The organism is Blautia sp. TM10-2, from assembly GCF_003480845.1.
Lineage (GTDB): Bacteria > Bacillota > Clostridia > Lachnospirales > Lachnospiraceae > Fusicatenibacter > Fusicatenibacter saccharivorans.
In genome coordinates this window covers 3,044-60,714 of record NZ_QUJZ01000017.1, presented here as the reverse complement: position 1 = coordinate 60,714, position 57,671 = coordinate 3,044, and the positions used below count along the sequence as shown (strand labels likewise).

Below are 57,671 nucleotides of genomic sequence, written 5' to 3'. Positions count from 1 at the left end.
TCCGTCTGCATTTGCATTTACATATACGGTTTCTTCTTTGGAAACCGCTGCGTCCTCTCCTGTCGCTGCATAAACCGGAGCAGCTCCCATAACAGCAGCCATACCAACAGCAAGACCAGACATCATCTGTTTTCTCAGTTTTCTGTTTCTATTCATTGTGATAAACTTCCTTTCTGTGGTTTTTATAATGGTTTTTTATGATGAAATCCAGGATCATAAGAGAAGTAAAACCCGCTCGGAGTAAGATACTGCGGGATACTGTTTCCCTCAGATCGAGGATGTTTTTCCTATGCCTTTCAATCATCTAATGTTATAACGCAAAAATGACTCTTAGTCAACATTAAATACTGCACAAAATTGACGATCGGTCATTTTTTTCTTCGTGCATAGTCACAAAAATGAGAAAATTAGTCATTTTCCCTTTGACAGTTTCCATGTATGATACCTATAATTATAGGCAAGATAGTAACACACGTTTTTGATATCTTTCAGGAAAGGAGACTCTCTGTGGGAAAAATTGATAATAACAAACAAATGAAGCGTGAGTCCCTTCTGGACTCTGCTTTCTCACTTTTTATCAACAACGGCTTCAGTAAAACATCCATTTCGGATATCGTGAATAACGCCGGCGTTGCAAAAGGTACCTTCTATCTTTATTTCAAAGATAAGTACGATATTCGGAATCATCTGATTGCACATAAGGCGAGTCAGGTATTTCAGGCCGCCTACTCAGATCTGCTGCGCCACCCGGATATCCATGATTTTGAAGAGCAGGTGCTTTTTATCACCGACAATATCCTCGACCAGTTTGCCGCCAACCACAGCCTCGTGACGCTTATTTCCAAGCATCTGAGCTGGGGATTCTTCAAAAATTCTCTTACCTTTGCTCCGTTTGCCGACACGCCGGCCATCTACACTATCTATGAATCTCTGCTCTCTCATGCAGCATATACGTATCGCTCACCGGAGCTGATGTTCTATATGATTCTGGAGCTTGTAAGCGGTACAAGCTACAATGCTATCCTGTACCAGCAGCCGGTTCCGCTTGAAGAACTAAAGCCGGAGCTCTACGCTGCCATTCGGGGCATTTTCAAGCAGTTCCGAATCCGGAAGAAACGGAAAACCACGGAAAATGCAGGCGCGAATCCCGACTCACTGCTCTCGTAAACAAGAAAGAATCCTGCTTTGCAGGATTCTCCGCCTGCGGCGGGTCGCTTCAGCGACATAATTCCCGTCCGCCGCAGTGCGATCCTGCCCGGAGGGCTTTTTTAATTTACAGGAAAATTCAACGAAGTTTCCTGTAAATCAAAAAAATACTTTCGCGGAATCTTTTCAAAAGAAACCACGAAAGTATTTTTTATTTTTCTCTTTGCCTATACCTGCTGTTCCAGATACTCACCAATCCGCTGTTCCATCACAGGCACCAGCCACTCGGCATAGCCGGCCTTCATCGGATGAATCGGATCCTGAAGATACAGTTTTCGTTTTTCCGGGGAAACACGGTTGATTCGTTCGTCATTCCAGAAATCGATCACACCGATCTGCCATTTTTCCTGAATTTTCAGAAGCGCCTCTACCATCTTCGCGTACGGCTCGGAATCATACTGTGGATTCGTATAGAACATCACCGGGCAATGCCACGTTTCTTTTGCATATGCAATGATATACTCAATCGCGCCGCAGACAGTTTCGACATCGAAGCTCTCCAGATCGCAGGATTCCGAAATTTCACCGAGCGGGCTGTTGCGTGTTGCATCGTTCGTGGACAGCTGGCAGATAAAAAGATCCACCTGTTGCTTTGGATCAAGCCTGTCGCGCATACGCTCGATGTAGGAATCCTCACCATTATCAATCAGCGTGGTTCCGTTGACCGCTTCTTTGATGCAGGTACAGCTGTCTTTCTTCGCTATGTACTCCGCAAACGAATTGTTGTGGGCAGCAAAGCCCTTCGTCACGGAGGATCCCAAAAATACAACTGTTTTTCCTTTTAACGGACTTGTTTTTTTAAACGGAATACGGGAAACATCGTATCGGACGGAATTTCCCTTTTTAAAATAACCTGTTTTCTTATTCATGCTATATATGCCGCCCACAGCTAAGGCTGCGCCTCCTGCGGCCAGGATTCCGGCTATTATTTTTGCATCCATCGCAAAACCTCCATTATCTGAGTCAATACCACTTCGCAGATCCTGTCGGATCTTTTTTTCGAATACCCCTATCTTACATCATTTTTCTGAAAATGCAAGTAAACTTTGTTGTCGATTTTGTTCCGATTTTGTTAACAAAATACGGATTTTCTGTGTTCTGGTCGAATTCTGATCGATTCCGGCGATTTTTTTATTCTCTTTTCCTCAAAAACCATTGACTTTCAAGTGCACTTAAATGATATATTAAAAGCAACGTAATTACTATTCTTTCTGTACTTCCAGAGTCCTTCCACGCCTGCTTTACGAAAACCTCTGCGAATACAGAAGCATTGCAAAGGAGAAAATTCTACTATGAAAGAAACAATTTTAGGCAATCACCTGCGAAAAGTTCCTTCCATTGCAGTCGGATGCATGCGGCTTTCCGAAAAATCGAAGGACGAGATGAATCATTTTATCCACTCCGCGCTGGAGCAGGGCGCATATTTCTTTGATCACGCGGATATCTACGGCGGCGGCATGAGCGAGACTGTGTTCGGTGAGGCATTTTCCGGCGATCCGTCCCTGAAACGGGAGGATATTTTTCTCCAGTCCAAATGCGGCATCCGCCAGGGCTGCTATGATCTGTCGAAAGACCACATCCTGGAATCTGTCGATGGTATTTTAAAACGTCTGCAGACGGATTACCTCGATCTTTTGCTGCTCCACCGGCCGGATGCGCTCGTAGAACCAGAAGATGTAGCTGCCGCCTTTGATGTTCTGTTTGAGAGCGGAAAGGTCCGCCATTTCGGTGTTTCCAACCACAAGCCGATGCAGATTGCACTGCTGCAGAAATATGTCCGCCAGCCACTCGTTGCCAATCAGGTACAGTTCAGCATTCCGGTTTCCAACCTTGTTGCAAATGGCATGGAAGTGAACATGGAAACACCGGGTTCGGTTGACCACGATGGCAGTCTGCTCGATTACTGCCGTCTGCACGATATTACCCTGCAGGCATGGTCTCCGTTCCAGATGCCATCATGGAAAGGATGTTTTCTTGGAAGCGACGAGTACCCGGAACTGAACCGGAAAATCCGTGCACTGGCCGAAAAATACAGCGTCAGTGATACCACGATTGCGGCAGCGTGGATTCTGCGCCACCCGGCAAATATGCAGCTTGTCACAGGTACGGCAAGCGAAAACCGCCTGAAAGAGATTATCGCGGCATGTGCTATTACGCTGACGCGGGAAGAATGGTATGAGCTGTATCTGGCGGCAGGCCATCCGCTTCCGTAAGTTTTTCTGTCCGCCTGCCCATATGCGGAACAAGGCTAAAATCCCCTTTTCGGATCCGTGATTGATTTATAACATCGGAAAAGCATTCCTTTGGATCTTATCGATCTTCTGGAATGCTTTTCCCTTTTCCTTTTCTTTTTTCATGCAGCTATCTGCAATCCGCATTGGCTGCCTGCCCATAACCAAATAACTGCTCCGCAGTTTATCAGAAGAAGCTTGCATTCCTCCTGATACAGGCAAGTCCCCAACCACTGCTTATTACTTTTCGTACTCGAAGCAGGTGACTTACTTGATTCGGTTAAATCAGATCTCTCCCACCAGATATCCCTGTTTTCCGTTGCGAAGGAAAACAGGCAGTGTTTCGATCGGCGCCTCAATTTCATAGGCTTTTCCGCCCTCATAAACATCACCGGTATTTGCCAGCGTCCAGGACGCACCGGCCGGCAGATAAACGGTACGGCTCGTTGCTTTTGGCCGGACAATCGGTGCTACAAGGATGTCGGAGCCGAACATGTAAGCATCGGAGATATCCCAGCACGCTGCATCCTCCGGGAACTCATAGAACATCGTTCTCATGACCGGTGTTCCTTTTTCGTGTGCTTCTGCCATCAGGCTTCTCGTGTAATCGCGCATTTTTTCGCGGACACCGATGAATTTCGTCAGGATTTCATAATTTTTCTCTCCGAAGCTCCATACCTCGTTGTCAGCTCCGGTTCCCTCACGCACTTCGCCAGCCTTGTTGATGATTTCTTCTCTCGGTCCTCGGTTTCCGTGAATACGCATAACCGGGCAGAAGGTACCAAACTGGAACCAACGCACAAGCAGCTCCTGGAAGTCCGGATCTTCGGTCACACCGCCGTGGAATCCGCCGATATCGGTTGTCCACCACGGAATGCCGCACAATCCCATATGAAGGCCTGCGCAGATCTGTTTGCGGAAGTCCTCGTAGGTTGAGAAAATATCGCCGGACCACACAAGGGCTCCGTATTTCTGGCTTCCGAGCCATGCACAGCGGACGAGGTTGACGATATCCTCCTGGCCGCTCTCTTTCTGGCCCTCGTAGAACATACGGGAATACTCTCTTGGATAAATATTTCCGATCTCTTCCACCGGGCCTGCGGCGTAGCGGTAGCACTCGTACTCATAGGTTGAAAACTCCGGTTCAGCCTCATCGAGCCAGAAGGTGCGGATGCCGAGATCTGCATAATTTTTCTTTACTTTCTCCCATACATACTTTCTTGTTCTCGGATTTGTTGCATCCAGGAAGACATTATTTCCATGGAACAGCATCTGTACATCAACACCTGCGTTGCTCTTCACGAGGAGTCCCTGCTGTTTCATTTCTTCGTAATTCTCGCTTCTCCAGTCGATCTGCGGCCAGATGGAAACCATCGTCTCGATGCCCATCTCATGCAGCTCGTCGATCATTGCTTTCGGATCCGGGAAATATTCTTCATCAAAACGATAATCACCGCATCTTGGCCAGTGATAATAGTCGATGACAAAGACATCCAGCGGAATGCCGCGTTTTTTGTACTCGCGTGCCACATTCAGTACCTGCTCCTGATTGTAGTAGCGCAGTTTGCACTGCCAGAAGCCAAGGCCGTACTCCGGCATCATCGGAACTTTACCAATGGCATCTGCAAAGTGCTCTTCAATTTCTGCCGGGGTATCGCCTGCGGTTACCCAGTAGTCGAGCTGCTTTGTGGTGCGTGCCAGCCATTCCGTTGTGTTCGTTCCGAAATGAACCTCACCGACCGCTGCATTGTGCCACAGGAAGCCGTAGCCAAGGCTCGATACATAAAACGGAATGCTCGCCTGCGAATTACGGTGCGCCAGTTCCAGGTTGCATCCCTTCAGGTTCATTCGCTCCTGCTGATACTGTCCCATACCGTAAATCTTCTCATCCGGGTTGGAATCGAAGGATACTTTCAGCTGATAAGCGCCGCCCTTCAATGCACGGTAATCGTGTGCGCGCAGGCAGAGCGCTCCGCCGTTCGCGATCTCGGAGAGCAGCACCTCGCCCTTCTGATTTAAGAACGTAATCCGCAGCTTCTGTCCCCACGGCTGAAGCTCGAGAACCGCCTGGATTTTACCGTTTTTGATCGTCGCTTTCAGTTCATCCACCAGCTCAATTTCCGCTTCCACCGGTTCCGGATCAAGCAGTGCAATGCTTCCCTCTTCTATCTCCGAAAGAAGTGTACCTCTCACCCGAAGACTGTCCTTCTGCCACGGCTCCACCCGGACCGTCTCCCCATCCTGCCGGAAAATCAGCGCATTTCCCTGTTTCTCAAAATACTGCATAAAAACCTCCCTTTCCAGAACCCGCCGTTCCAAACGCATGCATGGGCTCTGCTCTTTTCGTTTGCTTTCTACTTAGCATTATACTAACATTTCCGGCAGAATACTTGATCTTAATTTTCATGTTCTAACACTATTTTGATCTTTTTCAATTATTTCCCATTGAAATAAAGCTCTTTCTTAAGGAATCGGAATTCGCCTTTCCCCTGCGTCCGTTTTTCAACGCAAAGAACCCCCGGAGCCATTACAGCCCCGGGGGTTCTCATTCATTTCATTTATTATGCAAGCTTCAAAGTATTAACCTTAACTCCAGGTCCCATAGTAGGAGCCAGAGTAACGCTCTTCAGGTACTGTCCCTTCAGAGTAGCCGGTTTTGCTTTGTTGATTGCACCGATCAGCGTCTGGAAGTTGTCGCTTAACTGCTCCTCAGTAAAAGAAGCTTTTCCGATTGGCACGTGGATAATGTTTGTTTTGTCAAGACGATACTCAATCTTACCTGCTTTGATCTCTTTAACGGCTTTGGTAACATCCATAGTTACGGTACCAGCCTTCGGGTTTGGCATTAAACCTTTCGGTCCAAGTACACGGCCCAGACGACCAACAACACCCATCATATCTGGTGTAGCAACAACAACGTCGTAATCAAACCAGCCATCGTTCTGGATTCTCGGGATCAGCTCCTCAGCTCCAACGAACTCTGCACCTGCTGCAACAGCCTCATCAGCTTTTGCGCCTTTAGCGAAAACAAGTACACGAACCTGTTTTCCGGTACCGTGCGGCAGAACAACTGCTCCACGGATCTGCTGGTCTGCGTGACGTCCGTCACAACCAGTTTTGATGTGAACTTCGATTGTCTCGTCAAATTTAGCAGTAGCTAATTTCTTAACTGTGGAAATAGCATCTGCCGGATCGTACTGAATGCTACGATCAACTGCTTTTGCAGCCTCTAAATATTTCTTACCATGTTTCATTGTCTAATAACCTCCTGGTGGTAGTTGCGGGAATCTCCCTCCCACGTCAATACGAGAAGATGTAAACTCTTCTTCTAAATTAGTCCTCTACAACGATACCCATACTTCTTGCGGTACCTGCGATCATGCTCATAGCTGCCTCAACAGTTGCTGCATTCAGGTCTGGCATCTTCATCTCTGCGATCTCACGAACTTTGTCCTTAGAGATAGTAGCAACTTTCGTTTTGTTCGGAACGCCGGAACCAGATTTCAGGTTGCAGGCTTTCTTAAGCAGAACTGCTGCCGGAGGAGTTTTGGTTATGAAGCTGAAACTTCTGTCTGCATATACAGTGATAACTACAGGGATGATCAGGTCTCCCTTATCTGCTGTTCTTGCGTTGAACTCTTTGGTAAACTGTACGATGTTTACTCCGTGCTGTCCAAGTGCAGGTCCAACCGGTGGTGCTGGTGTTGCTTTACCAGCAGGAATCTGTAATTTGATATATCCTGTAACTTTCTTTGCCATTTTACGGCACCTCCTAAATAAATGTGGTAATTGCGGGAATTTCCCTCCCACGAAACGCCCTGGGGCATTTCTTACATCTTCTTGACTTCTGCGAAACTTATTTCTACCGGCGTTTCGCGGCCGAACAGCTCAACATTGATGGTAACCATCTGTTTTGTATCGTTGATACTCTGAATCAGTCCGGTTGTATCCTTCCATGCGCCGCCTGTTACAACGACTGCATCGCCAACTTCAAGGTCAAGCTCAACCTTTTCCTCACCACCGGTGATTCCAAGGTTCACCATTTCCTCATCCGTAAGCGGTACCGGCTTGGATCCCGGTCCGACGAAGCCCGTAACACCTCTGGTATTGCGGACAACATACCAGGTATCGTCGTTCATGATCATGTTGATCAGAACGTAGCCCGGAAACAATTTCCGGAGTACCTGTTTCTTGGTTCCGTTCTTGACTTCAACAACTTCTTCCATAGGAACACGTACTTCCAAAATCTGATCCTCAAGATGACGGTTCTCAATTGTTTTCTCAATATTGGCTTTTACTTTGTTTTCATAGCCCGAATAGGTGTGGACTACATACCAGTTTACTTCTGACATTCTGACACCTTTATCCTTATTTGATCAATAAATTGACGAACTCGATTACAGCGCTGTCAACCAGGGTGATTAACCCGCAGGTTACTGCAGAGATCGCTACGACTGCAACGGTCTGCTTGCCCAGCGTTTTGTTGTCAACCCAGATGATTTTTCTGAACTCTGCTTTCAAGCCCTTGAACCAGCTCTTTTTGGATGCTTTTTTTTCAGTTTCTGCCATTGGATCACCTCTTACCAAAGATTATTTGGTTTCTTTGTGCATTGTGTGCTTTTTGCAGAATCTGCAGTACTTCTTTGTCTCCATTCTCTCAGGATGGTTCTTTTTCTCTTTTGTCATGTTGTAATTACGCTGTTTGCATTCAGTACATGCCAATGTGATTTTTACGCGCACGACTTCCACCTCCACTGTGTATTTGCGTTATCGCTTGTGATCCTTGCGGATCAGCGGCGGTCTCTTCATTTCTGCCCTGTTTTTGCTGCTCGTACTTCAGCAATTTCAGGCATAAAAAAAAGACCTTCTTCCATGTCGCTGGTTTATTGTAGCACAGGAACTGCCTGTTGTCAACAAAATTCACCAAAGTACGCTGAGATTTTTTATCAGGATCGTATCGTTCACCGGTGTCCGGCGAACTGTAACACCCTGTTTGTTCGAGACGATTCCGGACAGGAAATGATTCTGCGCGCAATTTTTCCTGCGCGCAGAACCATTCTCTTATTCTTTCCCTGAAAAAGCCTTACGCATCCGATCTGGAATACGCGTTTTTCATCTGGTTGCTGAGTTCAAAGAGTACCTTGTGCAGTGTTGCACCCGTCTCTTTTTTCAGCATTTCAGCGATTTTGTTGTTTGCTTCTTCTCTCAATTGTGTCTGTTTTGTTTCGTCTGTCTCCCCTGCAAGCAGCGCATCGTATTGGTGGATCAGTGCATGGCCTTTTGCCATCACCTTTTCCTGATACCGCTCAATGTGAAAGATAGAAGACTTATAGGATGCATCTGCCATTGCTGCCACCATGCGGCTTGCCCAGTAGAAGTTATCTGCGGAAACCTCTCCCGTTGTGTTGGAAAGATACTCCGGTGTTGTCGTCACATCGGTGTAGAACGGAACCAGCACATTGAATGTATTTGACGCAAATGCAATCCACTGCAAAATGCCGTTGTCTCCTTTGTGATCCGGGCGCATCTGGATGACAGAAAGGAAATCGGTCCGGTTGACACCGATGGAGCGATATGCTCCCTTCCACGATTTATCGCCGTATGCGGCATACGGGTCGTACGGTGTTCCCTGATAGTGGGAGGACAGTACGTATTTCACATCCTCTACGGTGATCTTCTTCTCCGGAACCATCATCCACGGAATATCGTCGGATACCGGTGTGTAATCGGCATCCGGTCCGTCCCATTTTTTCGTGTGCGGGTTCAGACAGCGCTCCATGAACCAGGCACGCGGTGTATTGTAAACGTGATCGGAATCATCGTGGCTTCCGAAGGCATCGCGCGGATTAAAATTTCCATCCATAGAAAGATCCAGATGATATGTTTCAATAAATTCTTTCAAGTCTGCTGAGCACATATATTCCTTCTGTTCGCCGAGTGCATCCTCCAGATCAAAATGGTCGATGCCAAGCTGGTTCGGCATGGCCACATAATGGTCATCCGGCACTTTCACTGCCATCCAGTGATGGCCGCCGATCGTCTCCAGCCACCAGATCTCATCGTGGTCCTGAAATGCAATGCCGTTCATCTCGTATGTACCGTACTGCTCCAGCAGGCTGCCAAGTCTTTTGACACCTTCTCTGGCGCTTTTAATATAAGGAAGAACAATATAAACGAGGTCCTCCTCGCCGATTCCGCCCGGAACCTCTTCTTTTCCGTCTTCCGCCGGCTGATAAACGACAAGCGGATCAGCACCCAGCACACGCGGATTCGATGTGATTGTCTCGGTCGCAGTCATGCCGACCTGCGCTGCATTCACGCCGCTTGCCGCCCAGACACCCTCGCCTTTTTCTGCGTTTGGCACTGCAGTGTACCGCATCGGATTGTCCGGAAGCTCAATGGTCAGATGAGAAATCTCGGTTTTATAGGTTCTCGGCTGCTCCTCCGGGTGAATCACTACAAATTTTTTCGATGTATAATGGCCTGCACCAGAATCGTCGTTTCGCGCGATCATGGTGGAACCGTCATACGATGCTTTCTTTCCAACTAAAATGGTTGTACAAGGCATAGCTATAGCCCTCCTTTTGCTGTCTTATGCTTCCGATTATGACATCTTCAGCTGCGATTTGCAAGCACCATGTTATCTGTCGTTTTCTTCCTTTTTCACAAAATAAACCGTATCAATTCCTTCTCCCCTGTCATCCTTCAGCCGCCGGACAAGACTATATCCCAGCTTGTCCAGGATATGCTCCTGGGCCCCGTTCGTGGACCAGGTACGGAGAGTAATCCGGCTTCCCGGAAATTTTGCTGCGATATCCTTTTCTGCTTCTGCATACATTACCTCCGAAATTCCCTGTCCGCGGTAATCCGGCCAGACGCAGAGGGTGGTCAGATAGCAGGAATCCGGATATGCTTCCAGATTTTCACAGTTAAAGTGATCCTTCCAGGTCATAAAGGCCCGCACGACTCCCTCTTCCTTCCACAGCACCACATGCTGACTGCAGATATTCTCCAGATATTCTGCAATTCCATCCGTCTTTTCTTCTGTCTCGGCCCAGTTCGTCTGGGATGTACTGTTGCGGTGGGAAAGCGGCGGAACGAAGTCCTGATCGCACAGCTCCAGCAGCCGCCGGATTTCCTCTTTCTCTTTTCGGTCCTCTATCCCGTCCCTTACAACGACTCTGCTCTCGCAGCACATCCACGGAAGCCGGCATACGAGTGCTGCGGCTGCACACATGCCATCTTCTACGCTGGCGGCATCGAGCCATTCTTCTCTGGTATGCGCTCCCCCGCCCCGGCAGAAACCGACGCAGATAGCAGGAATATGCCGCGACAATGGGATATTACAGTCTGTGGATGCCTCAGAGCATACCGCCTCTTCCCCGTCGGCTGCCTTCAGCGTTTTCTGTGCGCACCGCGTCATACGTGCCATCTGGACAGGATCCGTTTCTCTTGCGCACGGCCGCTTTCCGACGAGCTTGCAGGAATACTGTACCTCCTCACTCTGGCGTGCTGCTATGGTCTCCTCCAGATATGTTTCGCAGGCTTCCAGGCTCCTGTAATCCTCCGAACGGAATTCAAACAGCATGGAGGCATCCTGCGCAATCGTATTAACAGAGGTTCCTCCCTCTATTTTTCCCACATTGTATGTTGTATGAGATGCTGCATCCGTCTGAAAACGGTAAAGCTCTCCGATCAGGCCCGCAAGCTCTGCAATAGCATTTTTTCTTCCGAAATTCAGGAAGGAATGACCGCCCTTTGTTTTTGCCGAAATCCGATACCGGACAGACCCGATGCAGATGGGATACATTTTATCCCGATACAGATCAAAGGCTGCCATTCCGCACAGATTTTTTTCATAATGGTCGACAAGCGCGCGAACTCCGCACAGATTGCCAAGCCCTTCTTCTCCAAGATCCGCTGCAAAAATCAGACCGCATGGAAGCTCCGGCTCTGTCTCATGAACGTATTTTGCCGCCATCAGAAGCATCACAACATTCACGGTATCGTCCGTGATGCCGGGACAACGCCAGATCATTCCGTCTTCTTTGATCTCCAGCGGCTCCTCCAGCGAAAACACGGTGTCCAGATGCGCCGTATACAGAACCTTCTTTTCCTGTTCCGGCCGATACTCCCAGATTACATTTCCAAGCTCATCCGTATGAACCGATTCCATGCCCTGCCGTTTCATCCATTCCCTGCAGTATGCGATTCTCTGATCCTCTTTTCCCGTTTCTGTCGGGGTCAGTGTCAGCTCACGCAGCGTCTGCAGCGCAAGCTCTTTGTTGTTTCGGCAAAACTTTCGGTATTTGTCTTCTATTTCCCATTTTTTACGCATGAAGTACAATCCTTCCTTCTTTATATTCCCATTCTGTTCTATATCTTTCGCTCACGCGGGTGAGATATTCTGCAATTTTTTCTGCTGTTTTTTCGTCTGCCACGTACGGGATATTTTTTTCTGCCTTTTCCCTGTCCATACCAAGCTCGACCGGCAGCAGCTCCAGATGTGTACATTTTCCCTGACAGATCTCGAAATACGGCAGCACGCTCCGATAGACCTCCGGAATTTCATAGAGGGAATGTGAGGACTGCTCCTGCCGCCTGGCGATTCCGATGGATGCTGCCGTGTGAATATTCAGACCATATTTTTCCATGTAGTCCGCAGGCAGAAGACGTACATACTGATTTTCAAAAATAAAATTTCCGAGGCAATAGAAAATCGGACAGTCACGGTACAGTTCGATTCCCTTCAGCTGATGCGTTCCGCCCCCGATCACCGCGCTGGCTCCCGCATCGATACAGGCGTGTGCAAATTCCTCCAGAAAATAATCCGCTTCTTCGTCATTGTCCTTACGGATTTCATGGGAATGTACCATAACCAGGACTGCCTCACATGTCATCTTCGCTTCCCGGATTGCATCGACGGTGCGTTTCACATCGATCGGATTCGGGCTGGAGCTTCTTCCCTCTGTTCCGTCCTTGCTGATTTCAAACATTTTCCCGCCAAATTCCATGACACCCTCGGGAAGCGGAGCTATAAATCCCTCCTGTCGGTGCAGATCCCGCAGTCCGTTGATTCCGGTCACCTCTGCAATCTTTGCAAGATCCTGCGCATGTTTTTCCGTAATGGTATATTTTTCCGAAAAGCGCAGCGGATTTAAGCCCGGCCGGCCCGGCTGCCGTTCCGTCTGGCTTCCCGCCCTGGCTGCATTTTCAAAGGTAGAACAGATATCAATCACCGCAATCTGTCCCGCCGTTGTGTCCAGAATGGCAGGACGTGATGCTTCATAAAGATTTTTTCCTGCTCCGGCATACGCCACATCCTTTTTTTTCAGTTCACTGATCGTAGATGCAAGTCCTTCGTAGGAATAATCCATCGTATGATTATTCGAAATCCCAAGAAAATTAAAACCGTAACGCAGGGTATCTTCCAGACACTTCGCATCTGCCGTCAGCCATGTTCCGCCGGAATACGCCGATGCGTAACAGCTGCCGTCCGATATCGTCGTTTCCAGATTCGCCATCCGAACCTCTCCCTGCATCAGAAATTCGCGAATCGGCAAAACATCCTGATATCCCGGCAGAAGCCGTTTCATAATCAGAATATCACCCGCCGCCGATACTCTTATTGTTCTGTTCATTCTTTTTTTGCCTCCCGAACGATTCCTGCTCTCTGCTTTTGGAATCGCATCTTCATCCATTCTTATTTTTTCGTAACGGTTCAAAAGTCCCATCCCGGTTTTTCTTTCCTTTTACATAGCTCCAAATCGTTACCTTTTCTCTCTGTATCTGCTGCTTCTTTCTACCAGATCCGCAAAAAGGCGGTTCATCTCCGGCGCTGAGTGGATCAGCCCTTCCGGATGCCACTGTACGGCCACAATCTGTCCGTTGCGGCTTTCTATCGCCTCGATGGTTCCATCCGGCGCCGTTGCTGAAACCACGATGTCCTCTCCCGGCGTACGCACTGCCTGATGATGCATGGAGTTTACCGCATGGGTTCCCGCCCCGAGGATTTCTGCCAGATGGGTTCCCTCTTTAATTTCCACATGGTGATGCAGATAAGACCGCTCCAGGGACTGCAGATGCAGAATTGTGGTTTCCTTCTGTGTATAGATATCCTGGTACAGATCACCGCCGCACAGGACATTTAAAAACTGAATTCCTTTGCAGATGCCAAGCATGGGCATTCCCATCTCTTTTGCTGCCCGTCCAAGTGCAAACCAGGCCTCGTCGATCTCTGGACGGATCGTCTGGATCTGCGGTTTTGGCTCTTCTCCATAATACCACGGATTTAAGTCCTCTCCGCCGGGAACCAGAATTCCGTCGCACACAGCAAGTATGCCTTCTGGATCCGCTTTCATGGCAACTGCCGGAATTGCCATCGGAATTCCGCCGTTGTTCAGAACTGATTCGATATAATCGCTGTTGACATACATTCTCTCCGCACTTGAAAAAAGTCCCGGCTGTGTTTTATACGTATTTCCCAAGATTCCAATGATCGGTTTTCTCACTTGTAAACTCTCCTTTCTTACCAGATATGCCGAAAACGGCTTCACCTTTCCTGTGAACCCGCTTCCGGCATTCTTTTTTCTTTCGTTATCCGATTTTTTTACAGTACATCCTGATGGCAGATATGACGGATTTTTTCTTCATCCAATGCCCGGATCACATTTGCTGCCATCGCACTTGCCGCTTCAAGATCTTCTCTTGCACAGAAATTATAATGGCTGTGCGCATAGCGGGATGGAACACCAAGCACCAGACACGGAACTGCTTTTCCTGTCACGCTGATTTTTGCTGCGTTTGTGCTTCCGCCTCTTCTTACGCTCTCCTGGTATTTAATTCCGCATTTTTCTGCTACTTCCTCGGCCAGTGAAATAAACTGCGTATTGGAAATATAGCTGTTGTCCAGGATACGAATCTGAACACCCTTCTTCATGCAGCCCTGTGCCTGTCCTGCGCTGATGAAAAAGTCATCGGAAGGAGATCCCTCAAATACAATGGCAAGGTCCGGTTTTACAATCTGACTTGTTACCACAGCACCGCGGGTTCCGACCTCCTCCTGTGCTGCAAAGGCGCCGACAACATTAACCGCAAGAGAAGCCTGCTCCTTTTCCAGCTGTTTCATCGTATCTACGATGCATGCGCAGCCGGCACGATTGTCAAATGCTTTTCCGAAGCAGATTTCATGCTCTGCATCGTATTCAAAGGTTACATCCGGCATCATCGGATCACCGATATGGATTCCGAAAACGTTTTCAACCTCCTCGCGGCTGGTTGCTCCGACATCCACATACATTTTTTCAATTTCCAGAGTCTGGCTGTTGCGTTCTGCTGTTGTCATGAAATGAACCGGTTTCGCACAGATAATACCATGTACCATCTTTCCAGATCTGGTGCGGATCCATACCGCATGCGCCGGAAGGCTGGTCAGATGAAAGCCGCCAAGCATGATAATGCCAAGGCATCCGTTGTCCTGGATATTCTGTACCATGAAACCGCATGCGTCCAGATGGGCATCCAGCTGGATGACCGGACGGGAATCCTGCTTTGTTCCCGGCATCCGCACATACAGGTTATTCATTGCGTCATTTTCTACATCAAATTCTTTGCAGTAATCTGCTATGGTACGGATGACATCCTCCTCAAATCCACTTGGTCCAAATGCATCGGAAAGCTTACCAAACATTTCTATATCCATTGTTTTATCCTCTTTTCTTTGGGTTTCTATCAGATTTATATTCTTAATATACAACAAAGCAGTGTGCTGTGACAATATCCATCCAGCGATCTGTCTCCAGCTTATTTGTGAAGGTATCTACCTTCTGCATTCCCGGATAAAACGACATCGTGTACGCTTTTTTCCAGTCTTTATAGGTTACCTCATATGTAAAGTGCTCCGGAAGAGCCACCTGACACTCTTTTTTCTGTCCGGCAACTGCCTTTTTTACCCCTTCCCGGATTTCGGATATCACTTTTCCTTTCGCCTTGCACCACGTTGCCGCACCGACACCATGCTTCGTTTCCACTGTCGTAATGCCCGGAATCAGTTCTTTGGCCTGACGGCAGATCTCTTCATCTCCGGAAAGGAACAGCACCGGTACGTGATGTGATGCTGCTGTATAGCTGTTCAGCATGCACTCACTCATCACTTTTCCATTCAGATGAATATACAGGCTGTTTCCTGTCGATGTGTGGCTGATCGAAAAATTGGGATCTCCTGCCGGTGCATGGTATCCAAGATACAGTACGCCGTCATAGCTGTCGTCGATACCATACATCATATTATACGGATGACCACTCTTTCCCCGGATCAGGGTGACATACTCCGGCATTTTCAGCGGGTCAATGTTGGATGCATCTCCGTGACCGTCCTTTACGACAATCTCATCCGCGCCCGCTTCATGTGCTGCTTCGCATGCCGCAACGACCTCTTCGGTCATCTCCTCTGCAAATCTCTGGTATACGCTTTCCTTCTTATGTGTTTCATCGGTCAGTGCCACTCCGGCACAGCCCTCGATATCTGCACTGATAAAAAGCTTCATTTCTGCTGTTCCCTTCTTTCTTTATCATAAAGATGACAATATACGTAATGTCCGTCATCCACTTCATACCGCTCCGGTGCCTGTGTTTTGCAGCATTCCATGCATTTTGGACATCTGGTATGGAATTTGCAGCCTGTCGGCGGCTTGTGGGCGGATGGGATGCTTCCCTCAAGCAGAATTCTTTCTCTTTTTGCCGTCGGATCCGGAACCGGAACTGCGGAAAGCAGTGCCTGCGTATACGGATGCATCGGATTGCTGTAAATTTTCTCTTTTTCTCCGACCTCCACGAAATTGCCGAGATACATAACGCCGACACGGTCACTGATGTATTCCACAACGCTCAGGTCATGTGCAACAAAAATATAGGTCAGATCCAGGTCATGCTTCAGTTCATTTAAAAGATTCAGAACCTGCGCCTGAATAGACACATCCAGTGCCGAAACCGGTTCGTCTGCGATGATCAGAGACGGTTCTACCGCAAGTGCACGGGCAATTCCGATTCTCTGACGCTGACCGCCGGAAAATTCATGTGGATAACGGTTTGCATGGTAGTCATCCAGTCCTACCCGGTGCAAAAGATCCAGCACTTTCTTTTCCAGATCCGCTTTATCCTGATACAGATGATGCACCAGCAGCGGCTCTGCAATGATGTCAAAAACAGACATCCGTGGATTCAGGGACGCATACGGATCCTGAAAAACCATCTGTACCTTTTTCCGGATGGAACGCATTCTCCGGTCATTGTACTCTGTAATATCTTCTCCATCCAGATACACATGGCCCGATGTCAGATTTTCCAGTTTGCAGACGCCTCTTCCCAGCGTGGATTTTCCGCAGCCGGACTCGCCTACAATTCCGAATACCTCTCCTTTTTTCACCTCAAAGGTAACTCCGTCTACCGCTTTGACGAATTCCTTTTTCCCAAATCCGCTTCCGGCAACCGGATAATAAATTTTCAAATCCTCTACTCTAAGTAATGTATCTGACATCCTAGTCACCTGCCTTCTCTACGTGATCTGTTTTGAGCTGTCCGCTTTCGCAGAGCCAGCATCTGCTGATATGGCCTTCTTCGATCTGGAAAAATCCCGGTTCTTCCTCGCGGCATTTTTCCGAAGCGTATGGACATCGCGGCTCAAATTTGCAGCCTTTCGGCATATATTTCGGGTTTGGAACGTTACCCGGAATCGACTTCAGTTCTTTTCTGGCGTCTCCCAGTCTCGGAATCGATCCCAGCAGTCCCTTCGTATACGGGTGGGACGGATTGGCGAAAATTGTTTTTACATCTCCGCGCTCTACCACGCGGCCGCAGTACATAACGGCAACATCATCGCAGACCTCTGCAACAACGCCAAGATCATGTGTAATAAACAGGATGGATGTACCCGTCTCTTTTTTCAGCTGATTCATCAGATCCAGTATCTGTGCCTGAATCGTTACATCCAGTGCAGTCGTCGGCTCATCCGCAATCAGGATTTCCGGCTTGCATACAAGTGCCATGGCAATCATGACCCTCTGTCTCTGGCCGCCGGAAAGCTGGAACGGATACTCCTTCATCATATGCTCCACACGCGGAACACCCGTTTTCCGGAGCATGTCCTCTGCCTTTTTCAGTGCCTCTTTTTTTGATATTTTTTCGTGCTGCAGAACGCATTCTGCCACCTGGTCTCCAATCTTCATGACCGGGTTCAGACTGGTCATCGGTTCCTGGAAAATCATGGAAATCTTGCTTCCGCGCAGCTTTCTCTGCTGTTCCTTCGTCAGCTTTACAATGTCATCGCCATCCAGCAGGATTTCGCCATCAGCAATTTTTCCTTTCGTTCCGGTCAGTAATCCCATCACAGAGAGGGATGTCACGCTCTTTCCACTTCCCGACTCGCCTACGATACCAAGCGTTGCGCCGCGTCGAAGCTCCACATCGACACCGTCTACTGCTTTGATCACGCCGCCATCGGTATAGAAATACGTATGTAAATTTTTTATCTCAAGTACGTTATCAGTAGCCACTTCTGCTCCTCCTTATCAATCGGAAAGTTTCGGATCGAGTGCATCGCGAAGTCCGTCGCCTAACAGGTTAAAGCTCAGTACGGTAAGGAAAATCGCAAGACCCGGGAAAATCGTCACATACATTGCACTTGCCATATAGTTTCTTCCGTTGGAAAGAAGCAGCCCCCATTCCGGTGTCGGCGGCTGTGCGCCCATTCCCAGGAAGGAAAGGCTCGATGCTGTCAGAATGGAAGATCCAAATGACATGGAATACTGTACAATGATGTCCGGAATGGCTCCCGGCAGAATATGGTGAAACAGAATTCTTGCATCGGAAACACCGATGTTCCGTGCCGCCAGGACAAAGACGGAATTTTTCAGGCTCAGCGTTTTGCTTCGGACAAGCCGCGCAAAGGTCGGTGTAGAAAAGACAGCGACCGCAATCACAACGTTTGTCATGCCGCTTCCGAGGATTGCCACGATGGCGATTGCAAGAATCAGTCCCGGAAAAGCGAACAGGACATCGCAGATTCTCATAATAATAGAATCAATCCATCCGCCGTAATATCCGGCCAGAAGTCCGAGAATGGTACCACAGACTGCACCGACCGTAACAGCGCCGAATCCGACTGCAAGTGAAATCCGGGTTCCACAGACGATACGGGAAAACAGATCCCGTCCAAACTCATCCGTTCCAAACAGGTGCTTCATACTTGGTCCCTGCAAAATCGCATTGTAATCATACTCATTGATTCCGTACGGCACAATTTTGCTTCCGAAAAACGCAAGGAAAATGAGAAAAATGATAAAACAAAGCGCAACTACTGCATTTTTCTGTTTTTTAAATTTTCGAACCATCTCAGAAAACGGAGTTTTAATTCTCTCCTGGTTCTCGGTCTGTACTTTTTTCTTTTCTTTCATTCCACTCATCTCCTACTGAAGTTTAATTTCCGGATTCAGAACCGCATAGAGGATATCGACAATCAGGTTGATGACGATAAACTGCAGCGAAAAGATCAGAATCAGGGACTGGATTGCCGGATAATCTCTGTAATTGACCGATTCAATCAGAAGGGAGCCAAGGCCAGGATAGGCAAATACCGTTTCTGTGACAACAGAACCTCCCAGCAGAAAGCCGAACTGCAGACCCACAACCGTCACGACGGAGATCATGGAGTTGCGGAAAACATGCTTCCAGATCACAACCTTTTCTTTGATTCCTTTTGCTCTTGCTGTTCTGACGTAATCTTCTTTTAAAACCTCAATAATGGAGGATCTTGTAAATCGTGCGATCACGGCTGCAATTCCGACGCCGAGCGTGATCGACGGCATAATCAGACTTTTCAGGCTTGTTCCGCTTGTTGTCGGCAGAATTCGCAGTTTTACCGCAAACAGCATAATCAGCAGAAAGCCGATCCAGAACGAGGGGAGCGAAATACCTGAGACCGCAATCGTCATTCCGGTATAATCCTGCCATTTTCCCCTGTGGGTTCCGGACCACACACCAAAGAGCACACCAACAACCGAGCTCCACAGCAATGTGACAAATGCCAGACGAACGGTATTTCCGAATCTTCCCGCAACCTCCTTTGCAACCGGCTGCTTTGTGCGAAGGGAGGTTCCGAGATTTCCTTTTAAAAGTCCTGTCACGTAGGTAACATACTGTGCCGGAATGGATTTATTCAGGCCAAGCTCTTCTCTTACTGCCTCTACGTCATCCTGTGTTGCCTGCTCTCCTGCAACGAGTCTCGCCGGATCTCCCGGAATCAGGCGGACAAAGAAAAATACAAATGTAATAACAATAATCAGTGTGGGGATCGTACCCACAATACGCTTCAGTATATATTTTGGCATATTGTATCTCCTACTTTCATGCTTATCCTACAGGTACAATCCCACGGATCACTGCCTGCTTTCCTGTTTGTAAGAAACCGGCGCCCTCTTTTGATGGAAGGACGCCGGGGTCTTTTTCATATCCTTATTTCAGTCTGCCGTTATTCGGCTGCCATTCTGGCATTTCTCATGCCGATGCTTCCATCGCCTAACAGATATACTCCGGTAATGTTGTTGCTGGTTGCCCAGATGTTTTTATCGCTTGCGATGCAGAGCAGCGGGAGATCCTTCCATACGATATCCTGTACTTCTCCATAGATCTCACCACGTTTGTTTTCATCTGCAGTTGCAAGACCGTCTTTGAGAAGCTGATCTACTTTTTCATTCTCATAGTAGCTGATATTGAAGCTCATCGGCGGCTCAGACTCGGTTGCCAGCATCGGGCGAAGTCCCCAGTCAGCATCACCGGTGGAAGTAGACCATCCGCTTAAGTAGCAGTCAACCTCGGCATCTGCTCCTGCGCAGTCAGCTCCCTGAACCTTTTCATTCAGAACGGCATTTTCCATTCCGTTCAATTCCAGATCAATACCAACCTCAGAAAGCTGCTGTTTGTAGAACTCTGCTTTTTTCTGATTTGCTGTCGTGTTGCTGTACATCAGTGTTGTGGTAAATCCATCCGGATATCCTGCTTCCTTTAACAGCTCTTTTGCTTTTTCCGGATCGTAGGAATACGGATCATTTCCTTTGTAGTGCTGTACTTCTTCTCCTACCATAGAAGTTGCCACAGAACCGTAACCGTTCATAACGACCTGGATATATGCCTCTTTGTTGATTGCATAAGCCATTGCCTCACGAACCTTAACATCGTTGAACGGTGCTTTCTGTGTATTCATGAAGAAGTACCATACGGCGATGCTGTCGCCCATTCCAACGGATACGTTGCTGTCACCTTTTAAGGTGTCAACACTTTCTGTCGGTACAGACCACATAATCTGTGCGTCACCTGCCTGAATTGCAGATACACGGGTAGCACTTTCTGCAACCGGTTTGAATGTGATGCTCTTAAATCCTGCATCTGCATCTGCCAGAGCAGTTCCGCCGCAGACGTCTGCGTCATATCCCCACCAGTCTTTGTTCAGTTCTACTTTCATATGGTCACCGGCAACCCACTCAACAAATTTGTACTGGCCGGTTCCTACCGGTGCCTGTGCACAGGCATCTTCTCCTGCTTCAATCTGTTTCGGGCTCATGATCAGCGTAGCCGGATGTGCCAGGTTGCTGATGAAAGCACCGAATGACTGTGATAAATAGATTTTAACGGTATAATCATCTACCTTCTCTGCATGATCCAGAACATTGCAGAGGAATGTAGTACGTTTCAGTCCAAGGCTCTTATCTGCCCATTTGTTTACGTTTGCAATCAGGGCATCTGCATTCCACGGAGTTCCATCGGTAAAGCTTACGCCCTCACGAAGATGGATCGTATACTCGGTTGCTTCATCGTTTGCTTCGTAGCTGGTTGCCAGCATCGGAATGATCTGCATATTCTCATCAAATCCAAACAAACCGTCCATCATCATTCGCTGTACACCACCGGAAAGTGTATCGGAAGTATCCATCGGATCCATGGTGGTAAAGTCTACAGCTACCATTGCCGTAACATCAGAATCCTGGGATACCGACTCGCCTGCCGGAATCGTGATGGTATTCTCCGTACCTGCTTCTGAACCGGATGAGGTCGATGCAGCGGATGCTGTTGATGTGCTCTTACTTGTGTCAGAAGAACCTGTCGATCCACATGCTGTCAGTGCCAGTGCCGTTGCTGCTGCAACCAGAGCACGCATTACATGTCTTTTTTTCATTGTTGTCTCCTCCTTTTCTGCAAGTGTTGCTGTTTTCTTTGTTCTTTCTTTTCACAGATAACAGAACCATGATATAAAAAAGAGCAAAGATGCCTTACCTTTTTTTTACAGCCCCTTTGCTTAATCGGTATTATAGATGTAATGCGTCACTATGTCAAAGCATTCTTCTTGATTTTTTCTTTTCTTTTTTGTCTTTTTGCATTTAGGTTGTTTATTTTCGTCAAAAATGATATAATTATCCTAATTTTTAACCCATTACCACTTTTTAGCAGGAAAAGAGGTCCCTTTATGAACAGAAAACAAAAGCTTGGCAACGTATTGATCATTTCTTCCCGGAAACGAATGCTTTCCGAATTTCAGTCTTATCTTCACTCCGTGCTCGGTGAATATCTCACCTTCAACACCCTTTTAAGAGAGCAGGCCACAGACCCCTCTCTCTTCCGGGGATACCAGTGCGTCCTTTTTCCAAGCGTCCGCGCCATGGAAACCTTTCCGCTTACCCTTGACTCCTCCATTTTGCAGCTCCCCTGCGACCGCGTTTTCAACCATATGTTCCTGGATAAAATCATTCAGATTCCGCCGCACGAACGTGTCTATCTGGTAAACGATGATAAATATTCCACGCTCGCTATCATTTCCCAGCTTGAGGAATGCGGCATCACACAATATGACTTTGTTCCGTTTTATCCCGGATGCAAGGATACCGAGTCTGACATTCAGTTTGCCATCACCGCCGGCGAGCCGCAGCTCGTTCCTTCCCGCATCCCCAATGTGCTGGATATCGGCAACCGTATCATCGATATTTCCACTATTTTACAGCTCTGCGAATATTTCAACATTCCTCTGCAGACCGTAAACCGTGTATCGCGCAATTATGTCAATCAGATTCTTCACACCGTCAAGACCTCAGAAACTTACTATACAAATTATGTACAGACCGAACAGCTCATGCAGGTGATCCTGTTCTCTCTTCCCATTGGCATCTGTCTGTTTGGTGCGGATGGCCGCATTCAGTTCATGAACGCTAAATTTGCACATGCCTTCTCGCTTCCTTCCTCCAACTTTGAAGGACAGCCTTTTTCGGAATGTCTTCCGCCTGCCTACGCGGACACTGCTTTCGACCGCAACGGTGACTGGACCATTCTCCTTTCGGATCAGAAAACACAGATCACGTTAAGCGTTCTCTCTATGGTTTTTCCAGATACAGAACCTGTTTTTCTTGCGTTTCTTCCCGAGAGCAGATCCATGGAAATGTCGGTATCGAAAGACGAAAAAACGGAAGAAAGCACTTTTTTCGCTTCCTCCCGTACCTTTTCCCTTTCCCTGTCCCACGCAGATTCCGTCCAGAATCTGATGGCGCAGGCCAGACATCTTGCACTTTTTGATTTTCCGATTCTGATCCAGGGAGAAAGCGGTACACAGCGCCGGACACTCGCACGTGCGATCCACAATTTTTCGCGCCGCCACCATTATCCGTTTTCTGTTCTTCATTCTCCGGGAAATGATCTGACCGAAGCCTCCCTGCTCCGGCTTCTTGCCGAAACCAACCATGGCACACTCGTCCTTTCCCAGGTGGACCGTTTTCCGCTTTCCATTCAGGATCTGCTGGTCAATGTTCTTACCAATGTTCATGGTAACTTCTTTTCCGCACCGGAAACCCGCCGTTTCGATGTGCGTATCATTGCTATTGCGGATGATAACCTTTATAAAAAAGTAGAAAAAGGAACCTTCCTGCGGGAGCTTTTTCACCTTTTAAGTGCTTCCGAGCTTCAGACAGTCCCGATCCGCAGACGCAGGGAGGATATTCCCGATCTTCTCAATTACTTTCTGCTTCAGTTTTTCCACAACACCGATATGACCTGCGACCGGATCTTTTCGGAAGGGCTTCTGCGCTTTCTGAAGGAATATGCGTACCCCGGAAATATTCATGAGCTGTACAATCTGTCCTGCAGCCTGTTTACCCGGTACAGCAGCCATAAGCTGCAGCTTTCCGATCTGCCGACATACCTCCGTTCCCGCCAGATGGCTGACGTTTCCCTCACCGCCCTTCAATATCAGGTTCTTTCTTTCGTATCGACGCATCCGAAAGCAGGCCGCCTGGCAATCAAAAACGGACTGGCCGACGGAGAAACCTTTGTATCCGAAGCGGCTCTGCGCACCGTACTCGGAGAGCTTTCTTCCGCCGGTTATCTCATCGTGCACCGGACAAAAGGCGGATGTGAAATTTCCGAGCTGGGGCGTATGGTTCTGGAAAAATAATTTATTTCAGAAATCCCGGTGTTTCCAGAAATTCGGCAAGGCTGCGGTATCTGGCTCCGTCCAGGCCTCTTTTTTCCTTTGCGGTTACCATAGAGTTCAGGATCGCTTCCTCCACAGCCTCTGCCGCTGCTTCAAATGCCTCGTTGATTTTTTCTTCTTTTATCCGGGCGCACGCTTCCACCTCACATGTACTCTTTGTGTCTACGCGGTTTGCTGTTGTAAATCCGATCATGATTTCACCGCTTCCGTGGCCGGTGTAGGCTCCTGTTCTGGCGATTCCAACTCCACAGCGGCGGATAATCCGGTACAGCTGCCGCTCCGATACCGGAAGGTCTGTTGCCAGAACCGTCATAATAGATCCCCGGTCTTCGGCGCTGCTTCCGCATTCTTCCTTCCGGATCCGCTCCAGAATCTTCTCTCCTGCCGGTTTTCCACTGATTTTCAAATCTCTGGTTGCTCCGAAATTTGACTGTACCAGAACACCAATGGTATATGTTTTTCCGTCAAGCACCAGCGTGCGGGATGCCGATCCGATTCCCCCTTTCAGCCCATAGCAGATCGTTCCTGTTCCGGCACCGATATCACCTTCCGCAAAGTCTGTATCCGCCTGCTCCAGTGCCTGATACAGCTCTTTTTCCCCCACTACCCGGTTACAAATCTCATTGATTCTCGAATCATTACATTCTCCGACAACCGGATTGATGGAAAAAACATCTTCCCCTTCTTTTTTGGTCTGCTGTATCATCCAGGAAATCATGGCATCCGCCACTTTTCCGACATTCAGTGTATTGGTCAGGGCAATGGGCGTTTCAAGAGTTCCGAGCTCCTGTACCTGCACAAGACCGCACGTTTTCCCGAAACCGTTATGCACGTAGGCAGACGCCAGGTACTTTTTCAGAAACGGATTGCCCTCTCCCGGCACAATCACCGTCACTCCGGTATGCTGATTTCCACTTTCCACCGTCGCATGGCCTACCCGCACACCGGGCACATCCGTAATTTTGTTTCGCGGTCCGTTTTCATGATGTCCGATCCGATATCCGTAATCGCTGATTCTCTTCTGTCTCATCCTGTTTCCTCCTCTTTTTATGATGTACTCCCGGAATTTTTCAGCTCGCGCAAATACAGGCACAAAAAAAGACTCCGAAGATACATTTTTTTCTCACTTTACGCTCTCTTCTCTCTTCTGTCCATACCTCTTCCCACAATTTTTCTTCTTTTCTTTATATTTTTTCCATTTCTTTTAGAATTTGGACACACTTTGCTCACATATTCCTTTTATAATAAAGCTCGGATAGTTGATAAACCACTCACTATCTCCCCCCTCATAAAAAGATGGCGATATACTTTTGTATATCGTCATCTTTGTTTTTACTGACAAAAACGCCCCCGGGCGGAAAACGTAACCACTTCCGTTTTCCGCCCGGGGGCATTCTTTCTTCCTTTTTGCTCAGGCCTCTGCAGCAGCTTCCTCTGCTTCCGCTTCTGCCATCGCCTGTTCGTACTGTTTCAGGATAATGGTCTGAATTTTTTCTCTGGTTCCGGAGTTGATCGGATGTGCGATATCGCGGTACTCCCCGTCCGTAGCCTTACGGCTCGGCATTGCGATAAACAGTCCTTTTTCTCCTTCAATCACCTTGATATCATGTACAACAAATTCGTCATCGATTGTGATAGACACAACCGCCTTCATTTTTCCTTCTTTTGTTACCTTGCGTACTCTCACGTCTGTAATGTTCATAAACTTTTATGCCCCTTTCACCCCATAATCAGATGGCGTATCTTTCGTTTTTTTCGACAACAATTTTGATGCCGTCCTCCCCACAGTGATAGGAGTTTGCACGGATGGTGTCCCTGCTCTCCACAATACAGTTTTCAATGTGAGTGTTGTCTCCGAGATATACATCATTTAAGATGATAGAATTTTTAATCACACAGTTGTTTCCAACATATACCTTCTTGAACAAAACAGAGTTCTCAACCTGTCCGTTGATGATACAGCCGCTGGATACAAGAGAATTTTTCACTGTGCAGCCAGGATTGTATTTTGCCGGCGGAAGATCGTCGATCTTGGAGTAGATGCCCGGATACTGTCCGAAGAAGTAATCTCTTACCTCCGGTTTCAGGAAATCCATGTTGGTTCTGTAATAGGAATCTACGGTAGCAATGTTGCTCCAGTAGGTATTGATCTTGTATCCGTAAATCCGTTTCAGGTTTTTGTAACGGATTAAAATATCCTTTACAAAGTCGTAGCGGTCTTCCTGTGCGCTGCGCTCAATCATTTCGATCAGCTGGCGACGGCGGATGACATAGATACCGGTAGAGATCACGTTGGAGCTCGAAACCATCGGTTTTTCCTCGAACTCCTCGATGCGGCAGTCCTCATTCATCTTCAGGACGCCGAAGCGGCTGGTATCTGCTTCCTTGGAATCCGTGCATACCACGGTAACATCCGCACGTTTTGCAATATGGTATTCCAGTACCTTATTGAAATCCAGTTTGTATACGCCATCTCCCGATGCGATGACTACGTACGGTTCATGGCTGTTTTTCAGCCATGTCAGGTTCTGACTGATCGCGTCTGCCGTTCCACGGTACCACCAGCTGTTATCTGATGTAACGGTTGGAGAAAATACAAACAGACCGCCATGTTTTCTTCCGAAATCCCACCATTTGGATGAGCTCAAATGCTCGTTTAAGGATCTGGCGTTGTACTGTGTCAGGACAGCCACCTTCTGAATATGAGAGTTTGCCATACTTGACAGCGCAAAATCGATGCTGCGGAAGCTGCCTGCGACCGGCATAGCTGCAACGGCTCTTTTATTGGACAGCTCTCTCATTTTGTTGTTGTTACCGCCTGCAAGAATAATTCCCAATGCTCTCATATTACTCACCGTCCTTTTCTACAATTGCTCCGCCGGACGGAAGTGTGCCATCCGGGTAATCCTCAAGGGAAGTTTCGCCGGAAATGCAGACATTCTTTCCAATGGTTACGCCATCCGGAATGACTGCCTTTTCTCCAACGGTCACAAGTCCGAATCCGTAAATATTCGGTTTTAAGACGTTCGGCGCTTCCTCGCCAACGCCCATCACAACATGCCTGCCGACATGTACGTTTTCTGCAATAATGGCCTTATTGACCTGGGTTCCCTCGCCGATTGTGCTGTGGCGCATAATAATAGAATCTCTTACAACAACACCCTTTTCAATGCGCACATCCGCACCGATGACGGAATTATGTACCTCTCCGTAGATTTCAGCGCCCTCGCCGATAATACAGCGGTCGACGACAGCGTCCCCTGAAACATACTGCGGACGGATGATATCACCTTTGGTATAGATCTTCCAGAACTCCTCATATAAATTGAATTCCGGAATAATATCGATCAGCTCCATATTTGCTTCCCAGTATGAGCCAAGCGTTCCGACATCTTTCCAGTAGCCGTTGAACTCATACGCAAACAGACGTTTTCCGTTGTCGCGGCAGTACGGCAGAATGTGTTTTCCGAAGTCACAGCTCGGCTGATCCTTCAGGGCTGTCAGAGATTCCTTTAATGCTTTCCAGCTGAAAATATAGATGCCCATAGAAGCGAGGTTGCTTCTCGGGTGCTCCGGTTTTTCTTCAAATTCGGTAATTCTTCCGTTTCCGTCTGTGATCATGACACCGAAACGGCTTGCTTCTTCGATCGGTACCGGCATACATGCGATGGTCACATCTGCGTGGTTTGCTTTGTGATAGTCAAGCATCACCTCGTAATCCATTTTGTAAATGTGGTCGCCGGAAAGAATCAGAACATATTCTGGATTGTATGTTTCCATATAAGCCATGTTCTGGTAAATTGCATTTGCAGTTCCTGTATACCATTCGCTGTTTGTACTTTTTTCATATGGCGGCAGAACGGTTACGCCGCCTTCGTTTTTATCGAGATCCCACGGAATACCGATTCCGATATGGGTATTCAGCCGCAGCGGCTGATACTGGGTCAGTACGCCTACCGTATCAATTCCTGAATTGATACAATTACTGAGCGGGAAGTCGATGATTCGATACTTTCCGCCAAATGCTACTGCCGGTTTTGCCACTTTCTCCGTGAGCACACCGAGACGGCTTCCCTGACCGCCTGCCAGCAGCATTGCTATCATCTCTTTCTTAATCATGCAATCACCTCTTGTCGTATCTAAAGATTTGCAGTAACTGTAAGAATGTACGGTTCTACGCTTACCGTTCACCGCTTTTCCGCGAACGGTAACCTTCGCTGCCCCCCTTCAGGCTTTGCCTTGCAGGAAGGGGCTACTTACACCTGAATCACTTTCTCACGCAGCGAAACAGCACCTGTCTCCCTGTGTACGAAACAGCAACCATGCTGTCGGTTCTGGTTTTTCATATCCACGCACTTCTTTGATAACTACAATTAAAATTATATCACACTTCCGTCTCATTGTGAACATTTTTTATAATTTTTCTTTTATTTTATCTTATATTTTATTGATTTTGACTATGCATTTTATTTGTGTCAAAAATCGTATCATGATTTTCTACAATTTTCGACAGCGTATTCATTTATTTTTACCAGTTTTTGTTACATTTCGTTCATTTTAGTTTGCAATATTTCTTTTTGCATATGTTCTGGTTTATAATACTTATCCATTGTTTTTTATTTCATTTTCGAATTCATCCGCTTTTTTTCTTTTACTTTTCCGGCAAATACGTGTATACTATTAGCCAGAACAGTTCCAGCCGGATTCCGGGGAACCGGCGCTGCATTTCGTTCTGTTCTTTCCTATATTAATTGAAAAATATGTATTGAGAAAATTTCCCCATTTTCAGTGAAAAGACACATTGAAGGAGATACCATGTACGAAGTAGATTTCAGCAAACCAATCCATATACATTTTATTGGCATCGGCGGCATCAGCATGAGCGGCCTTGCCGAGATTCTTTTAAAAGAAAGCTTTACAATTTCCGGTTCCGATGCAAAAGAAAGTGACCTGACCCGCCACCTGACTTCTCTTGGCGCACAGGTTTTCTACGGCCAGAAGGCGGAAAATATCATTCCTGGCATCGACCTTGTCGTTTACACCGCAGCGATCCACCCGGACAACCCGGAATTTGCCGCCGCCAAAGCTGCCGGCATTCCGATGCTGACCCGTGCTGAACTGCTTGGACAGATCATGCGCAACTACGATACACCGATCGCCGTTTCCGGTACACACGGAAAGACGACAACAACTTCTATGCTCTCCCACATTCTGATGGCCGCTGACTGCGATCCGACTATTTCTGTCGGCGGTATTCTTCCGTCCATCGGCGGAAATATCCGTGTCGGCCATTCCGAAACCTTCCTGACCGAGGCATGCGAGTATACCAACAGTTTCTTAAGCTTCTTTCCGAAAATCGGCATTATCCTCAACATGGATGCAGACCATCTCGATTTCTTCAAAGATATCGACGACATCCGCCACTCTTTCCGTGCGTTTGCCCGTCTGCTCCCGACCGACGGCATGCTGATTATCAATGCCGATACGCCGAAATACGATTACGTGACCGAAGGTCTTGGCTGTAAGGTTGTCACCTACGCGCTGGAGAATCAGGCTGTCGCTGATTATACCGCTGCCAACATCACCTACGATGAGTTCGATCACCCGTCCTTCGACTGCATCTGCCGTGGCGAGCTGCGCGGTCGCTATACGCTGATGGTTCCGGGACTTCACAACGTTTCCAACGCCCTGGCTGCCATTGCACTGGCCGATGAACTGCAGCTGCCGGAAAACGCTATCCACGAAGGCTTTGCCACCTTCCGCGGAACCGACCGCCGTTTCCAGTATAAAGGTACATACCACGGAGCAAAGGTGATCGACGATTATGCGCATCATCCAACCGAAATCCGTGCAACGATGGAAGCCGCTGAAAACTGTGCGCACAGAACACTGTGGTGCGTCTTCCAGCCGCATACCTACACCAGAACGAAAGCGCTGCTCGATGATTTCGCCGCCGCTCTTTCCCTGGCAGACCATGTGGTTCTCGCCGATATTTACGCAGCCAGAGAAACCGATACGCTCGGCATCTCCTCCAAAGATATCCAGGAGCGCATTGTAAAACTCGGCACTGCCTGCGAATATTTCCCATCCTTTGCGGAAATCGAAAACTATCTGAACGAAAATCTTGCCGAGGGCGACATGCTGATCACCATGGGTGCCGGAGACGTTGTAAAAATCGGTGAGGAGCTTCTTGCTTCCGAAAAATAAAATCATTCTTTCGCTTTACCTGCTCCCTGTGGAAAATGGAGTTTTCCTTTTTTCCACAGGGTCTTTTTTTGCTCCGAATCCACACAATCTGTCTTTTCGCCAAATAGTTACGCACATTTTTATTCACAGCTATTTTCCTGTATTTTCGCCTGTTTTCAGAGTTATCCACATTATCCACAATTTTATACACATTTTTACGATCCACACAATGTGGATTTCCTGTGTATAACTTTGTTTACATAACGATATCACCAGAAAGTCCTATACTTCCCTGTTTTCCTCCATTTTTCAACATTTTTGGTAGATGATAATATTTCACAAAACGGATTTCTCCACATTATCCACATTGTCCACAGTCCTTTTTCATCCACCGTGCCTTTTTCCCGGAATGTTTTTTCCGCAAAACACCTATTCACTTGTCGAAAATACTGTGTTATACTTGATTGTGTATGAGAAGGCAAGACGTATAATAAAAAACAGATCGCTAAAAGTAAAAATCTGCCGCACGATAAGAACAGGATGGTGTAATTTTGAGTATGCTGACATTAAACAATGACTGCCTGGCCAGTGTGACTGCTGTGCCGGATCTTTTTCTGGAACAATATATGCCCGCAGCCAACGGAGAATTTGTAAAAGTGTACCTTTATCTGCTGAAGCTGGTCAAAGACCATCAGCAGGATTCCACTCTGTCATCGATGGCAGATTTTTTTTCCTGCACGGAAAACGATATCGTCCGGGCGCTGAAATACTGGGAGAAGCAGGGACTCCTCTCGCTCTCCTACACCGCCGGGGAAAGCGTTCCGACCGGAATCGCCTTTCTGCCGCTTGTCCGGAAGGAAGAAAGCGGAATCCTTCCAACACCGGAATCCTCGATTTCCGGCCCGATTGCGGCTGCACCGGCTGTTTCTGCTGTATCCGTTGAAATCCCGCAGACGGAACAGACCCCGGCTCCATCACCACAGCCGGCCGTTTCTGCCCCATCTGCCTCTTCTCCGGCAGATGATCTTTCCAGTTCCGGTATTTCCGGACAGTCAGTAGAAAAAAAACACGCTCCCGGCAGCCGCGAAGAACTGCAGCACGTTCTTTACGTTGCGCAGACGTATTTCGGTCATCTTCTGTCGCCAACGGAAATCGAATGCATCATGTTTTTCTATGATGATCTCCACTTTTCCGCGGATCTTCTGGAATACCTGGTGGAATACTGTGTTTCGAAGGGAAGCACCAGCATCCACTACCTGAAAAAGGTAGGACTCGCCTGGCAGGAAAGCGGAATCCGCGATGTTGCCTCTGCCAAACAGGAGACCACGACATTCAACAAACATTACTACACAATTTTGAAAGCATTCGGCATCCGCAACCGCGCACCGGTGGAAAAAGAAGCCGAGATGATGGACCGCTGGCTGAATACCTACGGTTTTACGATTGATCTTATCATCGAAGCCTGTCAGCGCACCGTTTCCAAGATCGGCCAGCCGAGCTTCCAGTACGCGGAAGGCATTCTCTCCAAATGGAAGGAACAGGGCGTCCGCTCCATGGCAGACGTCGAACAGCGCGATGCGGAGCACCAGAAAAGGAAGAAAACCGCTTCTGATCAGAATGCGGCACGAAAAACCGCTCCTGCTGCTTCAAGTAACCGCTTCAACAATTTCCATCAGAGAGAATACGACTACCAGAAGTTAGAAGAACAGCTTCTGAAATAACGCCCGGAGGACGAAACAACTATGGCACTGACAAACCCGCAATACGATGCGATTATGCGCATGTACAACGAACGGCAGCTCCGCCACCAGAGAGAACAGCAGGAGCACATCCGCATTGCTTATGAAAAGATTCCGCGCCTTGCGGAAATCGACGCCGAGATTGCATCCCTCTCGGTCCGGAAAGCAAAAGCGATGCTGAACGGAGACGCTTCCATGGATCTCGACCTGAATGCTGCCATCCGTGACCGTTCCCAGGAACGCGCGGCGCTCCTTTCCATGCACGGCTACCCGGCAGACTATCTCGAGCTGACGTATGACTGCCCGCTCTGCCGCGACACCGGCTACATCAACGGCACGCAGAAATGCGCCTGCTTCAAAAAAGCTGCCGTCGATCTTCTGTACCGGCAGTCCAACGTGGAGGAGCTTCTGAAAGCCGAAAATTTCAGCCAGTTCTCTCTGGATTACTACTCGGACAGCCTGACCAGTACCGGAACACCGCTCACTTCCCGCGAGGCCGCTGCTGCCGCGCTCGAAAAAAGCCAGGCGTTCGTCCGCAATTTCGGCTCGTCGTTTGAAAATCTCTTCTTTTACGGCGACACCGGTGTCGGAAAAACGTTTCTTTCGCACTGTATTGCCCGCGAGCTGATCGAGCAGTCGTTCTGTGTGATTTATTTTACTGCATTTGATCTGTTTGACCTGTTTGCACGCTACACCTTTTCCAGTTCAGAAGAAGCAAAAGACGCTCACGCCAATATCTTTGACTGCGATCTTCTGATCATCGATGATTTAGGTACGGAACTGACCAACAGCTTCGTCTCTTCCCAGCTCTTTCTCTGCATCAACGAACGCATCCTGCGGAAGAAATCGACGATCATCTCCACGAACCTGCCCCTTGACCGCTTCATGGAGACGTACTCGGAACGTACCTTTTCACGAATTTCAAGTAACTACACCATCATTAAACTTTTTGGAAACGATATTCGGATCCAGAAAAAACTTTTGGGAGGAACCAAAGCATGAGTAAGGGAACTGAAGGACATTTTGACACACTGCCAATCGGAAGACTGGGACTGATCCCGCTGAACAGCAGCGCCGCACTTGGAAAAAAGGTCGACGATTATCTGGTCAGCTGGAGAAAGGGACGCGGCAATGAATTTGCGGAAAAATATGTCGCTGCCTATGAAGGATATGAGCGTGACAGCTACATTATCCAGTCTCAGGTTCCGCGTTTCGGTTCAGGCGAGGCAAAGGGTATCATCAACGAATCTGTCCGCGGTGACGATATCTACATTCTGCTCGATGTCTGCAACTACAGCCTGACCTATTCTCTGTGCGGCTACACCAACCACATGTCTCCGGACGACCACTTCCAGGATCTGAAGCGTGTCATCGCAGCCATCGGTGGAAAAGCCCGCAGAATCAATGTCATTATGCCATTCCTGTATGAGAGCCGCCAGCACAAGAGATCTGGAAGAGAGTCTCTCGACTGCGCACTTGGTCTGCAGGAGCTGACTGCTATGGGCGTAGAAAACATCATCACCTTCGACGCTCACGACCCGCGTGTCCAGAACGCGATTCCGCTGCATGGATTTGAAACCATCCAGCCGGCTTACCAGTTCATCAAAAACATCCTGCGCAATGCACCGGATATGAAGCTCGACAAGGATCATCTGATGGTCATCAGCCCGGATGAGGGCGGTATGGGCCGTGCGATCTACATGGCAAACAACCTCGGTGTTGACATGGGTATGTTCTACAAACGCCGCGACTACTCTACCATCATTGATGGACGCAACCCGATCGTTGCCCATGAGTTTCTCGGTGCTGATGTCAAAGGTAAGGATATGATCATCATCGACGATATGATCTCCTCCGGCGAGAGTATGCTGGAAGTTGCCAAACTCTTAAAGGATCGTGAGGCACGCAACATCTACATGTGCTCGACCTTCGGACTGTTCACCAGCGGACTGGAGAAATTCGACAAGGCTTATGAGGAAGGACTCTTCACAAAAGTTCTGACCACCAACGTCGTATACCAGACACCGGAGCTTCTCTCCCGCGAATATTACATCAGCTGCGACCTGAGCAAATATATCGCTCTCATCATCGACAAGCTGAATCACGACGCCTCCATCAGCGGACTGCTGGATCCGGCGGATCGTATTCAGAAAGTCATCCGCAAATTTAAAAACCGCGAGAAGATCTGATCTTTTCTGTGAATATCTCACAAATGCCGAAGCCGTTACGAAAACGGTTTCGGCGTTTTTTTATATTTTTAGCAAATTCTTGCTAGTTTTTTCTTTTTTCGGCTGTATAATGAAATTACATTGTACGACGAAGGAGGTATCACACATGCAATTTGGACATTTTGATGATGCGAAAAAAGAGTATGTCATCACAAGCCCGAAGACTCCGCTTCCGTGGATCAACTATCTGGGATCTGAGAACTTCTTTTCTCTGATTTCCAATACCTGCGGCGGATACAGCTTCTACAAGGACGCAAAACTTCTGCGTCTGACCCGTTACCGTTATAACGATACGCCGCTCGATCAGAACGGACGCTACTACTACATCAAGGACGGCGATACCGTCTGGAACCCGGGCTGGCAGCCGACCCAGACGCCGCTCGATTCCTACGAGTGCCATCATGGCCTTGGCTACAGCCGCTTTGTTTCTTCCAAAAACTTAGTTGCCGCTGAACTGACCGCTTTTGTTCCGCTGGCAGATTCCTGCGAAGTAAACCGTCTCATGCTGACCAACAACGGCACCGAAGAAAAAACACTGACTCTGACTTCTTTTGTAGAGTTCTGCTTCTGGAACGCCGTGGACGATATGACCAACTTCCAGAGAAACTTCAGCATCGGCGAAGTTGAGATCCAGGGTTCTGAGATTTACCACAAAACTGAGTACCGCGAGCGCCGCAGACATTACGCTGTTTATGCAGTCAACTGCCCGATCGACGGATACGATACCGACCGCGACGCTTTCCTTGGCGCTTACCGCGGAAATGACCGCCCGGAGACCGTTCTGCGCGGCACTGCAGGCAACACCGTTGCCAGCGGATGGGGTGTGATCGGTTCCCACCACATCGACGTTACCTTAAAACCAGGCGAGTCCCGCTCCTTTATCTTCGTTCTCGGCTACTGTGAGAATGCAGCGGATGACAAATGGGAAGCTCCTGGCGTGATCAACAAAAAGCCGGCAAAAGAGATGCTCTCCCACTATCAGACCGACGAGCAGGTTGACGCAGCACTTGCAGAGCTTGCTTCCTACTGGGAAGGCCTGCTGGCAAAATATGCGCTCTCCTGTGCAGATGAAAAACTGGGACGCATGGTCAACATCTGGAACCAGTATCAGTGTATGGTTACCTTCAACATGTCCCGTTCCGCATCCTACTTTGAGTCTGGCACCGGCCGCGGCATGGGCTTCCGTGACTCCTGCCAGGATCTGCTCGGCTTCGTTCATCTGATCCCGGACCGCGCAAGAGAGCGTCTGCTCGATATTGCCGCTACCCAGTTTGAAGACGGAAGCGCATACCATCAGTACCAGCCACTGACGAAGAAAGGAAACATGGATATCGGAAGCGGCTTCAACGATGACCCGCTCTGGCTGATCGCCGGATGTGCCGCCTATATCAAAGAGACCGGAGATTTCTCTATTCTCGACGAGCAGGTTGATTTCGACAACGATTCCACCAAGGCACAGCCTCTGATGGAGCACCTGAAACGTTCCTTCGACTTTACCGTAACCCATCTCGGACCGCACAAACTGCCGCTCATCGGCCGTGCAGACTGGAATGACTGTCTGAACCTGAACTGCTTCTCTGCAGAGCCGGGCGAACCGTTCCAGACGACAGGACCTTCCGAGGGACCGGTTGCTGAGTCCATTTTCATCGCCGCTATGTTCGTGAAATACGGCAAAGAGTACGCAGCCATCTGCCGCCGCAGAGGCAATGAGGAAGAAGCTGTTTACGCAGAAAAAGAAGTCGAAAAAGTTTACCAGGCAGTCCTTGATGCAGGCTGGGACGGCGAATGGTTCCTGCGTGCTTATGATGCAGCAGGCGAAAAAGTCGGCTCCAATGAGTGTGAGGAAGGTAAGATCTACATCGAGCCGCAGGGCTTCTGTGTTCTTGCTGAAATCGGTGTCAAAGAGGGACTGGCTGAAAAAGCACTGACTTCTGTCAAAAATATTCTGGAAACCAAGTACGGTGTCGTTCTTCTGCAGCCGGCTTACACCAAGTATTACCTGAATCTTGGTGAGGTTTCCTCCTATCCGCCGGGATACAAAGAGAATGCTGGTATCTTCTGCCACAACAACCCATGGATCTCCATCGCTGAAACCGTTGTCGGCCACGGAAACCGCGCATTTGATCTGTACCGCAAGATCTGCCCGGCTTACATTGAGGACATCAGCGAGATCCACCGCACCGAGCCGTACGTCTACTCTCAGATGATCGCCGGAAAAGACGCTGCTCACTTCGGTGAGGCAAAGAACTCCTGGCTGACCGGTACTGCCGCATGGACTTTTGTCAATGTTTCCCAGTACATCCTCGGTATTCAGCCGGATTACGACGGACTGACCTTAAATCCGTGTATTCCGTCCAATATGGAAGAGTTCAAGATCCGCAGATACTTCCGCGGTGCATGGTACAACATTACCTTTAAGAATCCGGATCACAAAGAGAAGGGCATTTCTTCCCTCACGGTAAACGGAACCGCAGTAGAAGGAAATCTGATTCCGCTCACCGAAGGCTGCACCGAATATGATGTTGTTGCCGTAATGTAATTTTTCAAATTTCAAATCTCCATAAACACAAGGCGAGCCCCGGAAAGCACAACTGCTTTTCCGGGGCTCGTCCCTTTTATTCTTATTTTTTACTGCAGCTGCCGTCTCTCTCTGACACCGGAAAGATCTTTGATGACCTCTCCCGCCAGAATCAGTCCTGCTACGGACGGCACAAACGCTACGCTGCCCGGGATATCACGCCGCTCCGTGCATTTTCTTGCAGCTCCCGGAGGACAGATACAATTTGTCCGGCAGCTGATGCTCATATCCTCAAGCGGACGGAGGGATTTTTCCTCTGAATAAACCACTTTCAGTTTCTTCACGCCGCGTTTTTTCATCTCACGACGCATGACCTTTGCCAGCGGGCACATGTTCGTTTTATAGATATCCGCCACGCGGAACTTCGTCGGGTCCAGCTTGTTTCCGGCTCCCATGCAGCTGATGACCGGCACATTGCACGCTTTGGCGCGCATGATAATCTCAATCTTCGCTGTCACCGTATCGACAGCATCCACCACGTATGAATACTTCGAAAAATCAAAATCGTCCGCATTTTCCGGCAGATAGAAGCATTTGTATACCTCTACCTCCGCTTTCGGATTGATATCCAGAATGCGTTCTTTCATTACGTCTACTTTATATTTTCCGACACTGCTTCTCGTCGCAATAATCTGACGGTTGATGTTGGTGAGGCAGACCTTATCATCGTCTACCAGCACAAAATGGCCGACACCGCTTCTTGCCAGTGCCTCCACGGTATAGCCGCCCACGCCGCCGATACCGAAAACGGCAACGGTCGCATCCGCCAGAAGATCCATGCTCTCCTGTCCGAGCAGAAGCTGTGTTCTGGAAAACTGATTTAATGCCATTTGTTTTCCTTCCTCCTTGTTTATAATCTCTACTACAATAATAGGTTATTTGCTTTTGTCTGTCAACACCTTACGGAACCAGCTCTGCGGAAACTCAAAAACAAAGAGAATGCCAAGCACAATCGCAACTGCATCCTTCAGTGTCAGAAATCCTCTTGCACCGGCGCGCTCCAGATCATTGGTTACCACGTAAAAAGCAGTCCAGTAGATGCCGCTTCCCGGCACCAGCGGGAAAATACCCGCAATCAGAAATACCGTTACCGGACAGCGCTTGTACACCGCAAAGCTGCGCGACAGAAGGATGACGAGCACCGTTGCAAAAAAGATGGACACCGGCTCTGTCGTATGCGGGAGGATCAGTTTATAGCAGATCCAGCCGCAGGCACCTGCCAGTCCGCAGTACAGGTAGTATTTCCGCGGCACCTGGAACAGCAGCGCAAACGCAATCGTTCCGACGCAGGCTGCAAAAAATTCCGCAATTAAACGAATGGTATCACTCATAGCTGCAGCCCTCCCGCCAGTTGATGATATCCTGTGATAATCAGTCCGACGCCGAGCGCAATACAGAATGTCACAAGCAGCGCATCGAGCATCCGCACGGAACCCGCGATGTAGTCCTGATCCGCAATATCACGGATGGCGTTCGTGAAATTGACACCGGGCACCAGCGGAATAATCGAACCGATGATGACCTTGTCCAGATGATGGCCGATCCCCGCCTGATACAGAAAAACGGCAATCAGTGTGACAAGCGCGCCGCCGGAAATATTCGTCGCAATTTTTGACATTCTGCCGCGCAGCAGGTACAGCAGATAGAAGTACAGAACAAAGCCCGACAGAAATGCTACCATGCTGTCCACCACATCGCCGCCGAACAGAAAACAGAAGCACGCGCTTCCGACACCGGATGCAAGTACCTGGTGCCATCTTGGTTTGTCCGGCATCCGCTGAATGTCGAGCAGCCAGGCCTTCGCCTCCTTCGGCGCGTGCAGCCCCTCCTCGATTTCGCGGGAGAGCTGGTTGACTGCCGTTACCTTGTCGAGCCGCGCCGCCGACAGCGGAATGTGACGCACGCGGGCAAATTCCTGCTTTTTTCCGCTCTCAGCTGTCAGAAAAATACCACTGCTCAACACAAACGCATCGCTGGAGTCAACGCCATACGCCCGCGCAATGCGGTCGATCGTCTCCTCCACACGGAAGATTTCCGCACCGCTCGCCAGCAGGATGTCTCCCGCCAGCGATGCCACATCAAGCGCTTCTCTCGTCGATTCTGCGTTCATCTTTGTTTTCCTCCTTTTTCAAAACCGTATACCCATTTTCCTTTCAAAAACAGATACAGGAAAATGACAGAACTGATACTCCAGGTCAGCGGGTAAGCCCAGAAAATCACGCGGATATCCGGGATCAGCCGGACCGTCACGGTAATGTAGCTGACGCGGAACAGGCACCAGACGCAGAGCATGACAACCATGGGAACCGCGGCGTGCCCGGAACCGCGGAGCACAGCCGCGATGCAATGAGAAAACGCCAGCAGAAAATAAAACAGTGCAATCGTTCTCGCCTGCATCACGCCGTAATGGACAACGGCCGGATCGCTGTTAAACGCCGCAATCAAAGTCGGTGCGGCCGCATAGATCACAAACCCGATCAGCTCGGCGATGGTAATGGAACAGAGAATGCCAAACCGCGCTCCTTTTTTCGCCCGGTCATACTGTTTTGCACCGAGATTCTGGCTGACAAACGTCGTTAATGCCATCGTAAAGCATGTAACCGGAAGGAATGCAAAACCCTCGATTTTTGCATATGAACCGCAGCCTGCCATCGCCATTTTCCCGAATGCATTGATGTTCGTCTGCACGAAAACGTTTGCGATCGAAATAACCGAGTTCTGGAAACCGGACGGCACACCGTTGCGGATAATCTCGCCAAGCGCCCGGCCGTCGAAACGGATTTTGCGGATATGAAGACGATACTCTTCCTTCGTCCGCAGCAGATGGATCATGCAGAGAATCGCGCTTGTGAACTGGGAAATGACCGTTGCAAGCGCCGCCGCACCGACCCCCATGCCAAGCCCTCCGATAAAAAGCAGGTCGAGCACAACATTGATGCACGACGATACGATCAGATAGATCAGCGGGTGACGGCTGTCGCCAACGGACTGCAGGATGCCGACGAAAATGTTATACATGATAAAACCAAGAGATCCTGCAAAATAGGTACGGAAATATTCGACGGACTGCGGCAGGACATCGGACGGTGTTCCCATCAGCACAAGGATTTTCGGCGCCAGATACATGCCAAGCACAGTCAGCGCTGCACCGGCCGCCAGGCCGAACGCCACGGTCGTATGGATCGCTTTCTGCAGATCTTCCCGGTTTTTCGCTCCGTAATACCTTGCAATCACGACACCGGCGCCCATTGCGATACCGTTAATAAAACCAACCATCAGAAAGATCAGATTGCCCGAAGAGCTGACCGCTGCCAGCGCATTGCTTCCCAGAAAATTTCCTACAATCAGTGAGTCAGCCGTGTTGTACAACTGCTGGAACAGATTGCCAAGAAACAGCGGAATCGCAAACAGAATCATCTTTTTCGAAATGCTGCCCTCCGTCATTCTTGTCTTACTTTCTGCACTCATTCGTAAAAACCCCCATTTCTTTTTCGTACAGTCAAAACCGGTCATCCACAGGTTTCCGCCCGGTGTGTGTCCAGCCTTCTTTTCAGCAGACACACACCGGAACTCACCCGAGATGACCGGTTTGGAAATATCCTTTTTTCTATTATATCGAACCTTCTCTGGAATGACAAGCCACAAATTCATACAGAATGGCTTCGACACGTCCCAGCATCTCCTCTTCCGTGCAGAGTTCTTCCGGTTTCATGGATTCCAGGTAATCGTAGAATGCCATAAGAATGCTCGGTTCCCGGATGCTGAGGTAAATCAGCCGCTCTGTCCGCGTCTGGAACAGAAGATAGCCCTCGTTTGCATTGACCGAAATATTCAGCGCATGCTCTGCTCTCTCTTTCGTTTCCCGGATCATACGAAGATTCGCGCGATCCCGCAGCGCCAGAAAGCGGCGGATCAGGGCGATACGCTCGTCAAAGTCCAGCGGAGAATAGCATTCTTTTGGATACTCATCCACGCGCCCCGTTTCCAGGAAACTTTTGATGCCATCCTCTGAAAAAAACATCGTCGTTTTTTTATCCAGTACCTGTGTCTGCATCACCTTTGCGTACTGTGCAACCGCCCGTATCATCTGCTCACGCCCCGGCATTTCTTTTACGAGATGGCGCTCCAGCATTTCTGCTGTCAGAAGGCCGGAAAGACACGGCATTCTCTGGAAGAAATACCGCGGGGAATCTGATGCGATAAAGTGACGAATCAGTGTTTCCGTATAGCCAAGCTGGGACTGTACCGTGTCAAGACGTTCAAACAACGGCTCCGACTGTTTGAAATAGCCTTCAAACATCTCGCGCATCATCCGCAGCGTCGTCTCCTCCCGGAACAAAAGTGCATTCTGGTAATCGGCGCTGAAAGCAAGCGCACAGTGCTCCGTCAGGATGAGGTACGGGAAAAGGCGGAACTCATTCAGCCGTGCCGTCACATTGTCGTAGTAGTACCGCGCACGGTAATCGCAGCCGCAGGCACAGATCGGGAGAATTTTCTGCAGACAACTCAGGTTGTAATTTTTCCGCATCGAAACCATCTTCTCGTTGTTGTTCATGCAGAACAGATGTTGAATCGTCAAATTCGGGTTCTGTTCCCCGAATACCTGCAGAAGTTCCATGGCAAAATCGAAGTCCGGCTGGACCAGAACGGAAATTTTTCCGTCTTCTTTTACAGCTTCACCGAAAAACAGCTGCAAAATTGCATGCCGCACATGCACTGTGCCCCGAAGGGGAATCTCTCCGCTACCCCCCCCCCGTTCAATTCCAGTTTTGCAATCTCCGCCTCATGGAAGATATATTCCTTTTTCCCCTCGCGGTGGCTGAACGTTTCAATCAGTTCTCCGACCGATTTGCGCCGGTAATAAACCTCTTCACCCATCTGGGTAATGTAAAATGCATCCATGAAATCTGTTTTTTCCCGTGGCGTCAGCTGCATGAACTGCGCCATCTTCCGCACAACATCCTCTCCGGACGGATTTCGTTTTCCATTGATGATCTTATACATGAAAGAACGATCGAGTCCGCAGAACTGTGAAAGCGGGTAAACCCCGACATCCTTCATGGTGATATATTCGGATAATAAATCTGAAAAAACTGACATAGAGCCTCCTGTATCTCAATATTTTGTGTCGATTCTTTTCCAATATAGGTAAAAGTTTACCATGTTCAGAGAGACTTGGCAATTCTTCCGTTCGGCTTTGCATATCGTTTTTCTTTTTTTTACAGGATTTTCACACTGTTATGGAAAAACCGACGGAAAATTCCGCCGGTTTTTCTCTCTTTCGACCTGTTTAATCTTTTTTTATTCCAAATACAGTCAGTGCCTGACGTGGTGAAATACCGAGTCCACCGACACTAATCAGCGTATCCTCTGCCTCCAGCAGAAGATTTTCCTTCTGGAATCTGACGATCATGCGGCCACCACTCAAACCGTCCATCCGCCGAATCTCCATCTCGAGCGTATTTAGCGTACGCCATGCAGCAGAACCAGCATAAATATGGCCATCCGCTTCACTATAGGCAAAATCCCGGCGCATGGAGAGGACAAATTCCTTTTCTTTCCCGCCTTCTTGTACTTTCCAGTACATCTTATCGCTGCCAAAGGAGAATCGCATCTCCTGAATCGGACTTGTCTCCAGCGAAAACAGACCGCTTCCGCCGATCAGAATTTCTGCGGAATCCGGCAGCTGCTGGTTCCCCATCAGCGGGGCAGATACATAAACATGCTTGCTTACCTTCTCTTCCATAAACGGATTTCTCGTTCCTCTGCGCGGCGGCAGAGCCAGATCTGCGGTACGCTCTTTTACTGCACCGGCAAGTGGGGACGGTGGCAGCTCTCCTGCCTCTTTCTTCACATACGGGATCAGTTCCTCCTGCAGTGCGCTCAGTTCCTCCTGTGTCTGCTCAGTTGCTGTTGTCAGAATCACAATCAGATCGAGATCCGGGAACACAACGCCGAACTGACCGTACGCACCATCTGCGCGGAAGGAGCCCGGATAACGGCACATCCAGCACTGATAGCCGTAGCCCTGCGCCCAGTCTTTTACGTGGCCTTCCGAATCGCCCTCCGTCTCAATCTGTTTGCGGCAGGCGCGTTCAAACCATTCTTTTCGAAGCAGCTGTTTTCCTTCCCACTCGCCCTGTCTGGACAGAAAATACGTGAATTTTGCCATATCCTCCGTCACCATCTTCATACCGCCTCCACCGAGCTCCGTTCCGTCTCCGAGCAGCGCACAGGTAAGGGATGTGATGCCAAGCGGCTCCAGCAGACGGGATTTCAGAAACTCTGTGACGTTCTGTCCCGTTTTTTTCCTCAGAACGGCAGCCAGCATGTTAGTTCCGGCTGTATTGTATTTATAAAACGTTCCCGGCTCATGGAGCACTGGATGATGAAGAAAGGTAGAAATCCAGTTTTCGGAATTGTCCATAATCTCCGTCTCGTGACCACAACCCATAATCAACAGGTGATGCAGCGTGATTTTTTTGAGATTTTCGGATGGATTTTCCGGCAGCAGGTCCGGAAAGATATCGACAATTTTCTCATCCAGCGATAAGATTCCCTCCTGCTCTGCAAAACCAATCGCCGTTGCTGTCAACGATTTGCTGAACGAATACAGTGGATGACGAAATTTTTCATCATACGGCTTCCACCAGCCCTTCGCTGCACACTGTCCATGGCGGATCACCATAAAGCTGTGCAGCTCAATCTGGTTCTCTTCGATTCGGTCGAGAAAATTCAAAATTCCTTTGGAGCTGATTCCAGCTGATTCCGGTGTCACATCTTTAAAGTATCCCATTTTGCTTTTCCCCTTTCTCGCAGCCCTTATGCATCAATTTCGTAAAGTTCAACAGAAAGATCACCCTTCCAGCTTATACGGTCGTACGGTGTCTCCGGATAAACCACTGTAGAAATAGCATCTACGCCGTCCTCAGCAAACAGTTCCAGAATGGAAACATCAAAAACAAGCTCCAGATTCCATGCTCCGTCTTTCTTTCTCGCTGCGGTGCTGATGGAATATTTTTCCGTCATGAAGTGCTCACTGAATTCTTTGTAGCCCGCCATGGTACGGTCAACCGTGATTTTGGTGTCAGTTACATAAATCTTCAATTTCTGTCCCACTGAGTTTTTCAGACAGATTTTCGCATCTCCTTTTCCGGAAACCTTCAGTCCAAAGGTCTCTGTGCGGATCGTTGTGTGATTCTCGATCGGATAGCTGCTGTGGCGGAATTTTTCCAGTCCGGCCGGAGCAGCCGCAAGGGTCAGAGCACCATCTACTTCTGTCAGGGACAGTTTTCTTGCCAGAGTTGCCTGTCCACAGTACCCTTCTGTCGGAGTCTGCGCTGCATACTGCCAGTTCATACCCCATCCCATCAGCAGAACATCTTTCGCATTCTGGAATGTAACGGCTGCATAGTTGTCGAAGCCTTCATCCAGCCATCTTGGCTCATCGGATGGATAGGTGCAGAGGAATTTTTCTCCATCGAAATCACCCAGGAAATACTGCATTTTGCAGTGGTCATCTTCGGAAGCTTTCGTCATGCTGACAACGAGAACCCATACATTTTTTCCTTTATACTCAATCGGGAACAGATCCGGGCATTCCCATACACCCTTCACATGGTTTCCTTCCGGTCCGAATTCTCCAGTTTTCTCCCAGTTTTTCATATCCTGGGATGCGTAGAAGAAGACACGGTCCTGCGCTGCAAGAACAAGACTCCAGCATCTTCTGACCGGATTCCAGAACGCTTTCGGGTCACGGAAATCGGAAATTCCCGGGTTTTTGATGACCGGATTCAGATATGACTTTTCAAAATGCCGGCCCTTATCATTGCTGTATGCAATACTCTGCTGTTCCAAACCGTCCTTGTGATGGCTGGTATAAATAGCAATGATTGGCGGATTTTCATTGGTACCATACTCAGAAGAATTCTGCGTATCATACACAGCACTTCCCGAAAAGATAAATCCAAGTTCATCCGGATAAAGTGCGATTGGCTGATGCTCCCAGTGAATCAGGTCGCGGGATGTTGCATGCCCCCAGTGCATCGGTCCCCAGCTGGTATCATACGGGTACTTCTGATAAAAGAAGTGGTACACGCCATCTACATAAACCATGCCATTCGGGTCGTTCATCCAGCCTTCTTCCGGTGAAAAGTGAATTTTCGGTCTGTAATCTCTTTTTTTCATCATTTTTGTAAAACCTCCCAAGATAAACAACGGTCTGCAAAACCACTTCCATCGGCTTTGCAGACATCCGTCGTTTTTATTTATAGTAACGCTTCAGAGTCCCATCTCGATTCTGCCATGCTGCATCGTTACCGTTTATAAATGTTCCATCCCCTATTTTTTAATAGTGTACATTTTCACTTCCAGATCTCCGTCTGTGGAAACCACCTGATACGGAGCATCCGGGTAAACGCATACGGAAGCGGTCTCCAGACCACCATCTGCATAAATCTCCAGATAGGAAACGTCAAAAATAATCTCCATGTTGACATTTCCGCGCATGTAACGTTTTGTTGTAGATACCAGCAGATCCTCTTTTTTGAAGAGCTTCGGATCTACATCATCAAAGTAACTAAGGTCGCCGCTCTTAGAGCGGTCCACCGTGATGCTGTCCACCGTTACCTCGATGACTACTTCCTCACCTCTGCTGTTTTTCAGCGCAATTCTTCCGAAATTGCCCTGCACGAGAAGTCCAAAGCTCTCGGTCAGCAGCGGCTTCTGATTTCCGATCGGGAAGGCACCCGCACGGTACTCATCGATCCCGAACGGTTTTGTTTTCAGGCGGTAGCCCTCCTCGGTCTCACAAAGTGAAAGTTCTCTTGGCAGTGTCATCAGACCGGAATACTCACCGGTCGGAACAAAGTTCGCGTAGAGCGGATTAACGCCCCATCCAAGGTAAACCGGACGGTCGTAGTTTCCATACGTTACACCGGCATAATTGTCGAATCCGAAATCAATCCACAGCGGCTCGTCTGTGATCTCGGTGCACTGGAAGGTATCTCCGTCAAAATCACCGACGAAATACTGTATATTGGCACGGCCTTCGGTTCCCGGATGTATCATGCTGACTATCAGAATCCATTTGAATCCGTCAAATTCATTTCCTGTTTTAGCACGGATCAGATCGGTGCATTCCCATACAGTCGGCACTTTATTGACACCGACACCGAACTCGCCTGTTTTCTTCCAGTTTTTCAAATCCTGGGATGCGTAAAACTCTGCGTGGTCGCCGGATGCCAGAACAAGGCTCCAGCAGTCCTTTTTGTCATTCCAGAAGACGCGTGGATCACGGAAATCCGGTGTGCCCGGGTTTTCGATCACCGGGTTGCCATAATATTTTTCAAAATGCTTTCCCTGATCCAGGCTGTATGCAATACACTGCTGCTCCAGGCCCGTTTCCATATTGTGCGCCGTGTAGACAGCCACCATCGGTTTCTCACCGTATTTCGCAAATCCGCTGGTGTTATTTTCATCGTATGCCATACTTCCGGAGTACATCGTTCCGATCTCATCCGGGTACAGGGCGACCGGCAGATGCTCCCAGTGAATCAGGTCTTTCGATACTGCATGACCCCAGTGCATCGGTCCCCATACAACGTCATTTGGGTTATGCTGATAATACAGATGCCAGATACCATCGATATAAATCAGTCCGTTCGGATCGTTGTTCCAGTTTTTCTCCGGTGTAAAATGAATGTTCGGTCTAAAATCTCTTTTTCCCTGTTTACTCATAGGATCCCTCTTTTCCTGTTCTCTCTTTTCCTATTTTATCTTTTTCCATTTGGAACTTCAACAAAAAAGAAATAAGAACGAAATAATCTTCTTTTTAAATATGGCCATGTTATATGGGATACAACATGGCCACATTTGGAATTTCTTTAGTTATAGAACATTAATTGCAAATCGTTTACGTTACTGTTTTTTCGTAATCGCTTTTCGCCCGATTTTTAGTTTGCTGCAGAAGCTGCTCGATCTACTGCGCCCTGGTAAATCTCAACCAGTTCGCTCAAACCAGCGCCCTCAAGCTCTGTCTTATAGGACTCCCAGCTTGCATCATCAACGCCGCCGGTTACCCATGTAGTGATGTAACGGTCAACGATATCGGAGACGGTCGGCTGAATCTGTGCCAGACGCTGAATCTCTTCCTGGGTCATCAGAACACGCGGAATGGTGTCATACTCTTCCATGATGTCATCTTTACCGTTTTCTTTCTGCATCTCGAGAAGTTTTACAGCATCGAAGGTGTAGCCGCAAACGGTGTCATAGTACTCGTTCTGAACGATCATAGAACCACGGCAGGTTGTGGAGTTTACACGAGCCTCACCAAAGTTCTTATATTCCGGATTCAGAGGTTTGTAGTTTCCGTTTTCATCGAGCGGTGTACGAAGAACGCCGTCTTCGTCTTTCTCATAGTTGTATCCGATTGCGCCCCAGTTAGATGTAACAGAGATTTCCGGATCGCCTACCATGTAATCTACAAATCTTGCAACAACGTGCGGGAATTTGCAGGTCGTTGTGATTGCTGTATCGGAAGAATCCTGCAGCTCAGAGTAGTTGCACTCGAAACCGGTCATACCGTCTTCGCCCTGCAGTCTCGGAACTGCTACGTACTGATCATGTACTTCCTGGTTTGTAATTTCCTGATCGCCCCAAACACCGAAGGAACCGATCTTTGCAACATTCTCTTTGATCAGAGAAGATTTGAATGACATACTTTCATCTGCCTCGAAGGAACCGTTCCAGATCAGTCCTTCTTCATACAGCATGTTGAAAAATTCTGCTGTTTTCTTGAATGCTTCGTCTGTTGCAGTGAACGTAACTTTTCCGTCAACCATTCTTAAGTGATCCGCATAGGAGTTTCCTCCGCAGTAGGAGTCAGCGCATCCGAATGCACCTGTGAAACGATAGAACAGGTTGTAGGAACCAAAGGTATCGGTTGCGCCGAACCAGGTTGCCATCGGGATTTCATCGTCTTCGCCGTTTCCGTTCAGATCGCCGCCGTCGCGGATTGCTTTCAGGCAGTCTACCCACTCGTCTACGGTTGTCGGCACTTCTTTGCCTACTTTATCCAGCCATGTTTTGTTGATCACGAATGGTCCAGGTGTTAATACAAGACCTTTCATTTCCTCTACGTACGGGAATCCATATTTATGGCCGTTCGGAGCGGTGATCTCAAGCTGATACTGCTCATTGTCATCGAGGAATGCTTTCAGGTTCGGCATATACTCTTCGATCAGGCCTTCGGTCGGAAGGAATACATCCTGGTCTGCGTACTGAACTACGGTGTTTCCGGATTTACCATCGCCGAAGTTCCAGAATACATCCGGAAGATCCTGTCCGGAAGAAAGCATCAGATTGATTTTCTCTGTTGCGCTCTCCTGCGGGATCGGCTGCCAGTCAAACTCTACTCCTGTGTCCTCGAACCATTTCTGGCACATAGCCAGGTCGCCTACTTCTACAGTTCTGTCTGCAGAGTTTACGATCAGAGCGGAAATTTTTCCGTATTTCTCTTCGAATTTTGCCGGATCTTTGATGATCGGAAGGGTACCGTCGAGCTGGATGATTCCCTCATCTACTGCTTCCTGCTCTTCTGCTGTGAGACCTGTGTCACCTGCTTCTGTACCGGATGCAGAGGTGGTGTCTCCTCCTGTGCTTCCTGCACCGGAGCTGCTTGAGCTGCCGGAGCTGTTTCCACAGCCTGCGAGCATGCTGGTTACCATAAGGCTTGCCAGTAATACGGATACGATTTTTTTCTTCATATTGTTCCTCCTTTATTTTGCTGCCTTTTCCGGCAGTGAAATACGTTAGTATTTTTGTATTCCTACACATAAACCATGTCTGCTATATCCATGAATTCTGCAACAATAAATTTTCTGTTCTGCATCAGCCCTTGACTGCACCGATCGTAACACCTTTTGCGAAGTATTTCTGCAGGAAAGGATATACGCACAGAAGCGGGAATGCGGAAACAACTACGACACAGTATTTTAACTGCTCAGCCAGTTTCTGTTTTGTTACCATCTCAGAAGCACTACTTCCCATCTGGTTGGACTGGTTCATCAGTACCAAGTTTCGAAGAACGACCTGAAGAGGCATCTTGCTGTCATCCTGCAGGAACATCAGTGCGTTGAAGAACTGGTTCCACATTGCGGTTGCATAGAACAGACACATAACTGCGATGATCGTTTTCGACAGCGGAATTGCAATTTTGAAGAAGAATCCAAAATCGCTGCAGCCGTCGATTTTTGCTGCTTCGAGAAGCTCGACCGGAATACCACTTTCAAAGAAGGAGCGGCATACGATCAGGTTGTAAGCGGACACTGCTACCGGAAGGACCATAGCCCATGTTGTGTTGTAGATGTGCAGCTGCTGTACGGTTAAGTACATCGGAATCATACCGCCGCTGAAGAACATCGTGAAGGTGAACAGGAACATAATCGGTTTTCTTCCTACCATATCGTATCTGGAAAGTGCATAGCCGGCCGGAATGGTGCAGACCAGGGAAATCAGCGTTCCTAATACGGTATATTTGATGGTGTTTGCATAGCCGGTCCAGAGCGGCTGGTATTTCAGTGTGGTTTCATATCCGTTGGTGTACCACGCTTCCGGATAGAGAAGAATTTTACCGGAGCTTACAACAACCGGGTCTGTAACAGATGCCAGAAGCACGTAATACAGAGGATATACAATTGCAATACAGACAAGGATCATGATGACGGTATTGATCACGGTAAAGACCTTGTCTCCCGTACTCATTTTTACTTTTTTCTTTTTCACAGTGTTATTATTTGCCATTTTTCAAGCCCCCTGACTCTTAGAAAATACTGATATCGCTGGTCTTCTTTGCAACTGCGTTTGTGATAACCAGAATAATGAAGTTTACAACGGAGTTAAATAAGCCAACGGCTGTCGCAAAACTGTACTGTGCGGTCTGGAGACCTACTTTGTATACGTATGTCGAAATGATCTCACTGACGGTTGTGTTGGTACCGTTCTGCATCAGATAAGCTTTCTCATATCCCACGTTCATAATGTTACCTACCTGAAGGATCAGCATCAGGATGATGGTCGGCATAATCAGAGGTAAATCAATGTAAAGGATCTTCTGAAATCTGGAAGCACCATCCATCGTTGCTGCTTCGTAATATTCCGGGCTGATTGCGGTCAGTGCTGCGATGAAGATGATGGCGTTGAATCCCATCGTCTGCCAGATGTTACTTCCGATGAAGAGTTTGCGGAAGTACTCCGGAAGGCTGGTGAACATGATTGCTTTTCCGCCGGCTCCCATAACTGCGTGGTTTACAAGACCGTTTGCGGAAAACAGTACGGAAATCAGGCTGACTACAACTACGTTTGACATAAAGTACGGTGCGTAGGAGATGGTCTGGATGATTCGTCTCGGTCCGCTTCTCTGTACCTGGTTCAGTAAGAGTGCGAAGATAACCGGAATCGGGAATCCGATGATCAGGCTCTCCAGACTGATGACGATCGTGTTCTTGATTGCCGTCATGGCAATACTGGTACTGAAGAACATCTTGAAATACTTGAAGATCGGATCTGCCCACGGACTTCCCATGATTCCCATGCGGCCTTTAAAATCTTTAAAGGCGATGATCAGGCCGTACATTGGATAGTAAGCAAAAACGATCAGCCAGATCAGTGCAGGAATCAGCAGGATGTACAGCTGCCAGCACGAGAGCGCTTTTTTCAATTTTCCACTTTCTGCCGTTTTCGGCGATGACGTTTTTTTCTTCATAGTTCCCTCCTTATTTCTCTAAAAGCTTTACCAACCGCTTTTCGTTCCACATTTGCATCGTTTCCGTTTCGGCACTTTGTATTGTGGAACCTGTTCCATATCTGTATCATAGTACGCAGTTCTTCTAATGTCAACGATATTCCAATATTTTTTCGTCATTTTCAACATTTTCACAATTTCATTTTCGTTTTTTTGTGCAATATGCACCCTGTTTTTCATGAAATCCACACTAATTTTCTTTTTCCTCGCATTCCACTGTTCCACATGTTCCGCTGTTCCATGCATTTTTTTGTTCCATATGTTCCACTTTTCTGTTTTTCACTATTTTTTCGACAATTGCAACTATTTCTGTAACGTTTTCACGCCTTTTTGCGCAGTTTATCAGAAGGAGCTTACACTCCTCCTGATACAAGCAAGTCCCAACCCACTGCTTATTGCTTCACGCAATAGAAGCAGGGGACTTGCTTGATTCGGTTAAAAAAGCTCACAAAAAGAGACACCCTTTCTTTTCAGATCGAGTGTCTCTGATATCTGTTCTTCTTCTGTTTTATTGCATTCCCGGAAAATAATCCAAACTTCAGTGCTTCCCTGTTTCGTTATTTTCAGATACTTTCCCCTTTTCGGAAGGTCACATCCACAATCTGTTCCATTTCCTCAATCTTCTTTCCGTCAATCATACGGATGACCGTATCTACGCTCCGCTTGGCAATTTCCGGCACATTCTGACGAACCGTTGTCAGCTCCGGTGTCAAAAAGCGGGTAAAATCCAGGCCGTCGTAGCCGACCACCTTCAGTTTTTTCGGAATCTTGATTCCTTTTTTCTGCAGCATCTTCATGCACACAGCCGCTGTGACATCGGCTGTAAAAAGTCCATCAATTCCATCAAAGTGGCTGATATATTTTTTCCAGATCATCGAGCCGGTCTGAAAATTCGGATTTTTGCTTCCGGCATCAATCGCTGTAACTTTACATTTATGCTGTTTGCAGACTTCTGCAAACCGTCGGTAACGGTCCATCGAGTAACCGCGCTCTGTTGCATTCGATGTAAAATAGATCACGTTCTTACATCCGGCGCTCAAAAGTGCCTGTGCCGCAAGCTCACCGCCGCGCTTATGGTCGGAATGTATACACGGAATCCCCTCTGTGACGTAGCGGTCAATCATGACAATCGGACGGTGAATTTCCGCCAGACTGACAGAAGACGGAATATCCGCACAGCAGATAATGCCGTCCATGACATTTCGCTGCAACATTTCCACAAATTCCTCGATGCGGTTCGGGTTGTCCCCAACCTCGCAGAGCATGCACTTGTAGCCATTTGTGTACAGATTGTTCTCGACATGCTTGACCAGAGATGCCATGAATGGGTGTGAAAGATTCGTAACAACAATTCCGATAAAACCGGACTTGTTGTGGAACAGGTTCTGGGCGAGTTCGTTCGGTTTGTAGTTCAGCTCCTCCACCGCCTGCATAATCTTCTGTTTTGTTTCATCGGAAATATACCCGCTCCCATTGAGTGCACGGGATACCGTTCCGATTCCCACTCCCGCTTTGATCGCGACATCTCTAATACTTGCCATAGTTTCTCCTAACTCCTCTTCTGACACTGGGCTGTTTTCTACTGATTCGTTCCGGCTTTTCCCCCGCTGCCGGTCTGTGGAGCCCGTTCCACAACGCTTTATTACTTTTATTTTAAAGCACCTCAATCTACAAATCAAGTTAAAAGCTGAAAATTTAAGTACAAAAAACAAGCGACTGTTTGGATCATTTCCCTTTTTCTGGTGAAACCATCCAAACAGCCTCCTGTGTTTTTGTCACTTTTGTCTTATTTTCCAAAAACGCTCATTCATGCGGGCATGCTTTGCGATTTTTCTGGAATTTCATATGCCCCTGAACAGTCACAAACGCTTAATCGTTTTCCAACGAGATATCACCATCCTTTGTCATCAGTGTGATTCTGCCCGCAGCCTGATCCGGTACATAAGAAAAGCTCTGCTCGTCCTCCTCTTTCTGCATCAGATTCTCCATGGTATCCGGTACATCGATCTCCCCAAAATCTGTCTTTGCCGTAATTTCCAGCCGTTCCAGATCTTTTTTACCCAGTTCAAGTTCAATATCGCCGTAGGAGTTTTCCACCGACACGTCTCCGGAAAGCTTCGTATTTTGGATTTTCGCATCGCCATCCTCCAGCGTGATCGACCCATTCTCCCACGTTCCGCTCTTCAGTTCCACATCACCGTAATCTGCTTTGCATTTGATATTCTGCATGTCACATCCGAAAAGTGTGATATCTCCATCCGCATTTTGCAGTCTTCCGCTTTCCGCCTGGATGCCATTCATCTGCACATCACCGAATCCCATCGTTACCTCTATTTTTTTCAGTACCTTCTTTTCCGGTACATACAGAATCACTCCTGTTTCCGACTGTTTACCGCCACTTAAGATTTCTTCCGTAAAATCAATATTAATGTAAATCGTATCGGACACTGCGCTTGTCTCTTCGATGCTCAGAACACCGTCCCGCACGCGATATTCCACTGCAGTCTCTCCTTTTTTCGACGGAATCCGCCAGGCGAGATAACAGGAATCGTCACCGGACGGAAGGATGTTCAGGTCGCCGATCGTAAGGTCTGCCTGCAGTTCATCAAAATCATCAAGTTTTATCTTTTCCTGTGCGGAAATGCCGTCTTCCTTCTTCGCAGAACCGCTCATCGCATTCAGATCATACGTTTCCGCGTATGCTTTTCCGCCGCTTGCCCATCCGCTGAACATCAGCACTGCACCGGCAATACAGCAGGCACATCCTGTCAGTAATGCTGTTTTTGTCCATTTTTTCATGATCTGCTTCCTCCTTTTTTCGTTACCTTACGTGTACACCACACAAACAGCCGTCCCATCCATTTTGCAAAGTATACGCCGAACACCGCGCACAGAATACTGATTCCCAACATGAAAACGCCCATTCCGGTAATAAAGCAGAATCCGCCGAAGGAAACCGAGACTGCCAGAATGCCGCGCAGCAGCATCTTAATTCCGGCGGCCACGCCGACAACTGCAATCAGAAAGACGCTCATATCAAGCAGTGCCGCACAGAGGGCCGCGCAGAGCAGAACGATGAGAATGCTGATCAGAATCGGGGCTCCGATCGGGGCTGCAAACAGGGCGAGAATCGCGATCCAGACGACGTTGGCGCCTGTCGTTTTTTTCTTCTCTTTCTGTTTTTCTTCCTTTTCCATTGCCTCGCGTTCATCTACTTTTTTGTCCAGAAGATTCCGCATCAGCTCGGCGGCTGCCTGTTTCGGTGTTCCGAGTTCTTTGATCACGGCCTGCTCATTTTCCGGACCGGCATCTGCAAAATACTCGGTGAAGTATTCCATCGCATCTTCATAGTCGCTCTGCGGAAGCTTCCTCAGATACTTTTCCAATTGTTTCAGATATTCCCCACTCGTCATTCTTTTTTCCTCCACTCGATGATGTTGTCAATGGTGTCACGATAGGACTTCCATTCGCCCTGCAGGTACGCCATCTGTGTTTTTCCTGCTTCTGTGATCGAATAATACTTCCGTTTTCTGCCCTGGTACTCTGCGGAATACGTCGTCACGTAGCCCGCCTTTTCCAGTTTTTTCAGGATCGGGTACAGTGTCGACTCTTTGATGTCTGCAACCAGTTTGATCGTCTGGCTGATTTCATATCCATAAGAATCTTCCCGATTCACAATCGACAGGATCATAAATTCGATCAGCAGTGCTGATACCGGAAAATACATAAAAAACCACCTCCGTTAGTTTCTGATATGTAAAATATTTATATATATATAATTTATACATATCATAAGACTATGGAGGCGGTTTGTCAAGGGGAATATATAAAATTTTTACATATCCGCTGTCATGTCATCATCTGTGTTTATTTCAGGGCTTTTCCGGAACCGAATGCGTCGCCGACTTTGTCGCCCATGGCGAGATAGGTGTTGTTGACCGGGTCGAAGGCGATTGGTTTCAGTTTTTTCGGGTCGATCTTTCCGTCGGTCAGAACGCTCTCGTCTGCGCAGACGTTCACGATCTCGCCGACCAGAATGCCGTTGTCAAAGCTTTTCACTTTGCACTCCAGTGCCATCGGAAGCTCGTCGATCAGCGGCGCGTTGACGAATTCGCTCTTCGTTGCATGGAAACCGGCGCGTGCAAATTTATCCGGAACTTTTCTGCCGGACTCGATGCCGACGTAATCGCAGCCAACAACAGTATCCTCGGTTGCCATGCTGACGGTGAAGGCACCGGTTGCGGCAAGGTTGTCTGTTGTCTTGTGGTCGCCCATGCTGATGGAGATCTCATTGAAATCTGTGACTACACCCCATGCAGCATTCATGGCATCCGGGTTGCCATCTTTGTCATATGTTGCAATAATCAGAACCGGAAGTGGATACATGTTTGGTTTTGCTCCAAAATTTACTCTGCTCATGGTTGTTCCTCCTGTTTTGCTTGATTTTCTTTATTATAACGCTTACAGCAAACTTTAACACAAGAGATTTTCTCTGCAAATTTTCTTAATCGTTTAATTTTCTCGTCATATCATGCCATTCCTCGCCGCCCCAGGTGGATGCGGAGATTCCCTCGTCGCGGAAATTCATCTTTTTGTACATCTCCACCTTATCCTGCAGGCAGGTCAGAATGAGCTGTTTTCTTCCGTTTTTCTGTTCCCGGCGGCTGTACTCTTCCATCAGCGCGCGGGCGATTCCCTGGCCGCGGTATTCCGGCAGGACACTGAGACCCAGCAGCATGACGTTTTCTCCCTTCGGGTCGTACAGACTGATTTCATCGAAAAAGGCATCACGGAATTTTGTCTCGTTTGTTGCAAGTCCGTTCAGCGTTCCGGCGATTTTTCCGGTTTCTTTGTCTACTGCCGCCAGAAACAGCTCCGGCGCGTACTGCACCCGCTCGCGCATGCTCTTTTCGGAGCACGCCTCATTCGGCGGAAAGCACGCCAGCTCAATGGCAACGCCCTGTTCCATTTCGTCCTGGCGGATGGTTCGAAGTTCATATCGTTCCATTTTATGGTATTCCTCCATTGCCCGCTCAAAAAACTGCAGAAAACCGTCTTCCACGGCAAGCTGATCGAGCGCGGCTTCTTGCTCATTCAGATCGTAATAATATTTTCCGGTCCGCAGATCGATCGACAGACGGTCGAGCGGAAAGCCTTTTTTGCTCATCGGATGGGGTGTGCTGACCATGCGGAAAGGAGCGCTCTCCATTGACGGGTCCATCGCGTCATAGCGGTGGTCCGCATCAAGAATCAGCGAAACTGCGTTTTTGTAGCGTCCCGTCAGGCCGCCGTACTTTTCTGCAAGGGCGGCGTAATGCACGGTCATTTCTTCATCGGACAGATACTTTCCGTTCACGGTCCGCACATGGACGCCGGGCTGGTCGTCCTCTGCCACGTTGTCAAAATACAGACCGGAATCACAGGAGAACACCGGCATATGAAGCGCGTTGAAATACGCCTCCACCTTTTTCCTGGCATTTTCCAGCGGCGTTTTTCCATCCTCGATAATCTCTGGCTGCTTAACACCGCCAAGATCTTTCAGCCCGATCAGCTCAATTCCAAGACCGGCAAGGCGGTGACGCATCGCGTCGAGTTTTGCCGGGTTGCCGGTTCCGTACAGTAACTTCATTTCTGCCCCCTTCTATGCCTCGATGCCGAACTCTTCCGGGCGGAAGCGCGGGCAGACATTTTCCGACGATGTGATGACGGATGCAGCAAGACGCGTACCGATTTCAACTGCCTTGCCAATCGTTTTTCCATAGGTCAGACCGGCGGAAACACCTGCGCAGAACGCATCACCGGCTCCTGTTGTATCTTTTACCTGTACTTTCTGCGCCGGGCAGAAGCCGCTCTCTCCGTCTGCTTCCGCATAAACCGCTCCGTCGCCGCCCATTGTTACGACCATGGCCGGAACATTTGCCGCTTTCAGACGCTCGGCGAGAATCTTTTCCATCTCGGCCGGTGTTTTTTCGCTGTAATCATCGGAGAAGAGAACGCCTGCCTCGAGCTGGTTGCAGATCAGGCAGTCAAATTTCTGCAGAAGATCTCTTCTGCTGACTGCGATGTTCATGTTGCTGACAACGCCGTACAGTTTTTTATCGTATTTTTCACAGAGCTGTACCAGCTTTTTGATGATCTCTTTGTCCATATCGATCTCTGCCACAATGGAATCGCAGTTTTCGATAATTTCATCTCCGTTTTCTTCCAGAATATCGAGAATCGGCATCAGGTTCGGGCGCTGGGAAATGGAGCCCGCCAGGTCACCGTTGTGATCGAAGACAGCAAGCCATGTTCCCATGCCGTTCGGGATTTCTTTCATGTATTCGGTATTGACTTTGTGGCGCTGCAGTTTGCGCACAACATCCTCGCCGAGTGCGGTATTATCCGCGATTCCAAGGAAGGTCGGGCGCAGTTCCAGGTTTGCGATATCCTCCACCACGTTTCGGCTCACACCGCCGTGGATGTATTCGACATGGCCGGCGTTTCTGCCGTCCGGGACGTAGATGTCCTCTGGAAAACCTTTGATATCCACAAAAACTGCTCCTAATACTACGATTCCATTTTTATTTACTGCCATGTTTCTTTTTTCCTCTCCTGTTTTTTCATTCCTTCTTTTTTCAGACAAGCCTCTTCGTCTGTTTCACGAAATTTCTGTCTTCTCAGCATCCAAATAATGTAAGGCACTTTTACATTGCTGCTCTCTGCTACTGTCTCGACAGTTGAGACAGTGAAGAACGCTCAACTCCTACACAATCCATCCGCTCTGACCTCTGATTGGCCATACACTCGCAGGGAGTTGAGTTGCCGGATTTCACCGTCTCGACCTGGAAGCTGGTCCTTATTTCTTTGTTTTGACATCAAGACTACCGTCTCAACGGTACTTTCGTTGTTCCAACAAAGTTCCTGTATTTCCCTGTCTCCAAAATACACCGGGAAGCGGAACTTTATGTGCTTCAGGAATCTGCCATCCGGCTGCTCCTGCTCATAAATGTCCACCTGTTCTACAAAGCTGTTAAGAAATTCTTTCTTCTCCAGGTCGGTGAACTTATCATATAGTTTATCAAAATATAAAAGAAATTGATAGACGTTTTCTTCTGATATTTTCTGTTGCTGAATATTCAGCAGGCGATTCTTGACTTCTTCTATACTGTTCTCCACGCCTTCAATCTCATCATACAAAC

General features: G+C 48.3%; 50 protein-coding genes and 1 pseudogene (1 of these 51 cut by a window edge). 8 read left to right on the top strand and 43 right to left on the bottom strand.

The genetic code is table 11. The features are described 5' to 3' along the window. On the bottom strand, positions 1-156 hold the 5' end (the start) of the coding sequence (locus DXD92_RS16060) for a hypothetical protein (protein WP_118641026.1). The gene continues 2,943 nt to the left of window position 1, outside the view; 156 of the gene's 3,099 nt are visible here — the first part of the coding sequence; it begins with the start codon at positions 154-156; its stop codon lies beyond the left edge, outside the window. 351 nt (positions 157-507) lie between these two features. Between DXD92_RS16060 and DXD92_RS16055 the strand changes: the two genes are divergently transcribed. Continuing rightward, positions 508-1,167: a TetR/AcrR family transcriptional regulator gene (locus tag DXD92_RS16055; RefSeq protein WP_118595266.1), complete on the top strand. Its 660-nt coding sequence runs from the start codon at positions 508-510 to the stop codon at positions 1,165-1,167. Positions 1,168-1,373: 206 nt separating this feature from the next. Here DXD92_RS16055 and DXD92_RS16050 read toward each other — a convergent pair whose 3' ends face one another. Then, entirely contained in the window at positions 1,374-2,147 is a 774-nt protein-coding gene (locus DXD92_RS16050; RefSeq protein WP_118595267.1) for an SGNH/GDSL hydrolase family protein, read from the bottom strand. 351 nt (positions 2,148-2,498) lie between these two features. On the opposite strand from DXD92_RS16050, the gene DXD92_RS16045 reads away from it, so the two are divergent. Then, complete coding sequence (locus tag DXD92_RS16045) at positions 2,499-3,419, top strand: aldo/keto reductase (protein WP_117805060.1); 921 nt, start codon at positions 2,499-2,501, stop codon at positions 3,417-3,419. A 303-nt stretch (positions 3,420-3,722) separates the two neighbouring features. Here the strand turns inward: DXD92_RS16045 and DXD92_RS16040 are convergent, their stop codons facing one another. The 17 genes from DXD92_RS16040 to DXD92_RS15960 all read right to left on the bottom strand — a co-directional run bounded on the left by DXD92_RS16040 (position 3,723) and on the right by DXD92_RS15960 (position 21,660). After that, positions 3,723-5,723, bottom strand: coding sequence for a glycoside hydrolase family 31 protein (locus DXD92_RS16040; protein ID WP_118641024.1), 2,001 nt, complete (start codon positions 5,721-5,723; stop codon positions 3,723-3,725). A gap of 275 nt (positions 5,724-5,998) precedes the next feature. Next, positions 5,999-6,691, bottom strand: coding sequence for a 50S ribosomal protein L1 (gene rplA / locus DXD92_RS16035; protein WP_022463246.1), 693 nt, complete (start codon positions 6,689-6,691; stop codon positions 5,999-6,001). A gap of 79 nt (positions 6,692-6,770) precedes the next feature. Further along, the gene (gene rplK / locus DXD92_RS16030; RefSeq protein ID WP_022463245.1) at positions 6,771-7,196 is read right to left on the bottom strand and encodes a 50S ribosomal protein L11; all 426 of its coding nucleotides are present in this window, start codon (positions 7,194-7,196) and stop codon (positions 6,771-6,773) included. Between the two features lie 71 nt (positions 7,197-7,267). Continuing rightward, positions 7,268-7,789 carry a transcription termination/antitermination protein NusG gene (gene nusG, locus DXD92_RS16025; protein WP_022463244.1) on the bottom strand — a complete coding sequence of 174 codons (522 nt, stop codon included), beginning with the start codon at positions 7,787-7,789 and terminating at the stop codon, positions 7,268-7,270. Between the two features lie 16 nt (positions 7,790-7,805). Then, a complete protein-coding gene (gene secE, locus DXD92_RS16020; protein ID WP_022463243.1) occupies positions 7,806-8,006 on the bottom strand; it encodes a preprotein translocase subunit SecE in 201 nt (66 codons plus the stop codon). A gap of 21 nt (positions 8,007-8,027) precedes the next feature. Then, on the bottom strand, positions 8,028-8,177 hold the full coding sequence (gene rpmG / locus DXD92_RS16015) for a 50S ribosomal protein L33 (protein WP_055219257.1): 150 nt from the start codon (positions 8,175-8,177) through the stop codon (positions 8,028-8,030). Between the two features lie 343 nt (positions 8,178-8,520). Next, positions 8,521-10,005, bottom strand: coding sequence for a C69 family dipeptidase (locus DXD92_RS16010; RefSeq protein ID WP_118641022.1), 1,485 nt, complete (start codon positions 10,003-10,005; stop codon positions 8,521-8,523). 72 nt (positions 10,006-10,077) lie between these two features. Next, entirely contained in the window at positions 10,078-11,775 is a 1,698-nt protein-coding gene (locus tag DXD92_RS16005; RefSeq protein ID WP_118641020.1) for a M20/M25/M40 family metallo-hydrolase, read from the bottom strand. Beyond that, entirely contained in the window at positions 11,768-13,078 is a 1,311-nt protein-coding gene (locus DXD92_RS16000; RefSeq protein WP_158581797.1) for a CapA family protein, read from the bottom strand. Before DXD92_RS16000 ends, DXD92_RS16005 begins: the two co-directional genes overlap by 8 nt. Positions 13,079-13,207: 129 nt before the next feature. Further along, positions 13,208-13,948 carry a gamma-glutamyl-gamma-aminobutyrate hydrolase family protein gene (locus DXD92_RS15995; RefSeq protein WP_055226730.1) on the bottom strand — a complete coding sequence of 247 codons (741 nt, stop codon included), beginning with the start codon at positions 13,946-13,948 and terminating at the stop codon, positions 13,208-13,210. 98 nt (positions 13,949-14,046) lie between these two features. Then, positions 14,047-15,138: a M42 family metallopeptidase gene (locus DXD92_RS15990; RefSeq protein ID WP_118641016.1), complete on the bottom strand. Its 1,092-nt coding sequence runs from the start codon at positions 15,136-15,138 to the stop codon at positions 14,047-14,049. A gap of 43 nt (positions 15,139-15,181) precedes the next feature. Then, the gene (locus tag DXD92_RS15985) at positions 15,182-15,982 is read right to left on the bottom strand and encodes a M55 family metallopeptidase (RefSeq protein ID WP_055219245.1); all 801 of its coding nucleotides are present in this window, start codon (positions 15,980-15,982) and stop codon (positions 15,182-15,184) included. Continuing rightward, positions 15,979-16,971, bottom strand: a complete 993-nt coding sequence (locus DXD92_RS15980; RefSeq protein ID WP_055219243.1) for an ABC transporter ATP-binding protein — start codon at positions 16,969-16,971, stop codon at positions 15,979-15,981. The genes DXD92_RS15985 and DXD92_RS15980 overlap by 4 nt, the downstream gene beginning before the upstream one ends. Before the next feature lies 1 nt (position 16,972). Next, positions 16,973-17,986 carry an ABC transporter ATP-binding protein gene (locus tag DXD92_RS15975; RefSeq protein WP_118641014.1) on the bottom strand — a complete coding sequence of 338 codons (1,014 nt, stop codon included), beginning with the start codon at positions 17,984-17,986 and terminating at the stop codon, positions 16,973-16,975. Between the two features lie 15 nt (positions 17,987-18,001). Then, on the bottom strand, positions 18,002-18,886 hold the full coding sequence (locus DXD92_RS15970; protein ID WP_055265632.1) for an ABC transporter permease subunit: 885 nt from the start codon (positions 18,884-18,886) through the stop codon (positions 18,002-18,004). Between the two features lie 12 nt (positions 18,887-18,898). Next, complete coding sequence (locus DXD92_RS15965; protein ID WP_118641012.1) at positions 18,899-19,819, bottom strand: ABC transporter permease; 921 nt, start codon at positions 19,817-19,819, stop codon at positions 18,899-18,901. Positions 19,820-19,959: 140 nt separating this feature from the next. After that, positions 19,960-21,660 carry a glutathione ABC transporter substrate-binding protein gene (locus DXD92_RS15960; protein ID WP_118641010.1) on the bottom strand — a complete coding sequence of 567 codons (1,701 nt, stop codon included), beginning with the start codon at positions 21,658-21,660 and terminating at the stop codon, positions 19,960-19,962. Between the two features lie 288 nt (positions 21,661-21,948). Here DXD92_RS15960 and DXD92_RS15955 point away from each other — a divergent pair, with 288 nt between their 5' ends. Next, positions 21,949-23,919, top strand: coding sequence for a sigma 54-interacting transcriptional regulator (locus DXD92_RS15955; protein ID WP_022463231.1), 1,971 nt, complete (start codon positions 21,949-21,951; stop codon positions 23,917-23,919). A gap of 1 nt (position 23,920) precedes the next feature. Here the strand turns inward: DXD92_RS15955 and DXD92_RS15950 are convergent, their stop codons facing one another. The 4 genes from DXD92_RS15950 to DXD92_RS15935 form a co-directional block, all read right to left on the bottom strand. Next, complete coding sequence (locus tag DXD92_RS15950; RefSeq protein ID WP_118641008.1) at positions 23,921-24,988, bottom strand: P1 family peptidase; 1,068 nt, start codon at positions 24,986-24,988, stop codon at positions 23,921-23,923. 381 nt (positions 24,989-25,369) lie between these two features. After that, on the bottom strand, positions 25,370-25,660 hold the full coding sequence (spoVG, locus tag DXD92_RS15945) for a septation regulator SpoVG (protein WP_022463229.1): 291 nt from the start codon (positions 25,658-25,660) through the stop codon (positions 25,370-25,372). A gap of 28 nt (positions 25,661-25,688) precedes the next feature. After that, positions 25,689-26,804, bottom strand: coding sequence for a glucose-1-phosphate adenylyltransferase subunit GlgD (glgD, locus tag DXD92_RS15940; protein ID WP_022463228.1), 1,116 nt, complete (start codon positions 26,802-26,804; stop codon positions 25,689-25,691). 1 nt (position 26,805) lies between these two features. Further along, a complete protein-coding gene (locus DXD92_RS15935; RefSeq protein ID WP_117802608.1) occupies positions 26,806-28,077 on the bottom strand; it encodes a glucose-1-phosphate adenylyltransferase in 1,272 nt (423 codons plus the stop codon). 696 nt (positions 28,078-28,773) lie between these two features. On the opposite strand from DXD92_RS15935, the gene murC reads away from it, so the two are divergent. The 5 genes from murC (at position 28,774) to DXD92_RS15910 (ending at position 36,650) form a co-directional block, all read left to right on the top strand. Then, on the top strand, positions 28,774-30,165 hold the full coding sequence (murC, locus tag DXD92_RS15930) for a UDP-N-acetylmuramate--L-alanine ligase (protein ID WP_118601400.1): 1,392 nt from the start codon (positions 28,774-28,776) through the stop codon (positions 30,163-30,165). A gap of 536 nt (positions 30,166-30,701) precedes the next feature. After that, positions 30,702-31,865, top strand: coding sequence for a DnaD domain protein (locus DXD92_RS15925; RefSeq protein ID WP_118601401.1), 1,164 nt, complete (start codon positions 30,702-30,704; stop codon positions 31,863-31,865). A 21-nt stretch (positions 31,866-31,886) separates the two neighbouring features. Next, positions 31,887-32,885, top strand: a complete 999-nt coding sequence (locus tag DXD92_RS15920) for an ATP-binding protein (protein ID WP_055219220.1) — start codon at positions 31,887-31,889, stop codon at positions 32,883-32,885. After that, positions 32,882-34,072, top strand: coding sequence for a ribose-phosphate pyrophosphokinase (locus DXD92_RS15915; RefSeq protein WP_118601402.1), 1,191 nt, complete (start codon positions 32,882-32,884; stop codon positions 34,070-34,072). The genes DXD92_RS15920 and DXD92_RS15915 overlap by 4 nt, the downstream gene beginning before the upstream one ends. A gap of 145 nt (positions 34,073-34,217) precedes the next feature. Continuing rightward, positions 34,218-36,650, top strand: a complete 2,433-nt coding sequence (locus DXD92_RS15910; RefSeq protein WP_118641006.1) for a GH36-type glycosyl hydrolase domain-containing protein — start codon at positions 34,218-34,220, stop codon at positions 36,648-36,650. A gap of 89 nt (positions 36,651-36,739) precedes the next feature. Here the strand turns inward: DXD92_RS15910 and DXD92_RS15905 are convergent, their stop codons facing one another. The 20 genes and pseudogenes from DXD92_RS15905 to DXD92_RS15800 form a co-directional block, all read right to left on the bottom strand. Beyond that, on the bottom strand, positions 36,740-37,519 hold the full coding sequence (locus tag DXD92_RS15905; protein ID WP_118595278.1) for a tRNA threonylcarbamoyladenosine dehydratase: 780 nt from the start codon (positions 37,517-37,519) through the stop codon (positions 36,740-36,742). A gap of 45 nt (positions 37,520-37,564) precedes the next feature. Beyond that, a complete protein-coding gene (locus DXD92_RS15900) occupies positions 37,565-38,020 on the bottom strand; it encodes a threonine/serine exporter family protein (RefSeq protein ID WP_117761736.1) in 456 nt (151 codons plus the stop codon). Beyond that, positions 38,017-38,799 (bottom strand): threonine/serine exporter family protein, encoded by a 783-nt coding sequence (locus tag DXD92_RS15895; protein ID WP_117761737.1) that lies wholly within the window; start codon positions 38,797-38,799, stop codon positions 38,017-38,019. Before DXD92_RS15895 ends, DXD92_RS15900 begins: the two co-directional genes overlap by 4 nt. Then, positions 38,796-40,157, bottom strand: a complete 1,362-nt coding sequence (locus DXD92_RS15890; protein WP_118641042.1) for an MATE family efflux transporter — start codon at positions 40,155-40,157, stop codon at positions 38,796-38,798. The genes DXD92_RS15895 and DXD92_RS15890 overlap by 4 nt, the downstream gene beginning before the upstream one ends. Positions 40,158-40,299: 142 nt before the next feature. Next, positions 40,300-41,400, bottom strand: a complete 1,101-nt coding sequence (locus DXD92_RS15885; protein ID WP_118641004.1) for a hypothetical protein — start codon at positions 41,398-41,400, stop codon at positions 40,300-40,302. Beyond that, positions 41,358-41,789, bottom strand: a complete 432-nt coding sequence (locus tag DXD92_RS15880; RefSeq protein WP_117509927.1) for a helix-turn-helix domain-containing protein — start codon at positions 41,787-41,789, stop codon at positions 41,358-41,360. Before DXD92_RS15880 ends, DXD92_RS15885 begins: the two co-directional genes overlap by 43 nt. Before the next feature lie 190 nt (positions 41,790-41,979). After that, the gene (locus DXD92_RS15875) at positions 41,980-43,485 is read right to left on the bottom strand and encodes a serine hydrolase domain-containing protein (protein WP_022461559.1); all 1,506 of its coding nucleotides are present in this window, start codon (positions 43,483-43,485) and stop codon (positions 41,980-41,982) included. A gap of 26 nt (positions 43,486-43,511) precedes the next feature. Continuing rightward, on the bottom strand, positions 43,512-44,879 hold the full coding sequence (locus DXD92_RS15870) for a glycoside hydrolase family 32 protein (protein ID WP_117802615.1): 1,368 nt from the start codon (positions 44,877-44,879) through the stop codon (positions 43,512-43,514). Between the two features lie 150 nt (positions 44,880-45,029). Further along, positions 45,030-46,427, bottom strand: coding sequence for a glycoside hydrolase family 32 protein (locus DXD92_RS15865; RefSeq protein ID WP_022461557.1), 1,398 nt, complete (start codon positions 46,425-46,427; stop codon positions 45,030-45,032). Positions 46,428-46,642: 215 nt separating this feature from the next. Next, entirely contained in the window at positions 46,643-48,454 is a 1,812-nt protein-coding gene (locus DXD92_RS15860) for an extracellular solute-binding protein (protein WP_022461556.1), read from the bottom strand. 124 nt (positions 48,455-48,578) lie between these two features. Beyond that, positions 48,579-49,490, bottom strand: coding sequence for a carbohydrate ABC transporter permease (locus DXD92_RS15855; RefSeq protein ID WP_082426161.1), 912 nt, complete (start codon positions 49,488-49,490; stop codon positions 48,579-48,581). Positions 49,491-49,509: 19 nt separating this feature from the next. Next, positions 49,510-50,451 carry an ABC transporter permease gene (locus tag DXD92_RS15850; protein WP_022461554.1) on the bottom strand — a complete coding sequence of 314 codons (942 nt, stop codon included), beginning with the start codon at positions 50,449-50,451 and terminating at the stop codon, positions 49,510-49,512. Positions 50,452-51,053: 602 nt separating this feature from the next. After that, positions 51,054-52,031 carry a LacI family DNA-binding transcriptional regulator gene (locus tag DXD92_RS15835; protein WP_117802617.1) on the bottom strand — a complete coding sequence of 326 codons (978 nt, stop codon included), beginning with the start codon at positions 52,029-52,031 and terminating at the stop codon, positions 51,054-51,056. A gap of 328 nt (positions 52,032-52,359) precedes the next feature. Continuing rightward, complete coding sequence (locus tag DXD92_RS15830) at positions 52,360-53,289, bottom strand: DUF4097 family beta strand repeat-containing protein (RefSeq protein WP_117802618.1); 930 nt, start codon at positions 53,287-53,289, stop codon at positions 52,360-52,362. Further along, positions 53,286-53,903, bottom strand: a complete 618-nt coding sequence (locus tag DXD92_RS15825) for a DUF1700 domain-containing protein (RefSeq protein WP_022461551.1) — start codon at positions 53,901-53,903, stop codon at positions 53,286-53,288. The genes DXD92_RS15830 and DXD92_RS15825 overlap by 4 nt, the downstream gene beginning before the upstream one ends. Further along, the gene (locus tag DXD92_RS15820; RefSeq protein WP_022461550.1) at positions 53,900-54,217 is read right to left on the bottom strand and encodes a PadR family transcriptional regulator; all 318 of its coding nucleotides are present in this window, start codon (positions 54,215-54,217) and stop codon (positions 53,900-53,902) included. Before DXD92_RS15820 ends, DXD92_RS15825 begins: the two co-directional genes overlap by 4 nt. Before the next feature lie 140 nt (positions 54,218-54,357). Beyond that, positions 54,358-54,909, bottom strand: a complete 552-nt coding sequence (locus DXD92_RS15815; RefSeq protein WP_055219194.1) for a flavin reductase family protein — start codon at positions 54,907-54,909, stop codon at positions 54,358-54,360. An 85-nt stretch (positions 54,910-54,994) separates the two neighbouring features. Continuing rightward, positions 54,995-56,119, bottom strand: a complete 1,125-nt coding sequence (locus DXD92_RS19400) for a non-canonical purine NTP pyrophosphatase (RefSeq protein WP_117509935.1) — start codon at positions 56,117-56,119, stop codon at positions 54,995-54,997. Positions 56,120-56,131: 12 nt separating this feature from the next. After that, the gene (locus tag DXD92_RS15805; RefSeq protein ID WP_117813569.1) at positions 56,132-57,067 is read right to left on the bottom strand and encodes a carbohydrate kinase family protein; all 936 of its coding nucleotides are present in this window, start codon (positions 57,065-57,067) and stop codon (positions 56,132-56,134) included. 161 nt (positions 57,068-57,228) lie between these two features. Continuing rightward, positions 57,229-57,671: pseudogene (locus DXD92_RS15800) on the bottom strand (hypothetical protein); the annotation flags it as partial.

Bases quoted from the DNA above. Each gene is read 5' to 3' on its own strand.
- DXD92_RS16050 (WP_118595267.1), bottom strand. From the start codon at position 2,147: ATGGATGCAAAAATAATAGCCGGAATCCTGGCCGCAGGAGGCGCAGCC.
- DXD92_RS16045 (WP_117805060.1), top strand. From the start codon at position 2,499: ATGAAAGAAACAATTTTAGGCAATCACCTGCGAAAAGTTCCTTCCATT.
- DXD92_RS16040 (WP_118641024.1), bottom strand. From the start codon at position 5,723: ATGCAGTATTTTGAGAAACAGGGAAATGCGCTGATTTTCCGGCAGGAT.
- rplA (WP_022463246.1), bottom strand. From the start codon at position 6,691: ATGAAACATGGTAAGAAATATTTAGAGGCTGCAAAAGCAGTTGATCGT.
- rplK (WP_022463245.1), bottom strand. From the start codon at position 7,196: ATGGCAAAGAAAGTTACAGGATATATCAAATTACAGATTCCTGCTGGT.
- nusG (WP_022463244.1), bottom strand. From the start codon at position 7,789: ATGTCAGAAGTAAACTGGTATGTAGTCCACACCTATTCGGGCTATGAA.
- secE (WP_022463243.1), bottom strand. From the start codon at position 8,006: ATGGCAGAAACTGAAAAAAAAGCATCCAAAAAGAGCTGGTTCAAGGGC.
- DXD92_RS16010 (WP_118641022.1), bottom strand. From the start codon at position 10,005: ATGCCTTGTACAACCATTTTAGTTGGAAAGAAAGCATCGTATGACGGT.
- DXD92_RS16005 (WP_118641020.1), bottom strand. From the start codon at position 11,775: ATGCGTAAAAAATGGGAAATAGAAGACAAATACCGAAAGTTTTGCCGA.
- DXD92_RS16000 (WP_158581797.1), bottom strand. From the start codon at position 13,078: ATGAACAGAACAATAAGAGTATCGGCGGCGGGTGATATTCTGATTATG.
- DXD92_RS15990 (WP_118641016.1), bottom strand. From the start codon at position 15,138: ATGGATATAGAAATGTTTGGTAAGCTTTCCGATGCATTTGGACCAAGT.
- DXD92_RS15985 (WP_055219245.1), bottom strand. From the start codon at position 15,982: ATGAAGCTTTTTATCAGTGCAGATATCGAGGGCTGTGCCGGAGTGGCA.
- DXD92_RS15980 (WP_055219243.1), bottom strand. From the start codon at position 16,971: ATGTCAGATACATTACTTAGAGTAGAGGATTTGAAAATTTATTATCCG.
- DXD92_RS15970 (WP_055265632.1), bottom strand. From the start codon at position 18,886: ATGAAAGAAAAGAAAAAAGTACAGACCGAGAACCAGGAGAGAATTAAA.
- DXD92_RS15965 (WP_118641012.1), bottom strand. From the start codon at position 19,819: ATGCCAAAATATATACTGAAGCGTATTGTGGGTACGATCCCCACACTG.
- DXD92_RS15960 (WP_118641010.1), bottom strand. From the start codon at position 21,660: ATGAAAAAAAGACATGTAATGCGTGCTCTGGTTGCAGCAGCAACGGCA.
- DXD92_RS15955 (WP_022463231.1), top strand. From the start codon at position 21,949: ATGAACAGAAAACAAAAGCTTGGCAACGTATTGATCATTTCTTCCCGG.
- DXD92_RS15950 (WP_118641008.1), bottom strand. From the start codon at position 24,988: ATGAGACAGAAGAGAATCAGCGATTACGGATATCGGATCGGACATCAT.
- spoVG (WP_022463229.1), bottom strand. From the start codon at position 25,660: ATGAACATTACAGACGTGAGAGTACGCAAGGTAACAAAAGAAGGAAAA.
- glgD (WP_022463228.1), bottom strand. From the start codon at position 26,804: ATGAGAGCATTGGGAATTATTCTTGCAGGCGGTAACAACAACAAAATG.
- DXD92_RS15935 (WP_117802608.1), bottom strand. From the start codon at position 28,077: ATGATTAAGAAAGAGATGATAGCAATGCTGCTGGCAGGCGGTCAGGGA.
- murC (WP_118601400.1), top strand. From the start codon at position 28,774: ATGTACGAAGTAGATTTCAGCAAACCAATCCATATACATTTTATTGGC.
- DXD92_RS15925 (WP_118601401.1), top strand. From the start codon at position 30,702: ATGCTGACATTAAACAATGACTGCCTGGCCAGTGTGACTGCTGTGCCG.
- DXD92_RS15920 (WP_055219220.1), top strand. From the start codon at position 31,887: ATGGCACTGACAAACCCGCAATACGATGCGATTATGCGCATGTACAAC.
- DXD92_RS15915 (WP_118601402.1), top strand. From the start codon at position 32,882: ATGAGTAAGGGAACTGAAGGACATTTTGACACACTGCCAATCGGAAGA.
- DXD92_RS15910 (WP_118641006.1), top strand. From the start codon at position 34,218: ATGCAATTTGGACATTTTGATGATGCGAAAAAAGAGTATGTCATCACA.
- DXD92_RS15905 (WP_118595278.1), bottom strand. From the start codon at position 37,519: ATGGCATTAAATCAGTTTTCCAGAACACAGCTTCTGCTCGGACAGGAG.
- DXD92_RS15900 (WP_117761736.1), bottom strand. From the start codon at position 38,020: ATGAGTGATACCATTCGTTTAATTGCGGAATTTTTTGCAGCCTGCGTC.
- DXD92_RS15895 (WP_117761737.1), bottom strand. From the start codon at position 38,799: ATGAACGCAGAATCGACGAGAGAAGCGCTTGATGTGGCATCGCTGGCG.
- DXD92_RS15890 (WP_118641042.1), bottom strand. From the start codon at position 40,157: ATGAGTGCAGAAAGTAAGACAAGAATGACGGAGGGCAGCATTTCGAAA.
- DXD92_RS15880 (WP_117509927.1), bottom strand. From the start codon at position 41,789: ATGTCAGTTTTTTCAGATTTATTATCCGAATATATCACCATGAAGGAT.
- DXD92_RS15875 (WP_022461559.1), bottom strand. From the start codon at position 43,485: ATGGGATACTTTAAAGATGTGACACCGGAATCAGCTGGAATCAGCTCC.
- DXD92_RS15870 (WP_117802615.1), bottom strand. From the start codon at position 44,879: ATGATGAAAAAAAGAGATTACAGACCGAAAATTCACTTTTCACCGGAA.
- DXD92_RS15865 (WP_022461557.1), bottom strand. From the start codon at position 46,427: ATGAGTAAACAGGGAAAAAGAGATTTTAGACCGAACATTCATTTTACA.
- DXD92_RS15860 (WP_022461556.1), bottom strand. From the start codon at position 48,454: ATGAAGAAAAAAATCGTATCCGTATTACTGGCAAGCCTTATGGTAACC.
- DXD92_RS15855 (WP_082426161.1), bottom strand. From the start codon at position 49,490: ATGGCAAATAATAACACTGTGAAAAAGAAAAAAGTAAAAATGAGTACG.
- DXD92_RS15850 (WP_022461554.1), bottom strand. From the start codon at position 50,451: ATGAAGAAAAAAACGTCATCGCCGAAAACGGCAGAAAGTGGAAAATTG.
- DXD92_RS15835 (WP_117802617.1), bottom strand. From the start codon at position 52,031: ATGGCAAGTATTAGAGATGTCGCGATCAAAGCGGGAGTGGGAATCGGA.
- DXD92_RS15830 (WP_117802618.1), bottom strand. From the start codon at position 53,289: ATGAAAAAATGGACAAAAACAGCATTACTGACAGGATGTGCCTGCTGT.
- DXD92_RS15825 (WP_022461551.1), bottom strand. From the start codon at position 53,903: ATGACGAGTGGGGAATATCTGAAACAATTGGAAAAGTATCTGAGGAAG.
- DXD92_RS15820 (WP_022461550.1), bottom strand. From the start codon at position 54,217: ATGTATTTTCCGGTATCAGCACTGCTGATCGAATTTATGATCCTGTCG.
- DXD92_RS15815 (WP_055219194.1), bottom strand. From the start codon at position 54,909: ATGAGCAGAGTAAATTTTGGAGCAAAACCAAACATGTATCCACTTCCG.
- DXD92_RS19400 (WP_117509935.1), bottom strand. From the start codon at position 56,119: ATGAAGTTACTGTACGGAACCGGCAACCCGGCAAAACTCGACGCGATG.
- DXD92_RS15805 (WP_117813569.1), bottom strand. From the start codon at position 57,067: ATGGCAGTAAATAAAAATGGAATCGTAGTATTAGGAGCAGTTTTTGTG.